This window comes from Kitasatospora sp. NPDC088742 (assembly GCF_055584905.1).
Window position 1 is genome coordinate 57,672 of record NZ_JBVJLD010000012.1, and the last position, 56,282, is coordinate 113,953.

Here is a 56,282-nt window from a genome sequence, read left to right on the forward strand (position 1 = left end):
CATCCTCACCCACCCCGCAGCCCGTGGACGAACGATTTCCGTCACGGTGACGCGGCCCCTGCAGCAGACCGCGAAACTCCTGCTACTTCGTCAGAACCTGCTTCTCGCCCGCCTCGACCACCAGCGGCAGCCGGTTCCCCGGCGGCGGGAACGGGCAGATGAAGTGGTCGGCGAAGGCGCACGGCGGCAGGTAGGCCCGGTTGAGGTCGAGCACGGTGCGGCCCTCCGCGTCCGGCGCGGGCAGGGTGACGAAGCGGAAGCGGTAGCTCTCCCGGCCGCTGCCCGCGTCCGCGATCACGCCGCTGAGCTGGTCGCCGGAGCGGCCGACGGTGAGGGTGTGCGGCTCGCCGGCCAGCTGGAAGGTGATCTGCCCGGCGGTGGCGAGCGGGCGCTCGCGGCCGTCCGCGTTCTCCACCAGGACGTCCTCGTCCTGCTCGAACGGGGTGAAGACGGCGGCCACCGCCCAGTCCGGTGAGTACGGGAACGCGGAGATCCCGGCGAAGGAGAGCCGGCCCTCCGACTGCGGGTCGAACACCCGCAGGGCGAGCTCGCCCTCGCGCTCGATCGGCACCAGCAGCACCTCACCGAGCGTCAGCAGGTCGGCGCCGGGGGAGGTGTCGGGGGTGAGGCGGCGGGTGCCGTCGACCGGCCCGCCCCCAGCCCCCTCGACGGCCAGGCCGTCGGCGGCGGCCGCCTCGACGTGCACCGCCCCGTCCGCGGCCCACCAGCGGCCCGGCAGGCCGGGCACCTCGGCGGGCTCGGGCTCCAGCCAGTGGGTGCCGGTGAGGGCGAGGGCGCCGTGCGGGGCGCTGACGCTCGTGGTGCGGCGCTCCGTCCAGTGCTTCCACTCCTGGGCGGCGGTGTCGGTCATGTCGGCTTCCTCCCTCGGGTCGCCGGGCCCGGCCCGCGGGGCGGGCGGAGCACCGGGTACGGCTCGTGCTCGTGCTCACGTTCGTTCTCAAGGTCGAACGCGAACCGTACCCAGGGTCTTCCACTCGTGCGTGATCGACACGATCCCGCAACGGGGCGGCACGCCCCGCAACACGACGAAACGTCAGGCCTTGCGGCTCGCCAGCGGGCGGAACAGGCCCTCCTGCATCACCGACACCACCAGCTGCCCGCTCCGGTCGTAGATCTGACCCCGCGCCAGGCCGCGCGCGCCGTGCGCGATCGGGGACTCCTGCTGGTACAGCAGCCACTCGTCGGCGCGGAACGGCCGGTGGAACCACATCGCGTGGTCCAGCGAGGCCATGTCGAAGTTCCGCACGCCCCAGAGCGGCTCGACCGGGGCCCGGACGGCGTCCAGCAGGGTCATGTCGCTGGCGTAGGTGAGCGCGCAGACGTGGATCAGCGGGTCGTCCGGCAGCGAGCCGTTGGTCTTCAGCCAGACCCCGCTGCGCGGCTCGACCCCGACCAGCTCCTCCTGGGTCCAGCGCAGCCGGTCCACGTACCGGATGTCGAAGGGCTGGCGGCGGCTGATGAACGGGGGCAGCTCGCCCAGCCGCTGCCCGACCTCGTCCAGCGCGCTCGGCAGCTCCTCCGGCCCGGGCACGGCCGGCATCGTCTCCTGGTGCTCGATCCCGCCCTCCTCGGGCACGTGGAAGTCGGCGGTCAGGGCGAAGATGCTGCGGCCCTGCTGGATGCCGAGCACCCGGCGGGTGGTGAACGAGCGGCCGTCGCGGATCCGGTCCACCTGGTAGACGATCGGCACCCCGGGCACGCCGGGGCGCAGGAAGTAGGCGTGCAGCGAGTGCACGGGGCGGTCGCCGTCCACCGTGCGCCCCGCCGCCACCAGCGCCTGGCCCGCCACCTGGCCGCCGAAGGTCCGCTGCAGGGCCTCCTCCGGGCTGCGCCCCCGGAATATGTTGAGCTCGATCTGCTCCAGGTCGAGCAGGTCCACCAGCTGGTCGACGGGGGTGCCCATGGGTCACCAGTCCTCTCTCGCCCGGCCCGTCTCGTACCCGCCCGGCCCGGAACTCCGTACGTTCTACCGAGAAGTCTGCACACCCACCGGGCATTCCCGCCCACCCGGTGTCAGCTCCGGTGGCCGGGAGGGGTCGGCAAGGGCCGTGAGGGGAGGGGAGGGGAGGGGAGGGGAGGGGAGGGGAGGGGAGGGGAGGGGAGGAGGCCGCCCTTCCTAGAGTTCGTCCTCGTAGGGGTCGCTGTGCACCCGTCGGCCGAAGAAGGCGTCGTCCTGCTGCGCGCTCGGCACCTCCCACCGGCCCGGCCAGGGGTTGGGCTCCCGGCCTTCCCGTATCGCCCGGCGGGCGGCCCGGGTGTTGCGGTACCGGAGCGGGATCACGGTCATGGGCAGGTCCTCGCCCGTCGCGCCCGACCAGGCCCGGGCCGGCCGTAGCAGGGCCCGGGGCCCGGGGCCCGTCCTGATCCACTGGTCGAGCGAGCACTCGACGTCGCCGTAGGGGTGCGTGATCAGGACCATGATGTCGGCGTACTCGCTACGCCCCGCGCTGGAGTCCGGCACGGAAGGAACCTAGCGGAGCCGGCCCGCCGCGGGACAGTGGCGCGCGACGACGCACCCGTCCGGCGCGAGTCACGGGCACAGTCACGGGCACGGGCACGGGGTCACCTGTCCAGCCGGTACTCCTCCCGGTCGGCGGTGTAGGTGAAGAGTTCGGCGTAGCGGCCCCAGCCGGTGGCGGTGGCCAGTTGGCGATCGGTCTGGTCGCGGGTGTAGTGGTGGGCGAGCAGGTCGCGGAAGAAGCCGGCCCGTAGCGTGCCGTCGGGGGACTGGCGCAGGCTGGCGGCGATCAGGCGGATCAGTGGGACGGTGAGGGCGGCCGTGGCGAAGAGGGCCTTGGAGTCCTGGACGGAGGCGGCGGCGAAGTCGGTGCCGTGCTCGGTGAGGCGCAGCTCGTCGCCGTCCAGGGAGGCGAAGCCGAGCAGGTCGAGGGCGTCGACCAGGGGGAGCAGGTCGTCGGCCTCCAGGCCGAGGTCGTCGGCGAGGTCGGCCAGGTCGCGGCGGCCGCCCGCGTGGGCGACGAGTTCGGCGAGCCCGGAGAGGCCGTCCACGCCGGCGGCCGGGAGCGGGGTGTTGGCGGTGGTGCGCGGCGCCGGCCCCGAGGGGGCGGCGCCGCGGCCGGTGAGGGTGCGGTAGATCTGGTCGACGAGGGACTGGAAGGCGGGGGAGGTGCGGTTGCGGGAGCGGCCGGGGCCGAGCTCGGCGCCGGGCTCGAAGACGGCGCGGACGGTGCCGTAGGGGCGGGAGCCGAGGACCACGACCCGGTCGGCCATCAGGACGGCCTCCTCGATGTTGTGGGTGACCAGGACCATCGCCCGGGTGGGGAAGGTGCCGGACTCCCAGAGCTCCATCAGTTCGCCGCGCAGGTTCTCGGCGGTGAGCACGTCCAGTGCGGAGAACGGCTCGTCCATCATCAGCACGTCCGGCTCGACCACCAACGCCCGTGCGAAGCCGACCCGTTGGCGCATGCCGCCGGAGAGCTCCTTGGGGTAGGCGGCCTCGAAGCCGTCCAGGCCGACCAGGTCGATGGCCCGCCGGGCGGCCTCGGCCCGCTCCGCGGCGGCCAGGCCCCGTGCCTCCAGGCCGAGTTCGACGTTCTGCCGGACCGTCAGCCAGGGCAGCAGGGCGAAGGTCTGGAACACCATCGCCGTCCCGGGGTTGGCGCCGTTGAGCGGGGTGCCCCGGTAGTGGACGCTGCCGGAACTGGGGGCGATCAGCCCGGCCAGGCAGCGCAGCAGGGTGGACTTGCCCGAGCCGGAGCGGCCGAGCAGGGCGACCACCTCGCCGGCCCGGATCTCCAGGTCGATCCCGCCGAGGACCGGCAGCTCGCCGTCGGCTCCGGCATAGGTCTTGGTCAACTCGACCGTCTCCAACAGGAGTTCACCGAAGGAGGCGGGGGTGGGCAGGGCCGTGGGCCGGCGCGGGCGCACCAGGTTGAGGTTCATCGGAAGCTCCTGACAGAAGGATTCAGAGGGCGTAGCGGACCCGGGCGAGCCGGTGCAGCGGCTGCCAGACCACGCGGTTGAGCACGATCACGTACAGGCTCATCACGGCGACCCCGGCCAGCAGTCGCGGGAAGTCCCCGGCCGAGGTGGCCCGCGCGATGTACGCGCCGAGGCCGGTCGCGGTGAGGGTGGTGGCGCCGAAGGTGACGACCTCGGAGACGATCGAGGCGTTCCAGGCGCCGCCCGAGGCGGTGATGCCGCCGGTGACGTAGGAGGGGAAGACGGCCGGGAGGATCAGCCGCCGCCAGCGCTGGACGCGGCGGACGCCCAGGTCGTCCATCGCCTCGCGCAGGTCGGCGGGGATGGCCATCGCCCCGGCGATGGTGTTGAAGAGGATGTACCACTGGGCGCCGAGCGCCATCAGCAGCACGCCGCCGACGTCCAGCGAGAGACCGGTCCTGAGGAAGAACCAGACCGCCAGCGGGAAGAGGAAGTTGGCGGGGAAGGAGGCGAGCACCTGGACCACCGGCTGGGCGATCCGGGTGAGCCGGGGCGAGCTGCCGATCCACACGCCGACCGGCACCCAGACCGCCGTCGCGGCCAGGACCAGCACCACCACCCGTGCCAGGGTGGCCAGTCCGAGCAGCAGCGGTTCGCCGAGGACGCTCAGCCCGGTGCGCTGGTGCAGGTAGTTCCCGAGGTCGTACAGGCCCCAGGCGATCAGGCCGCCGGTGACCACCGCGAAGACCGCGTCGCCGGCCCGGCGGCGGGCGGGGGCCACCCGCAGCGGCCGGTCGTCGACGCCGAACACCCGCCCGGCCCGGGAGCAGAGCTGCCCTGCCGGACGGAGCCAACGCCCGAGCAGAGCAGGCCAGTTGGAGCGGCGCAGCAGTTCCAGGACGGCCGAGCGCTGTGGCTCGCCGGTGCTGCCCGACTGCTCGTTCTTGAAGCGCTCCGCCCAGGCGGTGAGCGGGCGCCAGAAGAGGAAGTTCACCCCGGTCACCATCACGGCCATCGCGAGCACCGCCCAGCCGACCTTGCCCAGGTCGCCGTCGGCGATCGCCGCCCCGGCGTAGGAGCCGACGCCCGGCAGGGCGTAGTTCTGGCCGCCGACGGCGATCATCTCGGAGGCGACCAGGAAGAACCAGCCGCCGCCGAAGCTCATCATGCCGTTCCAGATCAGGTCGATCGTCCCGGAGGGCAGCTCGACCTTCCAGAACCGCATCCACCGGGTAAAGCCGAACGACCGTGACAGCTCGTCGAGTTCACGTGGCAGCGAGGTCAGCGAGCGGTGGAACGCGAAGGTCATGTTCCAGGCCTGCGAGGTGAAGACGGCGAACACGGCCGCGCACTCCGGGCCGAGCATCGAGCCGGGGAAGAGCGCGAGGAAGCCGGTCACCGCCACGGTCAGGAAGCCGAGCACCGGGACCGACTGGAGGATGTCCAGGGCCGGGACGAGCACCTTGCCGAGGCGACGGCTGCGCGCGGCGGCGTAGGCGAAGACGAAGGTGAAGACCACGGCGGCGGCCAGCGCGGCGAACATCCGCAGCAGGCTGCGGGCCGCGTAGTACGGGAGCCGGGCCGGATCGGTGTCGATGCCGAGCTTCTCGCCCGGGGTGAAGGAGACGGTGGTGCCGTGGCCCACGCGCAGCGCGGCGTAGAACAGCAGCAGGACGCCGGCGGCCACCGTCAGATCGGTCAGCGAGAAGCGGTGGCGGGCAAGGGCATGCGGATGGGGGGTGCGGAACGACATGACGGACGACCTCCGCCCGCACCGGGGCATGCGCCGGCGAGAGCCGGGCGCGGCGGTGCGGGGTGCTACGAGAAACGATCAGTGAGCAGCGGGGAGGGAGCCGGGACTGGGCGGTTCGGTACGCATGGCTGCCTCCCCTCGGGATCGTTCGTGTGCATGGCGCGGCGTGAAGCCCGCGCCGGTCGTCCCGTCGAGTCTGCCCCGGGCCCACCCGGATGGGCAAACGGCTTGTCCGCCCGGGCGTGGCGCAGCACCAGGATCGGCGCAGCACCGGGACCGGCGCAGCAGCGGGAGCGGCGACCGGGCGCTCAGTGCCGCGAGGACCCCAAGGCCCGGGAGACCCGCTGGGCGGTGGCCGCCACCGCCGGGCCGAGGACGCGCACCCGGGCGGCGGTCACCCGCGAGGTCAGCCCGGAGACCGAGAGCGCCCCGGCGACGGTGTCGGTGTGGTCGAAGACGGGGGCGGCCACGCACCGCACCTCGGGCTCGTTCTCCCGGTCGTCCACCGCGTAGCCGCGAGCCCTGATCCGCGCCAACTCGGCGCGCAGGGCAGCGGGTTCGGTGAGCGTGCGGGTGGTGCTCGGCGGCAGTCCGGCCGCCACCACGGCCGCGAAGGCCTCCTCCGGGAGCCAGGCCAGCATCGCCTTGCCGACGGCCGTGCGGTACATCGGGGCGCGGCTGCCGATCCGGGAGGCCATCCGGACGGCGGTCTCGTTCTCCACCTTGTCGATGTAGACCACGTGCGGCGGGTCCGGCACGCACAGGTGCACGGTGCCGCCGACCTCGTGCATCAGCCGGTGCGCCTGCTCGGCGGCGACGGTGCGCAGGTCCAGCCCGGAGAGGTAGGACTGACCGAGCATCAGGGCGCCGGGGCCCAGCCGGAAGTGGCCCGACTCACGTTCACGGCTGAGCAGTTGGGAGTCGAGCAGCGGTTCGGCCAGCCGCAGGACGGTGCTCTTGGAGAGGCCCAGCGCCTCCGCCACAGCGGTCAGCGAGAGCCCGGTGGAGCCGCCCGCGTGGTCCCGGACGTGCTCCAGCACCGCGAGCGCCCGGCGCAGCGAGGCGGACTGGTTCCGCTGCGTGACCTCCACCGGCCCTCCTCAGGCACCCCAAGAATCCCCCAAGAACGACCCATGAACGGACCGTCGAATTCATCGGACCGTACGCCAAGGATCTCGGCCGTGCCAGGTTCGCGGCACACAGTTTTGCACTGCACAACATTCACCGGGGCGTCTTGCCGCCGTACCGGGCGGCTTCCTACCGTCACCGCTCACCTGCCCTACCACCTCCCGAGGAGGTTCCGTGAAGCTGTCCCGTCTCGTCCTGTTCGCCGCTGCCGGTGCCGTGTTGGCCGCCTGCGCACCGGGCACCGCCTCCAGCACCAAGTCGGCCGACCAGCGGACCGGCACCCTGAAGGTCTGGCTCTACGACGAGGCCAACCGGGCCCCGAAGGAGAAGGTGGTGGCCGCCGCGGTGGCCGACTTCAAGGCCGCCCACCCCGGCGCCGAGGTGGAGGTGGCCTACATCCCGACCGACGCCGGTCCGCGCGCCGAGAAGATGAAGGGCGCCTTCAACGACCCGGCCAGCGCGCCGGACGTGGTGGAGTTCGGCAACACCGACCTGTTCGGCTACGTGGCGGCGGGCGGTCTGGCCGACCTGACCTCGGAGCTGGCCGGCTGGTCCGAGGGCGGTGACCTGCCGGCCGATCTGCGGGACACCGCCGTGGTCGACGGCAAGACCTACGGCCTGCCCTGGTGGCTGGGCGTGCGGGCGCTGTACTACCGCACCGACGTCTTCACCGAGCTGGGCCTGAAGGCACCCACCAGCTACGCCGAACTCGCCGAGGCCGCAACGAAGGTGAGGGCCGCCAAGCCCGAGCTGCTGGGCATCGCGGTCGGCGGCAGGTACACCTTCGGCGCGCTGCCCTTCCTCTGGGCGGGCGGTGGCGACCTGGCGGCCAAGCCGGGCGCCAAGTACGCGGCCGCGGTGAACTCCGAGGCCTCGAAGGCCGGCGTTAAGGCGTACACCGACCTGTTCTCCGACGCGATCTGTCCGGCCCAGCGCTGCGCCGACCTGACCGGCGGCAAGACGGTGGAGGCCTTCGCCTCCGGCAGCGCGGGCATGGCGATCCTGCCCAACTCCTCGCGCGGCGCGGTGGAGGCCGGCGCGGCCAAGGGCAGGTACGCGGTGGTGCCGCTGCCCGGCCGGACGGCCGGATCGATCGCCCCGGCGTTCTCCGGCGGCAACGACCTGGGCGTCCTCAAGTCGACCCAACACCGCACGCTGGCAGCGGACTTCCTCAAGACCCTGGGCGGCAGGAAGCACCAGCTCGCGCTCTTCGACGCGATGGGCACGCTGCCGACGCTGACCGGCGCCCGCGCCGAGGTGGTGGCCAAGGAGCCCTGGCTCAAGCCCTTCACCGACACCATCGCGGCGGGCACCAAGTTCGTGCCCAAGGACCAGGCCTGGGCGAAGATCGACGCCCAGGCGGTGGTGCCGACCATGCTGCAGAAGGTGATCACCGGCAAGGCGGACGTCGCCACCGCCACCACCGAGGCCGCCACCGCGATGAACGCCGCCTTCGATGGCAAGTGAGGCCCTGACCGCCGCGCCGCCCGCACAGCCCGCGAAGTCGCCAACGACGGGCAGGCGCAGGCGAGTTCTCACCCCGCTCTGGCTGCTGCTGCCCGCCGTTCTGGTGCTGGTCCCGCTGTTCGGCTATCCGCTCTACCAGCTCGGCCTGCTCTCGGTGCTGGACTTCGGCCAGCCGCAGGCCAGCGGCGGAGTGCCGGCCGCGTTCGTCGGGCTGGCCAACTACACCGAGCTGCTCGGCACGTCGCAGTTCTGGGAGGTGCTGGCGCAGACCCTGGTCTTCGCGGGCGGCTGCGTGGTCGCCACCCTCGCGGTGGGCGGCGCGCTGGCGGTGCTGCTGACCAGGGTCGGCCGGCGCTCGAAGCTGTTCCTGATGTTCGCCGCCCTGGGCGCCTGGGCCGCCCCGGCGATGACCGGCTCCACCGTCTGGCTCTTCCTGCTGGACACCAACTCCGGTCTGGTGAACGAGATCCTGGGCACCACCGGCCACAACTGGATGTACGACAAGTGGCCCGCCTTCGCGGTGGTCGGCGCGGTGGTGGTCTGGCACTCCTTCCCGTTCGTGATGATCACCCTCTACGCGGGCATCCAGGCCATCCCGGACTCGGTGCTGGAGGCGGCCCGCCTCGACGGCGCCTCCACCTTCACCACCGCCCGGCTGGTGATGCTGCCGATGCTCCGGCCGCTGCTGGTGATCGTGGTGATCCAGTCGGTGATCTGGGACTTCAAGGTCTTCACCCAGATCTACGTGATGACCAGCGGCGGCGGCATCGCCGGCCAGAACCTGGTGCTCAACGTCTACGCCTACCAGGAGGCCTTCGCGGCCTCCGACTACAGCCTGGGCGCGGCGATCGGCGTGCTGATGACGCTGATCCTGCTGGCGGTCACCGCGCTCTACATCCGCGCCCTGCGGCGCTCCGGGGAGGAACTGTGAGGACGCGGAACGGATCCCGGAGGCTCGCCAACTCCCTTGCGGTGCTGGCCGGTCTGGTCACCGTCTTCCCGCTCTACTGGATGGTGCTGTCCGCCCTCAAGCCGGACGGCGAGCTCACCTCGGCCCACCCCAGGCCGTGGACCTGGGCGCCGACCCTGGACAACTTCCGGGACGCGCTCGGGGTGAGCGGCTTCGGCCGGTACTTCCTGAACAGCCTGCTGGTGGCCGTGGTCGTGGTGGTGCTCTCGGCCGGGGTGGCCTTCCTGGCGGCGGTGGCGCTGAGCCGGTTCAGGTTCCGCTTCCGCACCACCGTGCTGGTGATGTTCCTGGTGGCGCAGATGGTGCCGATCGAGGCGCTGACCATCCCGCTGTTCTTCCTGATCCGCGATCTCGGCACGGTGGCACCGGGGTTGGGCCTGTCCACGCTCGGCTCGCTGATGCTGGTGAACCTGGCCTTCTCGCTGCCGTTCGCGGTCTGGATGCTGCGCGGCTTCGTGGCGGCGGTGCCGGAGTCGCTGGAGGAGGCGGCCCGCCTCGACGGGGCGAGCCGGTTCACCATCCTCTGGCGGATCCTCTTCCCGCTGGTGGCACCGGGGTTGGCTGCCACCTCGGTGTTCTCCTTCATCATGGCCTGGAACGACTTCGTGTTCGCCCGGACGCTGATCCTGGACACCGACCACCAGACCCTGCCGGCCGCGCTGATGGTCTTCTTCAAGCCGGACGAGAACGACTGGGGCGGCATCATGGCGGCCTCCACCCTGATGACCCTGCCGGTGCTGGCCTTCTTCGTCCTGGTGCAGCGTCACCTGGTCTCGGGGCTCGGAGGCGCGGTCAAGGACTGAGCCCCCGTCAGCCCGGTCGGCCCCGGTCAGCCCACCCCGCGCGGCCGGTACTGGATCGAGATCCGGGGCCCGGCCGGCCGCGCGGTCTTGGGCACCGCGTGGTCCCAGGTCCGCTGGCAGGAGCCGCCCATCACCAGCAGGTCCCCGTGGCCCAGCAGGTGGCGCACCGTCGGCCCGCCGCCCCCGACCGGCCGCAGCAGCAGGGCGCGCGGTTCGCCGACCGAGACGATCGCCACCATCGTGTCGGCGGACCGCCCGCGCCCGTACCGGTCGCCGTGCCAGGCCACGCTGTCCCCGCCGTCCCGGTAGAGGCAGAGCCCGGCCGAGACGAACTCCTCGCCGAGCTCCTCCCGGTAGTGCGCGTTGAGCGCGTCCCGCATCCGCGCCAGCACCGGATCGGGCAGCTCGGCGCCCTCCCCGTACGAGGCCAGCAGCCGGGGCACCGCGACCACCCGTTCGTACATCTCCCGCCGCTCGGCCCGCCAGGGCACCCCGCCGGCCAGCCGTTCGAACACCGCGTCCGCACCGCTCAGCCAGCCCGGCAGCACGTCCACCCAGGCGCCGTGCGCCAGCTCGGTGCGCCGGATGCCGGCGAGCGGGCCGGGCGCCGGGAGGTCGGCGCTGAGCAGTGATCCCTGGAAGTGCATGACCCCAGCGTACGCCCAGGTTCGAAAAAGTGTTCTATTCAGTGCGGCCGTGCGGCGAAGGAGGCCGGGAGGGGGTTGGGTGCGCCCGCCCGCACCGCCCCGCTCCCGGCCGCCGCACCCGTGCCCGTCCCCGGAGTCACGGAAAGGCCTCCCGGGGACGTACCGGGAGTGAGCCAATCACGCCGGAGCGGGGGAGGTGGTGCGACGCACCGTGGCTGGACGAATCGGGGTGAAATGGACGCACGAGAACGGGGTCTGACGGCCCGTCCGGGTGCGCACTAGGGTGACGGGATGACCCGGAAGAGCGTGGAGTTGCGGCCGGTGCGGGAGAGCGACCTGCCGGTGCTGGAGCGGTTCTCGACCGAGCCCGAGACGGTCGGCGAGTACCAGTGGCTGGGCTGGGAGGACCCGGGCCGCTGGCGCCGCCAGTGGCAGGAGAACGGCATGCTCGGCGAGAAGCACGGCCTGCTGATGATCCAGGGCGACGGCGACCCGGCCGGGTTCGTCTCCTGGCGCGAGGTCATCTGCTGGCGCGGCTCGTTCTGCTGGAACACCGGGATCTCGCTGGTCCCCGAGGCCCGCGGGCGCGGCTACGGCGCACCGGCCATGCGGCAGCTGGTCCGGCACCTCTTCTCGCACACCCAGATGGTCCGGGTGGAGGCCGCCACCGAGGTCGCCAACGTCCCGGCCCAGCGGGTGCTGGAGCGGGCCGGCTTCACCCGCGAGGGCGTGCTCCGCAGCGTCGCCTTCCGCAGCGGCCAGTGGTGGGACGGCGTCGGCTACAGCGTGCTCCGCGGCGACGAGAGCTGGCGCTCCGACACCTACTGACGCGGGCTCGGCCTGCTGACGCCGGCTCAGCCCCTCACTCCGCCTCGTTGTACCGGGCCAGGTAGCCCGCCAGGCGGGTGAGGTCGGTGTCCTCCCAGTCGGTGAAGCGGGCCAGGAAGGCGAGCCGCCGGCGTTCGGTGGCCTCGCCGACGGCCTGCTCGCCGACCGGGGTGAGGCGCAGCAACTGGCCCCGGTGGTCCTCGGGGTCGGCCTCCCGGGCGATGAAGCCGAGCTTCTCCAGCGAGCCGACCTGGCGGCTGACGGTCGACTTGTCGAGCATGAAGTACGCGGCCAGGTCGGCGCCCCGGACCGGTCCGCGCTCGGCCATCAGGTCGAGCATGCTGAACGCCACCAGGCTGAGCTGCGGATGCAGCTCGGCGGCGCGGCTGCGGGCCCGCCGGGCGAAGGCCGTCAGCTCGCGCTGGATGGTGTGGATCGCCTCGTCCCGGGCCCGGCTCGCGGTCTCCTCGCTCATGGTTGTAGAGTACATCCATTCGCTTCAGTTGTACTTACCAACTATCCAGTTTCCCGGAAGGTCGCCCCACCATGGCCGCCGCTGCCGCCGCCCGCCCCGCCCCGGACACCAGGACCGCCCTGCGCCACGTCCTGACCCACCTGCTCACCCCGCTGCTGATGTGCCTCGGCATGGCCCTCGCCTACCAGGGCGCCTTCCACCAGCCCACCCCGCACCACCTCCCGGTGGCGGTGGTCGGCACCACCCCGCAGGCCCACGCCCTGGCCGACGGCATCGCCGCCAAGGCCGGGGACGCCCTGGAGGTCTCGGTCCTGCCCGACCGGGCCGCCGCCGAGCGGCAGCTGATGGACCGTGACCTGGCCGGTGCCTTCCTTCCGGACCAGGCACATCCCCAACTCCTGGTCGCCACCGGCAACTCGGACACCTCCGCGATGGCCGCCGAGAAGGTCTTCCAGACCGTCACCCATGCCCAGGGCGTCCCGCTCACCCTCACCGAGCTCACCCCGATGGCGGCCGGAGACCCGACCAACCAGGGCATCTTCTTCCTGATGGTCGCCCTCAGCATCGGCTCCTACGGCTCCGTCGCCGTGATCGGCGCGGCCGGCGGGGCACTGAGCATGCGCCTGCGGGCCCTGCTCGGCCTCGGCACCTCCCTGGCCGTCAGCCTGATCGGCGCCGTCACCGCCGGGCCGGTCTTCCACGCCGTCGACCACGACCTGGCGGCCGTCTGGGCGATGAGCTGGCTCTACTCGGCCGGCGTGGTGGCGATCGGCACCGGTTTGCACACCTTCCTCAAGCGCTGGACCACCCTCGCCCTGATGGTCCTCTTCGTGATGCTCAACTTCACCAGCTCCGGCGGCGTCTACCGCCCCGAGCTGCTGAACGGCTTCTTCGGCACCCTGCACTCCTTCTGGACCGGCGCCGGCTTCGTCGAGGGGGTCCGCTCCCTCCTCTACTTCCACGGCGAGGCGGGCTTCGCAGGCCACCTCCTCACCCTCGCCGCCTGGCTCGCCCTCGGCCTGCTCACCCTCCTCGCCGCCCACCTCCGCGAACGCCGGCTCGCGACCCGCACCCTTGAACTCACCTCGGCCGAGGAGGAGATGGAGGAGGCCGTCGCCGTCTGACCGGACCGACGGAGGCGAATCCCGTGCGGTTCGCCATGCGGACGGCCGGGGCGGGAGGTGAGCCCCGGAGCTAAGCTGCCGCGCATGTCGCAGCCCGTCAGACTCGTCATCCACATCACCACCCGCCAGGGCCGGGGCCCGGACCAGGTCGCCGCGTTCGAGCGCCTGGCCCCCGTGGTCCGGGAAGAGGAGGGATGTCTCCAATACGACCTGCACGCGGTCGAGGGAGAACCGGAGCGCTTCGTGCTGCTGGAGCTCTGGGCCTCCGAGGAGGCCCTCGCCGCCCACGACGCCACCCCGCACATGGTCGAGGCCGACGCGGCCAGCCCCGCCTTCCGGGCCAGCCCAGCAGAGGTGATCCGCCTGGCCGCCGCCCCGCTGGCCTGAACCACCGTCCTCAGGAGGCGAGTTCGGGCGCCCGGTCCGCGTACGGGTTCCTCGGGGCCGGCACCGCCGTCACGCTCACCACGTCCAGGTGCGGCACGGGGGACCGGGCGTCCACCGCCCCGGCCCGCCACCTCCCGGTGACCTGTACCCAGCTGTCGGCCGCCGGCGCGGAGGCGGCGCCGTGCACCGCCACCCGGAGCGGACGGGCGTCCGCCGCACAGCAGTTGACGGTCAGCCGGTTGAGGTGCCAGTCCGCACCACCACCGCCCCGGCTGACGAACCCGGTCAGCACCACCTGCCGGCCCTCCAACCCGGCGGTGTCGTGCAGGCTGCGCCCGATGAACTCGCGCATCGACATCGGGGTCAACGGCCCGCTCCGCAGTGCCTGGTAGTCGGCCCGCTCGACGGCGGCCGCCGCCCCGTCCCGGGAGGCGGTGTACGAGCCGAGCGCGGGCGGAGCGAAGAACAGCAGCGCCAGTGCCGGAGCCCCGAGCAGGAAGGCCACCCGAGGCCCGGCCCCGTGTCCGTGCCCGTGCCCGTCGTCCTCGGTGTGGACCGCATGCGGCTCGACGCGGTACGAACCGTCCTCCCCCCGACGGTGGTTGAGTACCGGCTGCCGCAGCCGGGCCCGGGTCTCCCGGACCAGTCCGACCGCGCCGAGCAGCACCAGCACGGCGCCGGTGGCGATCACCATCGGCCGCAGCCCCTCCTTCACGTACCGCAGGTACACCTCGCTGCCGACGGTGATCCGCAGCAGGGCCGCGCCGAGCAGCACCAGTAGCGCGGGGTGCATCAGCTTCTTCACAGGACCACGGCTCCGATCAGAACGCTCACCAGTACGGCCACCACGAAGGTGGTCCCGGTGAAACGGACGGCGAAGGCCCGACCGAAGGAGCCGGACTGCAGGGCGATCAGCTTGAGGTCCACCATCGGGCCGACCACCATGAAGGCCAGCCGGGCGGTGGGTGAGAAGCCGGTCAGTGAGGCGGCCACGAAGGCGTCCGCCTCCGAGCAGACCGAGAGCAGCACGGCGAGCAGCGCCAGCAGCACCACACCCAGCCACGGCGAGTCGGTGAACAGCGCCAACACCCCCGGCGGGACAGCCACGTTGAAGCTCGCGGCGGCCATCGCGCCGACCACCAGGAAGCCGCCCGCGTGCAGGAAGTCGTGCTGCATGCCGCGCCGGAACTCCTCCCAGCGCGAGCCCCCGTGGGAGTGCCCGCCCGGCGGCTTCGGCAGCCGTAGCCACTCCTCCCGGCCGAACCGGACCCAGAGCCAGCCCATCGTCACCGCCGTGGCCAGCGAGGCGGCCAGCCGGGCCGCGACCATCCCGGGCTGCCCGGGGAAGGCGATCGCGGTGGAGACCAGCACCACCGGATTGACGGCCGGCGCCGCGAGCAGGAAGGTCAGCGCGGCCGCCGGGGTGACGCCCCGTCGGATCAGGCTCCCGGCGACGGGCACCGAGGCGCACTCGCACCCGGGCAGCACCACCCCCGCCACCCCGGCCACCGGCACCGCGAGCGACGGCCGTTTCGGCAGCGCCCTGGCGAACAGCGACGGCGGCACGAAGGCCCCGATCGCGGCCGAGACCACGGTGCCCAGCAGCAGGAACGGCATGCCCTGCACCACGATCGCGACCAACAACGTCCGCCAGGCCTGCACGACCTCGGCCTCGGCGAGCCCGAGCACCCCGGTCGCGGCCAGCACCACCGCGGCCAGTCCGAGCAGCGGCAACGCGGCGCCGCGCGGCCGGTCCTCGGTCAGTGGTTCGGAGGCCCGTGGTTCGGCCTGCTGTGCAGTCGTCAATGTCCGCCCCTGCCGTGGAGGCTGCTCGTGGCAGCACGAGTACCGCCCGGTCGTGGTCCGCCCGGTCGGTGGCCGCTCACACTAGGGGATGACAACCATCTTCATCTAGACCCCGGCTCCTGCCAGCTTCCAGGGGCGCCCGGCGTCCTGGTGGAGCGGGATCTCGAAGTGCACGGTGGACACGCCGGGCCCGTGCTCGCCGGTGGTGCGTGCGTCGCAGACCTCCACCGCCAGGCTGCGCCAGAACGCCTCGGCCCCCGGGACGTCCACGTTGGTGTGCAGGTAGAGGTGCTGGTACCCGCCGTCGGCGACCGCGAACTCGGTGGCCATCAGCACCAGTTGGCGCGCCAGGCCGTGCCGCCGGTGCTCGGCCCGGACGTAGACCCGGACCAGCTGGGCGGTGAGCCCGGACGGGTAGCGCTCGGCGAGCCAGGCCGGGTGCGGCGGGTGGGCCGGGCCGCGTGAGTGCAGTGCGGTGGTGCCGACCACCTCGCCGTCCGGGGTGACGGCCACGAAGAGCGCGTGCCGGGGGTGGTCGAGGTAGGTCGGGCCCAGGTCGATCACGTCCTGGTGCCAGCAGGGCACGTAGCCGTAGCCGAACTCGCGGTAGAAGGTGTCGAGGATCAGCGCGCGGGCGCCCGACAGGTCCTCGGGGCGCGCCGGGCGTACCTCGTACGGGTGCTGACGGATCATCGGTCCGCTCCTCAGGGGTTTGTCGGGTGTGCGGGATCACAGCGTACATGGAAACGGTTTCCATGTAGCTGTATTGAAAATGAAAACGCGTGTCGAGTACGTTGCTGCCTCACACCGTTCTGCCGGGTGGACGAGAGGGAGTGCCGTGGCGCATCTGTTGGTGATCGAGAGCTGGGTCGGATCCATGAGCAGGCTGCTGCCCCGGGCCATCGGGGAGGGTGGCCACCGGTTCACCTTCCTGACCAGGGACCTGCACCACTACCTCCGGGCCGCCCCGGGCGACACCACCCACCCGCTGCTCGCCGCGGCCAACGTGCTGACCGCCGACACCAACGCCCCGGCCGCCCTGCTGCCGTACGTCGAACGGCTGCACGGCGTGCTCGGCTTCGACGGGGTGGTCTCCTCCTGCGACTACTACCTGCCCACGGTGGCCCTGGTGGCCGAACGGCTCGGCCTGCCTGGCCCGCCGCCGGCGGCCGTCGAGGCCGCCTGCCGCAAGGACCTGACCCGGGGGAGGCTGGCGGCGGCCGGGGTGCCGGGGCCCTGGTACGCGCTCTGCCGGGACCGGGCCGAGGCGGTCGCGGTGGCGGCCGAGGCCGGGTACCCCCTGGTGGTCAAGCCGGTGGACCTGTGCGCCGGGATGCTGGTCCGCAAGGTCGCGGACGAGGCGGAACTGCTGTCCGCCTACCGTGAGTTGGACGATTTCCCGGTGAACGCGCGCGGGCAGCGGAGGGAGCCGGTGGTGCTGCTGGAGGAGCTGCTCACCGGGCCCGAGGTGAGCGTCGAGACCGTCACCCGGGGAGGCCGGACGGCGGTGGTCGGCGTCACCAGCAAGAGCGTCGGCGGGGCGCCCGCCTTCATCGAGACCGGACACCAGTTCCCGGCCCCGCTGGACCGGGCCGACGCCGCTGCCGCCGCCTCGACGGCGGTCGCCGCCCTGGCCGCCCTCGGGCTCGACCAGGTGGTGGCCCACACCGAGGTCAAGCTCACCCCGAAGGGCCCCCGGGTGGTCGAGGTCAACCCGCGGCCGGCCGGGAACCGGATCACCGAGCTGGTCCGCCGCGTGACCGGCGTCGACCTGGCGGCCGCGGCGGTGGACGTCGCCCTCGGCCGCGAGCCCGACCTGACGACCCGTCCGACCGGGGTCGCCAGCGCCGCCGTCACCTTCCTGCTCCCCGAACGGGACGGCCTGCTGACGGCCGTCGACGGCGCGGACCAGGTCTCCCGCGACCCCGCCGTCGTCGAACTCACCCTCGCCGACCCCGGCCGCCAGGTCCGCCGCGCCGTCAGCAACAACGAGTACCTCGGCCACCTGATGACCACCGACACCGACGGCCCCGGCGCCCTCGACACCGCCGAACGCCTGCTCGCCCGCCTGACCCCGTGCTACGCCGAAGAGGCGGCCCGCGTATGAGCGGCCCGCACCCGACCGCCACCCTCCCACGCGCCGCGACCGCCGCCGCGACCGCCGCCGCAGGCGGTGCGGTGGGACGGCTCGCCGCCCGCGTCCTGGCCGGGGCGTACGGGCTCGACCCGGCCGGCGAGCGGGTCGCGGTGGCCTTCGCCACCAGCCAGGCGGTGCGGCACGACGGCCGCTCCGGCGGATACCGGAACGAGGCGCTCAGCCTGCGGGTCGGACGGGCCGTCGGGTCCTGCGCCGTCGAGCCCGGGCAGGTGCCGCCGCTGGAGGAGTACGTCGGCGCGAACGTGGCCGAGCTGCTGGCGCCGTCCGTCCCGCAGCCCGTCCGGATCGCCGCGCTGGACGCCTTCCTCGCGCTGGCCCGCCCCCACGCCCCCGTCAATGGTGCGATCAACGTCACCATCCCAGGCGGCAGTTCGATCGAACGGTCCCGGGCCCGGGCCGCCGCCGTGGTGAGCCTGGTCCCCGTCACGGCCCGCCGGGTGCTGGTGGTCGGCGTGGTCAACTCGCTCCTGGAGCGCCTGCGCAACCGCGGCACCACCTACCTCCCCTGCGACCTCAAGGGCGGCCGCACCGAGTGGGGCGAGGAGGTCCTCCGGGACGCCGAGGCCGCCCTCGCGGACTGCGACGCGATGCTGGTCTCCGGCATGACCCTGGGCAACGGCAGCTTCGAGACCTTCGCCGCCCACGCCCGCCGCACCGCCACCCCCCTGGTGATGTTCGCCCAGACCGGCGCCGCCGTCCTGCCGCAGCTCCGCCACGAGGGCGTCACGGCGGTCAGCGCCGAGCCGTACCCGTTCTTCTGGCTGGACGGCAATCCGGGCACCATCCACCTGTACGGAGGCCCGTGTTGACCACGCTGACCGCTGAGCCGACCACCGCCCGCCCGGAGCTGCTCGCCCTGCTCGGCCACACCCCGCTGGCCCGGATCACCGCACCCCTGCCGCACGAACAGCCGGGCTTCCACGCCAAGTTGGAGCACCTGGCGGCGGGAGGCATGAAGGCCAGGTCCGCCGTCGCGATGCTCCGCGGCGCCCACGCCCGCGGCGAACTGCGCTGCGGGGCACCGGTGGTGGAGTCCACCTCGGGCACCCTCGGCCTCGGGCTGGCCTTCGCCGGGCAGGCGCTCGGGCATCCGGTGATCCTGGTCGGTGACACCGAACTGGAGCCCTCGATGCGGAGCCTGCTCCGTTCGCACGGGGCGGCCCTCGAACTGGTGGACCGCCCCGCCGCGCGCGGCGGCTGGCAGGCCGCGCGGCTGGCCCGGCTGCGCGAGGTGCTCGCCGCCAACCCCGGCGCGTACTGGCCGGACCAGTACAACAACCCGGACAACGCGGCCGGCTACCTCTCGATGGCCCGCGAGCTGACCGACCAACTCGACCACCTGGACGTGCTGGTGTGCAGCGTCGGCACCGGCGGCCACAGCGCCGGACTGGTGGAACCGCTGCGCCGCCGCTGGCCAGGACTGCGGGTGCTGGGAGTGGACTCGGTCGGCTCGGCGATCTTCGGCCAGCCGTCCAGGCCCCGGCTGATGCGCGGCCTGGGCAGCAGCATCCACCCGCGGAACGTGGCCTACCGGCACTTCGACGAGGTGCACTGGGTCGGCCCGGCCGAGGCGGTGGACGCCTGCCGCCGGCTGGCCCGGCACAGCTTCGTCAGCGGCGGCTGGTCCACCGGGGCGGTGGCCCTGGTGGCCGCCTGGGCGGCCCGCGTCCAGCCCGGCGCGGTGGTCGCCACCGTCTTCCCGGACGGACCGCACCGCTACCTGGGCACCGTCTACGACGACGACTGGTGCCGGGCCCGCGACCTGCCGGCGCCCGTCACCCGACCGGTGGAGATCCCGCACCCGGGCGCCGTGGAGGTGTCCGGCTGGGCCCGCTGCCGCACCGTCGTCGACCCGCTCGCCAACGGACCGCTGGAGGACCGCACGTGAAGCTCGACATACGGGTGGTGCAGCTCACCCTGACCGAACCGCTGCGGATCTCCCGCTCCGTGATGGCCTCCCGCGAGGCGGTCGAACTCGCCGTCCGGCACGGTGGGTTGAGCGGCTACGGCGAGGTGGTGGCCAGTGAGTACCTGAGGCTGCCGACCGAGCGCATCCGCCGCGAGGCGCAGGAGCTCGACCTGGCCCGCTATCCGGACCCGGAGACCGCCCTGGCCGAATTCCAGCGCGGGGACGCCCCGTTCAAGGAGCTCGCCCCCGGTGTGCTGGCCGGGGTGGAGTCCGCCCTGCTCGACCTGGTCGGCAAGCGCGCCGGTGCCCCCGTGCACCAACTGCTGGGCACACTCCGCCCGCCGGCCGCCGCCACCGCCCGCACCATCGGCATCACCGATCCGGTCCGGGCCGCCGCCGAGGCGGCCCGGCTGGCGGTGGCCGGGTTTCGGGTCGTCAAGGTGAAGGCGGGCTCGCCCGACCCGGCCGACGACCTGGCCCGGGTGGCCGCGGTGCGGATCGGCGCCCCCGAGGCCGAGCTGCTGCTCGACCCCAACGGGGCCTGGGGCGTGCGGACTTCGCGCGAGCTGATCCCGCGCTTCGCCGAGCTCGGCGTCACCGCCGTCGAGCAGCCCACCGCCCCCGGCCACCCGGACTGGCTGGCCGAGGTGGCCGCCTCCTCACCGCTGCCGGTGATCGCCGACGAGGACGCCGCGACCGAGGAGGAGGCCGAACGGCTGGCCGGCCGGGTGCAGGGGGTGAACGTCAAGCTCGCCAAGTGCGGAGGGGTCTCGGCCGCGCTGCGGATCTGCGCCGCCCTGCGCGGCAGTGGCACCGAGGTCATGCTCGGCTGTCTGACGGCCAGTTCGCTCGGCATCGCCCCGGCCGTGCACCTGGTGGACCGGGCCCGCTGGGTGGACCTGGACGGCCACCTGCTGCTGCGCCACGACCCCTGGCGCGGCATCGGCGGCACCGACGGCGTGGTCCGCGCCGCAGACCGGGCCGGCCTCGGCGTCCACCCGGCCGAGCCCGCCGAGCCGGCCGCCCGGTGAGGACGCTCAGGGCCCTGCGCTCCTACCCGCTCCCGGTCCGGCTGCTGCTGGTCAACCAACTGGGCGTCAACACCGGCTTTTACCTGCTGGTCCCGTACCTCGCCACCCACCTCGGCGGGGACCTCGGGATGTCGGCGGTGGCCGTCGGCGTGGTGCTCGGGGCGCGCAACCTCAGCCAGCAGGGCCTGTTCATCCTGGGCGGCTCGGCGGCCGACCGGCTCGGCGCCCGCGGCGTGATCATCGCGGGCTGCGGCCTGCGCACCCTCGGGTTCGGCCTGTTCGCCCTCGGCGACGGCCTGCCGGTGCTGCTCGCCGCCTCGCTGCTCAGCGGGCTGGCCGGGGCGCTGTTCAACCCGGCGGTGCGGGCCTACCTGGCCCAGGAGGCGGGGGAGCGCAGGGCCGAGGCCTTCGCCCTGTTCAGCGTCTTCGCCAACACCGGCGCGCTGCTGGGCCCGGTGCTCGGCACCGCGCTGCTGCTGGTGGACTTCCGGGTCGCGGCGCTCACCGCCGCCGGGATCTTCGCCCTGCTGACGGTGGCCCAGGCCCTGGTGCTGCCCGCCCATGTGGTGGAGCCGGCCGGCACCCGGGTGCTGGGGGACTGGCGGGAGGTGCTCACCGACCGGCCGTTCCTGGCCTTCTCGCTGGCCTTGGTCGGCCTCTACGCCCTGGAGAGCCAGCTCTACCTGCTGCTGCCCGAGGCGGCGCGGGAGAGCACCGGCTGGGCGGGTGCGGTGGGCCTGCTCTTCCTGGTCAGCACCGTGGTCAACCTCGCCCTCCAACTACGGATCACCGCCCGGCTGCAGCGACTCGGCGGCCGGGGGCGGTGGATAGCCGGCGGGATACTGGTGGCCGGACTCGGCTTCCTGCCACCCCTGTTGGTGCCCGGGCCGATACCGGTGCTGCTGGCCGTGGTGCTGCTGCGGATCGGCGTGATGGTCGCCCAGCCCTTCGTGCTGGAGCTGATACCGGCATTCGGCCGCGATCGGCTCACGGGCACCTACTACGGAGTCTTCTACCTGGTCTCCGGCCTCGCCGCCGCCCTCGGCAACGCGGCGGTCGGCTGGGCCATGGACGCCGCCCGCTGGGCGCCCTGGCTGCTCTGCGGCGCCCTCGGCCTGGCCTGCGCAGCCGCGGTGGCCCGCCTGCGCGGATCCCTCCCCGAACCGAACCCACCCATCGGAGCACCGACTTGAGCACCTCTACGCATGACGAGGCCGGCAGTGGCAACCTGCTGACCGACACCCCCGAGCTGTACGAACTCCGCTTCCCCGACCCCGGCCACCTGGCCGCCCGCTGGGCCGAGGCCGTGCTCCGCGACCACGGCGCCGGCCCCCGGGTGCTGGACCTCGGCTGCGGCACCGGCCGGGACGCCGCCTGGCTGCACCGCACCGCGGGCCGCGAGGTGGTCGGCCTGGACAGCTCCCCGGCCATGGTCGAGCACGCCCGCACCCACCACCCCGGCCCCGAGTACCTGCTCGGCGACATGCGCGAACTCGACCTGGGGGAGCGGCGGTTCGACGCCGTGCTCTGCCTGGACAGCGCCCTGCTGTACTGCCACACCAACGCCGACCTGGACGCCCTGCTCACCCGGGTCCGCGCCCACCTCGCCCCCGGCGGCCTGCTGGTGGCCGAGATGCGCAACGGCGCCTACTTCCTCGGCCGCACCGACCTGTTGGACGGCGTCCGCACCGACACCGTCGAGCACCAGGGAGTCCACTACACCTCCAGCACCACCCTGCGGATCGACCACGGGGCCCAACTCCTGCGCCGCACCCGGGCCTGGAGCACCGAGCACGGCCCGGTCGCCGTCCAGCACTCCGCCTGGCGGCTGCTCTTCCCGCAGGAGCTGCGGTACCTGCTGGCCGCCCACGGCCTGGAGGTGCTCGCCCTCTACGACCGCCCGGGCCCCCGCACCGAACCGGCCTGGACCGAGGGTGCCGAGGCCGCCACCAGCGCCGACTCCGACCGGGTCCATCTGATCGCCCGACTCGTCAACACCCCTGAGGAAGACCGATTTTGACGCACCGTCCGATATCCCGCCGCACCGTCCTGCTGGCCTCCGCCGCCACCCTCGGGGCCGCCGGCTGCTCCCGGGCCGACGCGCCCACCGCCTCGGACGCCGCCGCCACCCTCCCCCGCAGCGGCGGCCGCCTGCGGGCGGTCTTCGCCGGCGGCGGCACCAACGAGACCCTCGACCCGCACCTGGCCAACCTCTTCGTGGACGCCGCCCGGGCCAAGGCGCTCTACGACAAGCTCGCCGACTCCGGCTCCGACCTGGCCGCCGTGCCCCGCCTGGCGGCCGGCTGGGAGCCCAACGCCACCCTCGACACCTGGACGGTGCGGCTGCGCGAGGCGGTCTTCCACGACGGCCGTCCGGTCACCGCCGCCGACGTGCTGTACAGCTACCACCGGATCGCCGACCCCAAGAAGGCCTTCCGGGCCCGGGCCTCGCTGGAGCCGGTCGACCTGGCCGCCAGCCGGGCGGTCGACCCCGCCACCGTGGAGTTCCGCCTCAAGCGCCCGTACGCCGAATTCCCCAACGTGCTGGCCGCGTTCGGCGCCTACATCGTCCCGGAGGGCACCCAGGAGTTCAGCGCGCCGGTCGGCTCCGGGCCGTTCCGCTTCGTCTCCTTCAAGCCCGGCGGCTCGCTGCTGGTCCGGCGCAGCCCCGACTACTGGGAGGGCGCCCCGCACCTGGACGAGCTGGAGCTCCTGGTGGCCAACGAGGAGTCGGCCCGGATCGGCGCCCTGCTCGGCGGACAGGCCGACTACGCCCACGAGTTGCACCCCGCCACCGCCCGCGCCCACGAGGGCAGGGGGAGGATCGAGGTGGTCCGGCTGCGCAACTCCACCATGCAGGGCTTCGCGATGAAGACCGACCGGCCGCCCTTCGACGACCCCCGGGTGCGGAAGGCCTTCTTCCTGCTCGCCGACCGCAAGGAGCTGGTGGACGGCGCGCTCTCCGGCGCGGGGGAGACCGGCAACGACCTCTTCGGCAAGGGCGCCAGGTACTACGCCTCCGAACTCCCGCAGCGCGTCCAGGACCTGGACCGGGCCAGGGCCCTGCTCAGGGAGGCCGGACGGGAGGAGCTCAAGGTCACCCTGGACACCTCGCCGGTGGCGGCCGGCTTCGTCGAGGCGGCCGGGATCCTCAAGGAGCAGGCCGCCAAGGCCGGGGTCACCGTCGAGGTGAAGGTCGGCAACAAGGACACCTACTGGAAGGACGTGCTGGACGGCGGGGTCCTGGCCTCCTACCGCTCCGGCGCGATGCCGATCGAGGCCCACGTCTCCCAACGCCTGCTCTCCGACTCCACCACCAACGCCACCCACTGGCGCCACCCGGACTTCGACGAGCTCTACCGCCAGGCCCAGTCCACCCGCGACGAGGCGGCCCGCACCGCGCTCCACGGGCGGATGCAGCGCCGCCTCCACGAGGAGGGCGGCTTCCTGGTCTGGGGCTTCGCCGACTGGATCGTGGCCACCGCCCCGAAGGTCCGGGGCGTCTCCCACGAGGCCCCGGCCAACACCCTGGACTGGGCCCGGTTCGACCGCGTCTGGCTGGCATGAGCCGCACCGTCAAGGGGAGTTGGCTGATCGGACGGCTGCTGCTCGGGGTGGTCCAGTCGGCGGCGGTGCTGGTCCTGGTCTTCCTGCTCACCGAGGCCCTGCCCGGCGACGCCGCCGTGGCCCTGGCGGGGGACAGCCCCGACCCCGAGCGGATCGCCCGGCTGCGTGAGGCGATGGGGCTCGACCACCCACCCGTGGAGCGCTTCCTCGACCGTCTCGGCGGGCTGCTCCACGGTGACCTCGGGCACTCCCTGGTGACCGGGCGCCCGGTCGGCGACTACCTCGCCGAGGGCCTGGGCACCACCCTGCTGCTGGCCGCCCTGGTGCTGCTGCCGCTGGTGCCGCTCGCCGTCTGGCTCGGCATGCGGGCCGCCCGCCGGGAGGGCGGCCCGCTGGACCGGCTGATCGGCTCCACCACCCTCGCGGTCTACGCCGCACCGGAGTTCGCGCTGGGAGTGCTGCTGGTCACCGTCCTCTCGCTCCACCTCGGCTGGCTCCCGCCCACCGCCGTCGGCGGCATCGGGGCCGATCCGGCGGTCCTGGTCCTCCCGGTCCTGGTGCTGCTGGCCCGGCCGGTCTGCTCGATCAGCCGCCTGGTCCGGGCCGGGATGATCGAGGCCCTGGCCCGCCCGTACGTCCGCCAGGCCCGCCGCTACGGCGTGCCCGAATGGCGGGTGCAGTGGCTGCACGCCCTCCCCAACTCCCTTGCCCCGGCGGCCCAGCAGCTGGCCCGCACCTGTGACTGGCTGCTCTGCGGCGTGGTGGTGGTCGAGTCGCTCTTCGTGCTGCCCGGCCTCGGCGGCGTCCTGCTGGACGCCGTCGCGGCCCGGGACGTCCCGGTGGTCCAGGGCCTGGCCGTGGTCTTCGCCCTGCTCGCGGTGGTCCTCAACCTGGCCGCCGACCTGACGGCCCGCCGCCTCGCGCCCCGGGCGGAGGTGACGGCATGACGGCCCCGCCCACCAGGACCGGCCCGGGCCGCTACCTGCTGGGCGCCGCGCTGGTCGCGGTCCCGCTGGTACTGGCGGTGGCCGGCCCCTGGCTGGCCGGGGAGGCCGGGCCGCGCGGGGTGTCGTACGCGGCGGCGGGCCCCGGCCACTGGCTGGGCACCGACTTCACCGGCCGCGACGTCGTCCGCCAACTCCTGCTCGGCGGATGCTCGGTGGTGCTGGTCGCGCTCGCCGCGACCGCCCTGGTCTACGCCCTCGCCCTCCCGGTCGGGCTGGCCGCCGCACTCAGCGGGCGGCGCTGGGTGGAGGAGCTGCTGATGCGGCCGCTGGACGTGCTGCTCGCGGTGCCCTCGCTGATCCTGGTCCTGCTGGTGGCCGCCGCGCTGGAGCCCGGCCCAGGCGGTCTGGCCCTGCTGGTCGCCCTGGTCGCGGTGCCGGACGCGGCCCGGGTGGTGCACGCCGCCGCCGTGGAGGTGGCCGCCCGGCCGGTGGTCGAGGCGATGCGGATGCACCGCGAGTCCCGGGTGCGGATCGCCCTCGGCCACACCGTCCGCGAACTGCGCCGCACCCTGGCGGCGGACGCGGGCACCCGCCTGGTCGGCTCCCTCTACCTGGTGAGCACCGCCGCCTTCCTCGGCGTCGGCGTGGCCCCGGACGCCGCCGACTGGGCGGTCATGGTGGACCGCAACCGCCCCGGCGTCGACCTCCAGCCCTGGGCCGTGGCGCTGCCCGCCGCCCTGATCGCCGCCCTCGCGATGGGCACCAACCTGCTGCTCGACGCGGCCCTGCACGGACGGGACGGACGACGGTGAACGAGCTCCTGGCGGTGGAAGCCCTGCGGATCGAGGTGCCCGGCCGGGTGCTGGTCGACGGCCTCGGCCTGACGGTCCGTCCGGGCGGGGTGACGGCCCTGCTCGGCGCCTCCGGCAGCGGCAAGACCACCACCGGCCTGGCCGTCATCGGCGAACTCCCGCCCGGCGCCCGGGTCTCGGGCACGATCCGCACCCCGCCCGGCCCCGTCGGCCACCTCCCGCAGCACCCGGCCACGGTCCTCAACCCGGCCCGCCGGATCGGCCCCCAACTCCGCGAGCTCGCCGGCCCGGAGGCGGTCACCCGGGCCCTGGCCCGGGCCGAGGTCGAGCGGCCGGAGGACCTGCTGCGACGCTTCCCGCACCAGCTCTCCGGCGGGCAGCAGCAGCGCGTGGTGCTGGCCCAGGCCCTGCTCTCCGGCGCCCGTCTCCTGATCGCCGACGAACCCACCACCGGCCAGGACCCGGCCACCCGCGCCTGCCTGCTGGACCGACTCGCGGCCCTGACCCGGGACGGCCTCGGACTCCTGCTCCTCAGTCACGACCTCGACGCGGTACGGCAGTTGGCCGACCACGTGGTGGTCCTCGACGAGGGCCGCCCCATCGAGTCCGGCCCCGCCACCCAAGTCCTCACCCACCCAAAGCACCCCCTGACCCGCCACCTCCTGCACGCGCCCAGTGGCCCGGAGGGCCACCAGGGGCGCGGGGAACTGCGCGAGCCGGAAGACCCCCACCCGTCAACCGGCAACGCACATCCACCCGCAGGCGAGCCCCCGCTCCTCCAGGTCGACCGCCTCACCGCCCACCACCCCGACGGCACCCCGGCGTTGGCGGAGACCTCCCTCACCCTCGCCCCCGGCGAGTGCCTCGCCCTCACCGGCCGCTCCGGCAGCGGCAAGACCACCCTCGGCCGCTGTCTGGCCGGCCTCCACGCCCGCCACCGCGGCACCGTCCGCCTGGACGGCCACCCCCTCCCGCCCTCCCTCCGCTCCCGCAACGCCACCCAGACAGCCGCCGTCCAGTACGTCTTCCAGGACGCCCGCGCCGCCTTCGACGACCACTGCCCGGTTCTCCACCAGGCGGCCCGCGCCGCCGTCCGCCTGCACGGCCTCTCCACCCGCGCGGCCCGCGCCGAGGCCGCCGCGCTCTTCGCCGCCCTCGGCGTCCCGCCCGACGGCCGGGCCACCACCCTCTCGGGCGGCGAACTCCAGCGCGCCGCCCTGGCCCGCGCCCTGCTCGCCCGCCCCCGGGTCCTGGTCTGCGACGAGATCACCTCCGGCCTGGACGCCCCCAGCCGGGCCCGCGTCCTGGACCACCTCGCCGAACTCCGCCACCGCACCGGCCTGGCCGTCCTCCTGATCACCCACGAGAAGCCCCTCGCAGAAGCCCACCGTGAGCTAGCCCTCCCCTACCATGCCGCCTGACACCCCGACCTCCGGCTCCCGCAGCATCGCCAAGTACGCGCTCCGCGCGATCGGCTCGGCCCCCAGCCGCCGCACGTGCGGGCCGTCCCACTGCACGTCCAGCACCCGTCCCCCCGCCGCCGCGAACCGCGCCCCCAACTCCGCCACCGCCGCCCGCCCCGCCCCGGGGGAGCGGTGGAACATCGAGTCCAGGCTCAGCACCGACCCCGCCCGCACCCCGTACACCCCGCCCACCAGCACCCCGTCCTCCCAGACCTCCGCGCTCTGCGCCCACCCACCCCGGTGCAGCTCCATCAGCGCATCCGCCAACTCATCCGTCAGCCACCGGGGTTCACGCCCCTTCCGGCACTCCTCCAACACCCTCCCGAAGGACCGGCCCACCGTCAGTTCGAACCCGCCCCGTACCCGCAGCTCCCCGGCCGTCAGGACCGGCCGCGGGTCCGGCGACCACCAGGCCAGCGCGTACGGGTCCTCCCCGCCGACCAGCACCGCCGGGCCGTCCTCCCAGCGCACCTCGTTGAAGGCCGCCACCGCCGGATCACCCGCCGGGAAGGGGAACAGCCCGGCCCGGTACGCCCCGAGCAACGTCTCCGCGTCCAGCGTCCCGCCGAAGGCCACCGGCCCGTCCGCCGGCGCCCCGTCCAGCTCCAACTCCTCCCACCAGGACACCACTTCACCCACCGGCCGTCGGCGGCGCCAGGAAGCCGGACCCGATCAGGTGCTTGAGGTAGCGGTCCAGCAGGGCCGCGTCCACCGGCGGGAAGGTGATCCCGCTGCCGGCCAGCCCGGCGACCAGCTGCTCGCGCCCGAAGCGGGGGAAGGTGCGTTGGAAGTACATCTCGCTGACGGTCAGTTCGGGCCGTCCTGCGCAGCGGTCCACGAACAGCGGCACGAACGGCGTGGCCGGGTGGGTCGGGTGCCCGGCGGCGTACTCGGCGTAGCGGCTGACCCATTCCAGGTAGGGGAGCTCCTCCACCGGGTAGCCGAAGGCCCGCAGCCGGGCGGCGAGTTCGCCGATCATCGGGTGCCCGGGGTCGGTGGTGAGGTGGTACGCCTGGCCGGCGGCCTCCTGGTGGGTGGCCAGGTGGACCAGGGCGCGGGCGAAGCAGTCGGCGGGGAGGAAGTCCAGCGGCAGGTCGACGTCGGGGGCGCACCCCGCGTCGGCGAACAGCCGGATCAGCGCGCACATCTCGGTGCCGGGGTTCATCACCCCGGTGTCCTGGGCGCCGGTCACGTCGTTCAACCGGTGCACCACGACCGGGAGTCCGGCCTCGGCGGCCTGCCGGAGCAGCTCCTCGGCGACCCACTTGGTCTCGGCGTAGCCGACCGAGAGGTGCTCGGGGAAGCCGAGCGGGGTGCGCTCGCCGACCTGCCGCACCCCGGCCGCTCCGTACCCGGCCAGCACCGACATGCTGGAGACGTGGTGCAGCGGGACCCCGCGCGACCACCCGGCGAGGCGGACCAGCTCGCGCACCCCGGCCACGTTGGCGGCGCTCAACTCGCCGTACGGATAGATGAAGTTGACCCGGGCGCCGCAGTTGACCACCAGGTCCATGGTGTCGCCCAGCTCGCCGAACTCCCGCTCGGTCAGCCCGAGCAGCGGCTGCCCGAGGTCACCGAGCACCGGCACCACCCGGGCCGCCTGCGGCCCGTTCAGCGGATCGCGCAGCAGGTGCCGCAGCCCGGCCGCCCGCAGCCGGGCCAGCGCGGCCTGCGGGTCGTTCCCGCGCAGCAGGCAGTGCACCCGGGCGTCGGTGGTGGTCAGCAGCTCGTCCAGCAGGTGGATGCCGCAGAAGCCGGTGGCGCCGGTGAGCAGGATTTCGCGCGGGTGGCGCCAGTCGGGCGGCGGCCCGCCGTCGAGGCGGACCGGGACGCCGAGCACCGCCTCGGCGGCGAAGTCGGTCGGCCGGTCCCCGGAGGCCAGCGTCCCGGCCCGGGCGGCCTGGGTGTGCCGGGTGAACGCGGCCAGCGTCGGCTCCTGGAGCAACGCCCGGGTGAGCGAGCGGAGTTGGCTGACACCGATGCCGAACATGATCCGGGCCCGGGCCAGCATCTCGGTGGCCAGCAGCGAGTCACCGCCGATCACGAAGAAGTCGTCGTCCGGGCCGACCTGCTCCAACTGCAGGATCCTGGACCAGAGTTCGGCCACGCCGGTGCCGAGCATCGAGCTCCGGTCCGCATCGGTGCCGGCCAGTGGCGGGGCGGAGAGCAGCAGGCCGCGGCGGTCCAGCTTCCCGTTGTGGTCCAGCGGCAGCTCGGCCAGCTCGGCCAGCCGGGGCGGGAGCATGTAGCGGGGGAGCCGCTCGGTCAGGTGCGCGCGCAGCTCCTGGCCGGTCACCGGCGCGCGAGTGGTGTAGAAGGCGGCCAGCGCGCCGTCCTCGGGCACCGCCACCGCCTGGTCGACCGCCGGGTGGGCGGCCAGCGCCGCCTCCAGCTCGGCCGGGTCCACCCGGTAGCCGCGGATCTTCACCTGCCGGTCCAGCCGGCCGAGGTACTCCAGCTCGCCGTCGGCACGCCGCCGCCCGAGGTCCCCGGTCCGGTACATCCGGGCCCCGGGGGTGGCCGAGAACGGATCGGGCAGGAAGAGCTCGGCGGTCCGCCCCGGCTGGTGCCAGAGCCCGATCGCCACCCCGGCCCCGCCGATGTACAGCTGCCCGGTCTCCCCGTCCGGGACGGGCCGCAGCCGCTCGTCCAGCAGGTGCACGGTGGCACCGGCCACCGGCCGCCCGATCGGCACCGGGGCGTCCTCCGGCCCGGTCAGCACGGCGGGGGAGAGCTCGCAGAGCGTGGAGGTGATTGTGGTCTCGGTCAGGCCGTACGCGTTCACCAGCCGCACCCCGGGCCGGAGCCGGAACCAGCGGCGGCAGTCCTCGGCCGCGACCGCCTCGCCGCCGACGATCATCAGCCGCAGCCCGGGCGGACGCAGGCCGTCCCGCTCGATGGCGTTCTGGTACTGGTGCCAGTACGCGGGCGTCAGGTCGGTCACCGTGATCCGGTGGGCGGCCAGCCGCCCCCAGAGCTCGCTCGGCGCGCAGCCCCGGCGGTCCGCCAGCACCACGGTGGCCCCGGCGGTGAGCGGCGCGAACAACTGCTCCAGCGAGGTGTCGAAGCCGAGCGCGGCGAGCTGGAACACCCGGTCCGCGGGCGTCAGCCCGTACGCCTCGACCAGCCCGGCGAGCACGGTGGCCAGTGAGCGGTGACTGACCATCACCCCCTTCGGGGCGCCGCTGGAGCCGGAGGTGTAGATCAGGTACGCCGGATCGTCCGGCGCCGGCGGCGGCAGTTCGGGGAGCACCGTCGGGGTCTCCTCCTCGGGGCCGTCCACCGCGAGGGTGTGGTCGGCCAGCCAGGTGTGCGCCGAGTCGGTGAGCACCACGGCGGAGCCCGAGTCCTCGATCAGCCGGGCCAGCCGGTGCCGGGGGAGCCCCGGGTCCAGCGGCAGGAAGGCCGCCCCGGCCCGCAGCACGGCCAGCAGCGCGACCACCAGGTTCGGGCTGCGGTCATGACAGACCGTCACCAGCGGCTGCGCTCCGGGGCCGTGACCGGCCGCGAGGGCGTGTCCGTGTCCGTGCCCGAGCAGCCTGGCGGCCAGCAGATCGGCCCGGCGGTCCAACTCCCCGTAACCGAGCGATCCGTGTTCCGAAATCACCGCCGGATGGTCCGGCATTTCCCGCGCGCGGTCCGCGACGAGTTCCGGTACCGTTCGCACGCCGGGCCCGGCCGGTGAATTCGGCCGGATATCCGTCCAGCTCGCGTCCACCCGCGCCGCGCACTCCTCCGGCGGCCCAGGGGGGCCCGCCGCCCGCCAACCTCGCGGGAGCTCCGACGGCAGGGGCCAGAGGGCGTACTGCCCATGGTCGTTGACCACCGTCACCCGCATTTCACGGTCTGCCACCTTGGCCCTCCCGGTGTGCTCCGGAGCCCCCCGGTGATCTGATTCCGAATATACGCCGTCAAATAACCTGTCAGGTATCCTGGTCGGGAATTCCATTCGTTCTCCGTGCCCAGAGGCCGCGATGACAAGATGGCGTTGGCCGTACCCGGCGCTCTTCCTTCTCGGCTGGATGACGCTCCTGGTGTCGATGTACTACGCGCATCCGGACCAGCGGATCATCTGGTGGACGGGCATCGGCCTGAGCGGCGTGGTGGCCATCGTGCTCGGCACGGTCCGCAACCGCCCGCCGCACCCGCTCCCGTGGTACCTGCTCGCGGCGGCCAACCTCTCCTTCACCGCCGGCGAGGTCGCCGAGGTCGTGCAGACCGAACTGCTCCACCTGGTCAACCCGTTCCCCTCCATCGCGGACGGGTTCTACCTCCTCACCTACCCGCTCTACGCGGCCGGGCTGCTGGTCTTCGTCCGCCGCCGCAGCGCCGGCCGCGACCGCGGCAGCCTGCTCGACGCGCTCACCATCACCGCCGGGTTCGCGCTGCTGCTCTGGATCTACCTGGTGCTGCCCTCCGCGCAGAACTCCGAACTGACGTGGACTCAGAAGGCGTTCTCGATCGCCTACCCGCTCGGCGACATCCTGGTGCTGGCCCTGTTGCTGCGGCTGCTGGTGCCGCACGGGCCGCGCAGCTGGTCGCTGCGGCTGCTCACCGTCGGCACCCTCGGGATGCTCGTCTCCGACATCGCCTTCGGCCTGATCCAGCTGCACGGCATGTGGCGGATCGGCACGCCCGTCGACCTCGGCTGGGCCGCCTTCTACACCGCCTGGGGCGTGGCCGCGCTGCACCCCTCGATGGTCACCATGACCAGGCCCGCACTGCGCGCCCGCACCCCCGACGTGGCCCGCGGCCGGATCGTGCTGCTCACCTCCGCCGCGCTGGTCGCCCCGTCGATCCTGCTGGTGGACGCCTTCGCCGGGGACATCAGCAACGTCGGTGTGGTGGCCGCTTTCTCCGCCCTGCTCTACCTGCTGGTGCTGGCCCGCCTGGCCCTGGTGGTCTCCACCCACCGGGAGGCGGTGGCCCGCGAGCGGGTGCTGAGGGTGGCGGTCAGCTCACTGGCCGCCGCCACCCGGGTGGAGGAGGTCACGGTGGCACTGCGGGCCGCAGGGGCCGCGCTGCCCCCGGCCGAGCCGCGCCGCCGGGTGCTGCTCGGGCTGAGCGACCACGGCCGGGTCCGGTTCCAGCTCGCCCACGGCCGGGACGGCGACTGGCCGCTGCTCCAAGTACCGCGCGCCGTCCACCTGTTGGCCGCCACCAAACGCACCCACCAGTGCCGGGCCGCCGACCTCGGCGCCGAACTCTCCCGGGAGCTGGCGGGCGCCCCGCACGCGCTGGTCTGCCCGCTCGCCCTCCAGGACCGCCCGACCGGCGACCCGCTGATCGGCGTCCTGATCGTCGGCGGCGCCGAGCAGGAGCTGACCGCCCTCACCGACACCCTCGGCGCACTCACCTCGCAGGCCGCGCTGGCCCTGGAGCGGATCACCCTGAGCCAGGAGGTCAACCGCCGCAACAGCGAGGCCTACTTCCGCAGCCTGGTGCAGAACGCCTCCGACGTGATCCTGATCCTCGACGAGGACGACCGGGTCCGGTACGCCTCCACCTCGGCCGACCGGGTGCTCGGCCACCCCGGCCTGGTGGGCTCCCCGATCGTCGCCCTGGTGCCCTCCGAGGAGGCGCTCGCGGTGGTCGGCGCGCTGGAGAAGATGCGCGGCCCGAGCGCGCGCGAGCGCCAGGAGCACTGGCGGATGCTGCGCCACGACGGCGTGCAGATCGAGGTCGAGGTCCGGCACAGCGACCTGCGGGCCGACCCGACCGTGGCCGGCCTGGTGCTGACCCTGCGGGACGTCACCGAACAGCGCCAGCTGGAGCGGGAGCTGAGCCACCGTGCCTTCCACGACTCGCTCACCGGCCTGGCCAACCGGGTGCTCTTCCACGACCGGGTCACCCAGGCCTTCCGGCGCGGCGAGCGCGGCGGCCGGGCCGCCGGGGTGCTGCTGATCGACATCGACGACTTCAAGGTGGTCAACGACACCATGGGCCACAGCGTCGGCGACGAACTCCTGGTCGCCGTCTCGCTCCGGCTGGCCACCATGGCCCGGGCCTCCGACACCGCCGCCCGGCTGGGCGGCGACGAGTTCGCGGTCCTGCTGGAGGACGCCCTCAGCCCCGCCGACGCGGAGGGCTTCGCCGAGCACGTGATCCGCGCCTTCGACGAGCCGTTCCGGCTCAGCGGCGGCCCGCTGAACGTCTCGATCAGCCTGGGGGTGGCCACCACCGAGGACAGCGGCGACTCGGCCGAGCTGCTCACCCACGCCGACCTGGCGATGTACGCGGCGAAGGCGGCCGGCAAGCGGCAGTGGCGGCGCTTCCAGCCGTCCCTCCAGGAGGGCATGCTCGAACGCCACGAGCTCCAGGAGAGCCTGCACAGCGCCGTCGCCGGGTCCGCCTTCAACCTGCTCTACCAGCCGATCGTGGCGCTCGACACCGGCGGTCTGGAGGGCTTCGAGGCACTGGTGCGCTGGCCGCACGAGAAGCGCGGGCTGGTGCCGCCGGAGCAGTTCATCACGCTGGCCGAGGAGAGCGGGCAGATCGTCCCGCTGGGCGCCTGGGTGCTCCGCCGGGCCACCGCCGAGGCGGCCCACTGGTGGCCGGCCGGGCCGGTGGGGTCGGGTGGCCGCGGCGATCGGTACATCAGCGTCAACGTCTCGGCCCGTCAGTTCCGCGACCCGGGCTTCGTCGACGTGGTCCGGGAGACCCTCGACCAGGTCGGCATGGCGCCGGGCTCGCTGGTCCTCGAGTTGACGGAGAGTGTGCTGATGCGCCGGGACGACCGGGTCCGCGCGGACCTCATGGCGCTCAGCGAACTCGGCGTCCGCCTCGCCATCGACGACTTCGGCACCGGGTACTCCTCGCTCAGCTACCTCCGCGAGTTCCCGATCACCATCCTGAAGATCGACAAGTCCTTCATCGACGGCCTGGACGGCTCCCCGCAGCAGTACGCCCTGGTGGAGGGCATCACCAGGATCGCCGAGACCCTGGGCGTGCGGGTGATCGCCGAGGGCATCGAGACCGCCCGCCAGCGCGAGCTGCTGGTCAAGATGGGCTGCCCGCTCGGCCAGGGCTACCTCTTCGACCGCCCGATGGAGCCGGAGCGGGTCGAGTCCCTGGTGCGCGAGGGCGCCGACTACCGGTCGCTGACGGGCTCCGGAACCCCCTGAGCCCGATGGGGCCGTCGGCTAGGATCGCGGCCATGCCAGCGCCCAGCCAGTCACCGAGCCACGGCCGTCGCCGCGGCGACGCGGTGGGCTGGTGGGCGGCGCTGCTCCTGGTCCTCACCGTCGCGCTCTCGCACGGCCTGGGCGCCGAGGGCCCCTCGGGCCACCACCTGGCCGGAGTGGTCGTCCAGGCCCACGGCCACGGTGACACCGGCGGCCACGACCCCGGCCACCACGAGGGCGGCGGCTCCGACTCCTCCGAGGACGGGCACGGCATGCACGCCTGCCTGTCCGGACAGCCGGACCAGGGGGTCGACCTGCCCGCACCGGGCGCCGCCGTGACCCTCGCCCTGCCGGAGCCGGACGGGCTCCGCCACGCCGTCGGCGCGGTCGAACGGGCCGAGGCCAGGCCACCACCGGCTGACGGACCCTCACCCGGCAGACTGCGGATCTAGCAGGGCCCACCCGCGCGGCGTTCCACCTCTGGACGCTGGGCGGGTCGCGCCCTGCTCCGCCGTGCCCGCGTGCCGTCCCGCGATGTCCGCACGTACCGGAGCTCCGGAACACTGATTGCCAGATACCCCCCGGGGGTATAACTTAGCCATCGTCCGAGAGGGCGAACGAGAGCACGGGGAGAGCTCATGAACCAGCACCAGCACCACATGCACCACGGGCACCAGGCCGGCGGCGGTAGTTGGCGGGGCGCGGCGCAGGCGACCCTGCACTGCCTCACCGGCTGCGCCATCGGCGAGGTGCTCGGCATGATCATCGGAACCGCCTTCGGGCTCCACAACGGTGCGACCGTGGTCATCTCGATCGCCCTGGCCTTCGTCTTCGGCTACGCGCTCACCATGCGGGGAGTCCTGAAGGCCGGGCTCGACCTGGGCAGCGCGCTGAAGGTCGCGCTGGCGGCCGACACCGTCTCGATCGTCGTGATGGAGATCGTGGACAACTCGGTCATGGTCGGGGTGCCGGGGGCGATGGACGCGGGTCTGGACAGCGTGCTGTTCTGGATCTCACTGGCGATCTCCCTGGTGGTGGCCTTCCTGCTGACCGTCCCGGTGAACCGCTGGCTGATCGCCCGCGGCAAGGGCCACGCGGTGGTGCACGCCTACCACGGCGGCGGCCACGAGGGTCACGCCGGCCACGAAGGGCACGCGGGTCACGAAGGGTACGAAGCCCACGAGGGGCATCACGGTCACGAGGGTCATCACGGTCACGAGGGCCACGCGGGCCATGAAGGCCACGAGGGGCACCAGCACCACCAGCACCACTGACACCCGGCCTACCAGCACCAGTAAGGACACCACCGTGCACCCCGAGCCCCGCCGCCGCCGAGCCCCCGTGAGGGTGCTGCTCGTCCTGGTCGCGCTGCTCGGGGTGCTCGGCATGCACGGTCTCGGCGCGGTGCCCGCCCCGGCGGTGGTCGCGACGACGGGGGAGGAGCACCACGGGCGGCACGAGGCTCCCCAGGGCGGCGGTGGGCACGACCTGCACGCCGGGCCGATGTGCCTGGCGGGGGCGGTGGCCGCGCCGTTCGTCCCGCCGTCGCCCGGGGTGTCGCCGCTCGGGTCGGTGGCCCGGGAGGCCCGCCTGGCGGGCGGGTTGACAGGTAGTCGGCCGGAGGGCGGCCGGGCGCCGCCCGGCCTGGCGGAGCTGCAGGTCCTGCGCAGATAGGGGCGGCGGGTCGACCCAGCCAACCCGATCGATCCGACCGCAGGAGAACCAACACCCATGAACAGCAAGCTGATCCGTCGTACCTCGCTCGCCACCGCCGCGCTCCTCGCGGGTGGTCTGCTGCTGACCGCCTGCGACAGCGGCGGCGGCAGCGGCAGTGGCTCCGGGCACGCGGGCGGCCACGCAGGCGTCTCGGCCACGGCCTCGCCGACCGCTCCGGCGGCCGCCTCCGCGAAGCCGTACAACGCGACCGACCTGGCCTTCGCGCAGGGGATGATCCCGCACCACCGGCAGGCGCTGGAGATGGCCGAGCTGGCCGGCACCCGGGCCGCCGCGCCGGAGGTGAAGCAGCTCGCCGAGCGGATCCGCACGGCGCAGGACCCGGAGATCGCCACCATGTCCGGCTGGCTGACCACCTGGGGCGAGCAGGTGCCGCAGGCGGGCGGCGGTCACGCCGGCCACGGTGCCGGGGCGGGCGGCATGATGACCGAGGCCGAGATGGCCTCGTTGAAGGACGCCACCGGGGCGGCCTTCGACCGGGCCTTCCTGAAGCTGATGGTGGCTCACCACGCCGGTGCGGTCACGATGGCCGAGGAGGAGCGGGCGAAGGGCGTGTACAGCCCGGCGAAGGAGCTGGCCGGGGCCGTGATCAGCGGCCAGAGCGCCGAGATCGCGACCATGAACGGGCTGCTCGCGAAGGGCTGATCCCAGGAGGGCGGGGCGTCGGTGTCGGCGCCCCGCCCGGTGTGACGCGGGTCATACGATCGGGCCGATGAGTCCGGGACCGTCCGGCGGTCATGACTCATGAGAACGCGGATCGCGTACGGCACGAGAAGACAGGAACACCACCATGGCCGAGAACACCGTGAAGGGCCCCGCCAGCTACTTCCCCTCCATCGAGAAGAAGTACGGCCGCCCGGTCGCCGAGTGGCAGGAGCTGATCCGAAGCTCCCCGCTGACCAAGCACATGGAGCTGGTCGCCTGGCTGAAGTCCGAGCACGGTCTCGGCCACGGCCACGCCAACGCCCTGGTCGCCGCCACCCTCGCCGAGGGCAAGTAGCCGACGGGTCAGAGGAGTTCGAGCGGGCGTCCGCAGCGGAGGTTCCAGCGCCCGGTGCGGCCGGTCAGTTCGGTGGCGGTGAGCGGGGGGACGTCGATCCGCCAGAAGGAGGCCGGCGGGGCGCCGAGGGCGTGCAGGGCGGCGGCGCGCACCAGCTCGGGTTCGGCGACGGCCAGGACGCGGCCGTCGGGGTGGGCATCGGCCAGCGCGTCGAGCCAGGCGGCCATCCGCGCGCAGAGGGCGGTGAGCGGTTCGCCGCCGTGCGGGGCGGCCTCCGGGTCGGCCAGCCACTGGGCGAGGGCGGCCGGTTCGGTGGTTGTCAGCTCCTCCAGGGTGCGGCCGCGCCAGCGGCCCATCGACCAGGCCGCCAGGGCGGGCTCGGCGGTGGCCGGGAGGCCGAGCGCCTCGGCGGTCTCCCGGCAGCGGGCGGTCGGGGAGTGCACGCCGGTGCGGAAGTTGACGGAGTGACGGTCGGTTCGGAGCCGGGCCCCCGCCTCGGCCGCCCGGGCCCGTCCGGACGGGTCGAGACCTGCGCCGTCCTCGAAGGCCGCGGCCCGCAGCTCGGCACCGATGGCCGGTGAGATGAACGTCACCCGCGTGGTCACCCGTCACTCCCGTTCTGTCCAACTGCCGTCCCCCGACGCGGGATCGCGATCGGAGCGGCGCATTTCGCCGACGCCCGCGCCGTCCCGCACTCCCTTGGCCGCCGCACCCGAATGGCGGTACGGTTCGCAGCGACATGACGACGGCAGGACGGAAGCCGGTGGGAAACCGGCACGGTCGCGCCACTGTATGCCGACAGCGACCCACCTAGGTGCGGGAGTTGGCGGTGAGTCAGACCCGATGGCCGTCGTTCGAGCTCCAACAACCGGGACGCGAGTTCCCCCAAGGAGGTCCTGCCATGGCACAGGCCATCGTCTCCCCCGCCACCGAGGTGGCCGGGAGCCTTCCCGTTCGGGCGATCCTGCCCTGGGCGGCGTTCGTCGGCACCCTGATGCTCGTCGCGCTCTACTTCGTGGGCGCCGAGCAGGGCGCCACCTCCGTCTTCTCCGGTGCCGGTGTGCACGAGTGGGTGCACGACGCCCGCCACCTGCTCGGCTTCCCCTGCCACTGACGGAGCGCCACGTAACATGCCTGCCTCAACTGTCAGAAACCTCCTGGTCCGCGGCATGCTCGCGGGCCTGCTCGCCGGAGTGATCGCCTTCGCCTTCGCCTTCTTCGTGGGGGAGGGGCCGGTCGACCAGTCGATCGCCCAGGAGAGCGCCGCCTCGGCACCGCAGCACGTCCACGGCGGTGGCGACGCCGCCGCCCCGGCGGCTCCGGCCGCCGAGGAGGAAGAGGAGCTGGTCAGCCGGTCGCTGCAGTCGACCGCCGGACTGGCCACCGGTGTCCTGGTCTACGGGGTCGCGCTCGGCGGTATCGCCGCTCTGGTGTACAGCTTCGCGCTCGGCCGGATCGGCCGCTTCTCGCCCAGGGCGTCCGCCGCCCTGGTGTCGGCGGCGGCCTTCACCACCGTCTACCTGGTGCCGTTCCTCAAGTACCCGGCGACGCCGCCTGCGGTCGGCAACCCGGACACCATCGGGAAGCGCACCACGCTGTTCTTCCTGATGGTGCTGCTGAGCGTGCTGCTCGGGGTGGCGGCCCTGATCCTGGGCCGCCGTCTGGCGCCGAGGCTGGGCAACTGGAACGCCTCGGTGGTGGCCGGCCTCGCCTTCGCGGTGCTCGTCACCCTGGCGTTCGTCCTCCTGCCGGGCAACGGCGACGCGATCAAGGAGACCTTCCCGGCCGCCGTGCTCTGGAAGTTCCGGGTCGCCACCCTCGGCATCCAGGCCGTCCTGTGGACCGCCTTCGGGCTGGTCTTCGGCCAGCTGGCGGAGCGCCTCCTGGCACCCCGTCAGGCCCCGGCCGCCCCGGCCGCGGCAGCCGTCCCGGCCGCCTGAGCCACCCGCACCACCCGCACCACCCCTCGGGGCCTGCCGCACGCGCGACCGTCGGCAGGCCCCGAGGCACGTCCGGCCCCGGACCACCGTGCCGGCTGGCTCCCGGGCCTGTGGCTCGCTCTCGTGCGTCGGTGGCGACCACCAGGAAGTCCGTCATGCTCCGAGGGCAGGACTCCGCCGGGCGGCTGACTCTGGGTCAGCCGCCCGGCGGGGGTGGGGTGGGGCGGGGTCAGGCGGCGTTCGCTCCGCGACGCAGGCCGAGCAGCAGGTCGATGACCAGGAAGGCCAGCAGGGAGAGGCCGAACAGCGGGACGAACCAGCCGATCGGGATCGCCAGCAGGACGAGCACCACCGCGGCGACCGGGTTCTGCCGCCAGGCGCCCCGGGCGTAGGGGCGGCCCATCAGGCCGCCGGCCGGGCGGCGCTGCCACCACATCCGGTAGCCCAGCAGGATCAGGGTGATCACCGCGAGGCCGAGGGCGACCAGCACGATCTGGTTGACCAGGCCGAAGGCGAGGCCCATGTGGAGGTCGATGCCGTAGCGGGTGAGCTTGGCGGCCAGCGGGTAGTCGGCGAAGTCCAGCCGGGCGGTGATGTGCCCGGAGACGGGGTCGACCGCGATCTGGTCCAGGCGGTCGGGCACCTGACGGTCGATCTCCTTGACCGTGTAGGCCTTGCCGGCCTTCGCGGGCGGCGTGATCTCCAACGGGCCGTTCAGCCCGGCGCCCTGGGCGGTGGTCAGCACCTGGTCCAGGCCGACCGAGGCGGGCGCGGCCGCGTCACCGGAGCCGGCGGAGGAGCCCGCGTCACCGGAGCCCGCCGCCTGGTGCCCGGCGTGCTCGGCGCCGACGGTGGTGGAGAGCGCGGGGGTGGACCAGCTGAGCGAGGTGCGCAGGTCCTCGACGTTGGCGCCCGCGTAGGTGGACCAGGTCAGTCCGGTGGCGGAGAGGCCGAGCAGGCCGATCGCCGCCCAGAGGCCGACCGCGCCGTGCCAGGAGAGGGTGCGACGGCGTCCCGTCACCCCCGCCGCCGCGCCCGGCCGCAGGTAGCGCTTGCGGCGGCGGCCGATCCAGAGCGCCACCCCGCCGAGCACCACGACCCAGAGCCAGCTGGCGGCCAGCTCGCTGTAGAGCCGGCCGGTCTCGCCGAGCAGCAGGCTGGTGTGCAGCTTGTCGAGCGTGGCGCGCAGCGGCAGGGCCCCGGTGGAGCCGTAACTCTCCATCGTGCCTTGGACCTTGGCGGTGTACGGGTCGACGAAGACGGCCAGCCGGTTGCCCTCGGCCACGTTCGGCGAGTTGAGCAGCACCTGGGTGGTGGCCTCGCGGTCCTCGTAGGTGCGGACCACGGCGAGCTTGCCCTCGGGGTGGGCGGCGGTGGCGGCGGCCACCTGCTCGGAGAGCGGCCGCGGCGCGCTGCCGACCTGGGAGACCGTCAGTTGGTCGGAGTAGAGGACCTTCTCGATCTGGTAGGAGGCTCCGTACAGGACGCCGGTGCAGGCGGCGACCAGCAGGAAGGGCGCTATCAGGACGCCGGCGTAGAAGTGCAGGCGCAGCAGGAGCGGGCGCAGGCCGACCCAGAAGGGCGGTCTCGAGGGCGGCGGCGTCGCCGCGGCGGCGGGCGGTGCTTCGATGTCGGACAGCATGGAGGCAGCTCTCTCCGGCTCGGAGGTGACGTGGCACGGGCAGTGCGCAGCGGCGGACACCGGGGCGGCCTGAGGGCACGTCACGGCGGAGTGCGGGTCCGGCCGGTGTGCACGCCGGAAGGATCGCACCGGGGCGGGAGACCTGCCCATGAACCGGACCCGTGCTGCGTCATAACGGGACGCTCGGTCGGTTTTCTGGTGCGGCAGTGCGTACCGGAAGCGCGTGGGACTGCAGTGAACGTCACAGGTCAGCGCGCCCGCGGGTGGACCGGCAGGGCGCCGGGCGGATCGTTCGGGTACCCCAGGGGACCTGACGGAGTGTCCGGAGGGAGGGTTTTGCCCATCCGTTACCACCCTGGTGTGGGCATCAGCTGAGGCATGCCTTACTTTACTTGTGGGTGAGGGTGGCCTAAGTGCCCCTCACCCTCCCTCATGCCCGTCCCCCGCCCGTGGAGTCCGCTGATGTCCGTCCGTCGTCCGTACCTCGCCGCGCTGGTCACCGTCGCCGTGGCCGGGGTCGCGCTGACCGCCTGCACCGAGCAGAAGAAGGACGTCTCCGCCGACGGTGCCGTGCAGGTGAACGCGTCCGACTCGGCGTGCGAGGTCTCGAAGACCACCTTCGCGGCCGGCCCGGTCAACTTCTCGGTCACCAACAAGGGTTCGAAGGCCACCGAGGTCTACGTCTACGCGGCCGGCGACAAGATCGTCACCGAGCGGGAGAACATCGGCCCGGGCACCAAGGCGACCATCACCGCCGAGATCAAGGCCGGCGAGTACGAAATCGCCTGCAAGCCCGGCATGGTGGGCGACGGCATCCGCCAGAAGATCACCGTCACCGGTGACGCGGCGCAGGCCAAGAGCGACCCGCGGCTGACCGCGGCGGTCGCCGAGTACCGCAAGTACGTGCAGGAGCAGGCCGACGCCACCATCCCGCTGGCGCAGAAGTTCGCCGACGCGGTGAAGGCCGGCGACGTGGAGGCCGCCAAGGCCGCCTTCGCCCCCTCGCGGACCGGCTGGGAGCGCACCGAGCCGGTGGCGGAGAGCTTCGGTGACATCGACCCGAAGACCGACACCCGTGAGGACGGCCTGGAGCCGGGTCAGGAGTGGACCGGCTGGCACAAGCTGGAGAAGTCGCTCTGGGCCGACGGCAAGATCACCGACGCGGACAAGAAGCTGGCCGACCAGCTGGTCGCCGACCTGACGGACTGGCAGAAGGTGGTCGGCACCGCCGAGATCACCGCCACCTCGATGGCCAACGGCGCCAAGGAGCTGCTGGACGAGGTCGCCACCGGCAAGGTCACCGGCGAGGAGGACCGCTACAGCCACACCGACCTGCCGGACTTCAACGCCAACGTCGAGGGCGCGCTCAAGGCCTACCAGCTGCTCAAGCCGGTCGTCACGGAGAAGGACGCCGAGCTGGCCAAGACCCTGGACCAGGAGTTCGCGGCGCTGAACACCCTGCTCGCCAAGTACAACCAGGGCGGCGTCTGGACCTCCTACGACAAGGTCGGCGACGCCGAGCGCAAGACCTTCTCGGACGCCGTCAACGCGCTGGCCGAGCCGCTCTCCAAGCTCGCCGCCGCGACCGTCGTCAACTGAGGCAGAGGGACTGAGGGACAGTCATGACCGAGCAGCAGCAGGCGGCCGAAACCGCTGAGACCGACGCCGCAGTCGTCACCGGGACCGCAGGAGCTCCTGGCGTCAGCCGCCGGGCCGTGATCGGCTGGGCCGGTGCCGGGGTGGCGCTCGGCGCCGCCGCGGTGGGAACGGTGGCCGCCGCCACCCGGGACTCCGGGGAGGAGGCCGAGGCCGCCCTCAAGGCCGTCCCCGAGGTCTCGTTCTACGGGGAGCACCAGGCCGGCATCGCCACTCCCGTCCAGGACCGGCTGCACTTCGCCGCCTTCGACGTCTCCACCACCAGCCGGGACGCGCTGGTGCGGGTGCTGAAGGAATGGACCAAGGCGGCCGCCGTGATGACCGGCGGCCGCGAGGTCGGCACCGGCGCCACCGGCCTGGCGGAGGCCCCGCCGGACGACACCGGCGAGGCGCTCGGCCTGCCGCCGTCCCGGCTGACCCTGACCATCGGCTTCGGGCCGACCCTGTTCGAGAAGGACGGCGTGGACCGCTTCGGCCTCAAGGCCAAGCGGCCCGAGGGCCTGATCGACCTGCCGCCCTTCCCGCACGACAATCTGGACCCGGTCCGCAGCGGTGGCGACATCTGCGTGCAGGCCTGCGCCGACGACCCGCAGGTCGCCGTCCACGCGATCCGCAACCTGGCCCGGATCGGCATGGGCGTGGTGAACGTCCGGTGGTCCCAGCTCGGCTTCGGCAAGACCTCCTCCACCACCCCGGACGCGCAGACCCCGCGCAACCTGATGGGCTTCAAGGACGGCACCCACAACATCGCGGGCACCGACGACAAGACCCTGTCCGAGCACGTCTGGGCCGCGCCCGGCGACGGCCAGGACTGGATGACCGGCGGCTCGTACCTGGTGGCCCGCCGGATCCGGATGCACATCGAGACCTGGGACCGCACCCCGCTCAAGGAGCAGGAGGACATCTTCGGGCGCACCAAGCGCGAGGGTGCCCCGTTCGGGAAGCAGAAGGAGCACGACGCACCCGACCTCGCGGCCATGCCGAAGGACTCGCACGTGCGGCTGGCCCACCCGGACAGCAACGGCGGGGCCATGCTGCTGCGCCGCGGCTTCTCCTTCACCGACGGCACCGACGGCCTGGGCCGCCTGGAGGCGGGCCTGTTCTTCCTGGCCTACCAGCGGGACACCCGCAAGGGCTTCGTCACCGTCCAGCGCCGGCTGGCCGCCAACGACGCGCTCAACGAGTACATCCAGCACGTCGGTTCGGCGCACTTCGCCTGCCCGCCCGGCGTCCGCAAGCCCGGCGAGTGGTGGGGCCAGTCGCTGCTCGGCTGAGCTTCCCTGCCCCCCGTCACTAGATTCGAATCGGAGGACACGCGCGTGTTCGGCAACTACCTGATCGGCCTGCGCGAAGGTCTGGAAGCCAGCCTGGTGGTCTGCATCCTGATCGCCTACCTGGTCAAGACCGAGCGCCGGAAGGCGCTCCCCCCGGTCTGGACCGGGGTGGGCGTCGCGGTGGCGCTCAGCATGGCCTTCGGCGCGCTGCTCACCTACGGCTCCTCGCAGCTGACCTTCGAGGCCGCCGAGGCGCTCGGCGGCTCGCTGTCGATCATCGCCGTCGGCCTGGTCACCTGGATGGTGTTCTGGATGCGCCGGACGGCCCGTCACCTCAAGACGGAGCTGCACGGCAAGCTGGACGCCGCCGTCGCGATGGGCACCGGCGCGCTGGTGCTCACCGCCTTCCTGGCGGTCGGCCGGGAGGGCCTGGAGACGGCCCTGTTCATCTGGGCCGCCGTGGAGGCCACCAGCGACGGCGTCCGCCCGCTGGTCGGCGCCGCGCTCGGCCTGCTCACCGCGGTGGTGCTCGGCTGGCTGTTCTACCGCGGCGCCCTGAAGATCAACCTGGCCAGGTTCTTCACCTGGACCGGCGGCATGCTGGTGGTCGTCGCGGCCGGCGTGCTCGCCTACGGCGTGCACGACCTCCAGGAGGCCGGCTGGCTGCCGGGCCTGCACACCCTCGCCTTCGACATCAGCTCCACCATCCCGAAGGACAGCTGGTACGGCACCCTGCTCAAGGGCGTGCTCAACTTCCAGCCGGACCCGACGGTGCTTCAGGTCCTGGTCTGGGCGCTCTACCTGGTGCCGACGCTGGCGGTCTTCCTGCTCCCGCAGCGGACCCCGGCCCGGCCCGCCTCCCCGGCGCCCGCGGCCTGACCGCGCTCCTCCCGCCGCCGCGCTCCTCCCGCCGTACCCCGACCCGCCGCGCCACCGTGCGCGGCGGGTCGTCGTGCACGGCGGGTCGTCGCGTCCCAGACTGGTCGGCGGAGGTCCTTCCCATGTCAGACTGGCGTTCCCGCGCGGCCCGAGCCGGTCTGCGGCCGTTCTACCGCCCCGACGGCCGACCGGCCGACCGGGCGCCGGAGCACTCGATGGACCCCCGCTCCGAACGCGGCCAGCAGGAGCCCCGGGTCTCGCTGGAGCGCTCCGTGGTGGACGCCGCGGTCTACCGGGACGGGCACCGGATCGCCGGTGCCGACACCCTGCCCGAGGTCTACCGCCAACTGCCCGGCGAGCCGGGCACCATGGCCTGGATCGGCCTCTACCGCCCCGCCGAGACCCAGGTGCTGGAGGCCGCCGAACGCTTCGGCCTGCACGAGCTGGCCGTCGAGGACGCCATCGTCGCCCACCAGCGCCCCAAGCTGGAGCGGTACGGCGAAACCCTCTTCGTGGTGCTCCGGGCAGCCCGCTACCTGGACGAGAGCGAGCAGGTGGACTTCGGCGAGATCCACCTCTTCGTCGGCCCGCAGTTCGTCCTGACGGTGCGCCACTCGCAGTCCCCGGACCTCTCGGTGGTGCGGCGCCGCCTGGAGGCCGACCCGGAGCTGCTGGCGCTCGGTCCCGAGGCGGTGCTCTACGCCGTGCTGGACGCGGTGGTCGACGGCTACGCCCCGGTGATCGCCGGGCTCCAGCACGACATCGACGAGATCGAGACCGAGGTCTTCGGCGGCGACCCCGGGGTCTCCCGCCGGATCTACGAACTCTCCCGCGAGGTCGTCGAGTTCCAGCGCTCGACCAGGCCGCTGCTCGACATCATGGGCAGCCTGGAGGCCGGCTTCGGCAAGTACGGCACCGACGAGGAGCTCCAGCGCTACCTGCGCGACGTCGCCGACCACGCCACCACCGCCGCCGAACGGGTGGACGGCTTCCGCCAGTTGCTCCAGAACATCCTGCTGCTGAACGCCACCCTGGTCTCCCAGGCCCAGAACGAGGAGATGAAGCAGCTCGCCGAGGCCGGCCACGCCCAGAACAACGAGATCAAGAAGATCTCCTCCTGGGCCGCCATCCTCTTCGCCCCCACGCTGATCGGCACCGTCTACGGCATGAACTTCTCCCACATGCCCGAACTCGAGTGGGTCTACGGCTACCCCTTCGCCGTCGGCCTGATGGCCCTGGTCTGCACCGGCCTCTACCTGGTCTTCAAGCGGCGCGACTGGCTCTGAGGCGGTCCGGTTCCGGGCCCGCGGGCTGGCAGGATGGCGGGGTGGAGAACGCCGCTGAGCTGCCGAACCGGTCCGGGGTGCCCGAGCACGGGCGGGTGCCGAAGTACTACGCCGTGAAGGCGGAGTTGGAGGCCCTGCTGGAGGAGCTGGGGGAGGGCGGGGCGCTGCCGACGGAGCGTGAGCTGGCGGCCAGGTACGAGGTCTCGCGGGAGACGCTGCGGCAGGCGCTGCGGGACCTGCTGATCCAGGGGCGGGTGCGGCGGCGGGGACGGCAGACGGTGGCGGCCGGGCCGAAGCTGGAGCAGCCGCTCTCGCTGGCCAGCTACACCGAGGGGGTGCGGCGGCAGGGGAGGGTGCCGGGGCGGACCCTGATCGGGCTCGAACGGCTGGGGGCCGAGCGGCAGTTGGCGCGGCAGCTCGGGCTGGCGGAGGGGGCGCCGGTCTGGCACCTGGAGCGGGTGCTGCTGGCCGACGGCGAACGGGTCGGCCTGGAGAGCACCTACCTCTCGGTGGCCCGGCTGCCCTCGCTGGAGGAGGAGTTCGACCCGTCCTCCTCGCTCTACGCCTTCCTCACCGAGAAGCTCGGCATCGGCTTCGGCGGCGCGCAGGAGCGGATCGAGACCGTGCTGGCCACCCCGCGCGAGGCCCTGCTGGTCGGGACCCCGCCGGCCCTGCCGATGCTCCTGCTGCACCGCCTCACCCAGGACACCGAGGGCGTCCCGCTGGAGCGCGTCCGCTCGCTGTACCGGGGGGACCGCTTCAGCTTCACCACCCAGCTGGGGCCCGGCGCCTGACGGCCCGTGAGGCAGCTCGCGCGGGCCTTTTCGGTCACAGGAAGATAACGGGTCTGGACCGAAGTTCGGTCGGTGTTCATGCGGGGTACGGCGTCCGGGGGAGACCGCGCCACCGGCCGGCCGGACATTGGTCGGCGCCCCGCCCCGTTCCGACGCTTCCTCAGGAGAACGCTGTGACCGCAGGACTCCCCCGCCGCAGCGTGCTGTTCGGCACCGCCGCCACCGCCGCGGCCGCCCTCACCGCCGGCCCGCTCGCCCGGGCCGCGCTCGCCGCCACCGCCCTCACCCCCAAGGTGCTGGTCATCGGCCTGGACGGCACCATGCTCAACCGGATCAAGGACGCCGACGCCCCCAACCTGGACGCCCTGATGGCGGGCGGCATGACCTCCGCGAGCAGCCTCTACGCCAACCCGATGGCCGAGACCTCCTCCGGCCCCGGCTGGTCCACCATCGCCACCGGCGTCTGGCCCGACAAGCACAACGTCGTCAACAACAACTTCACCGCGCCCAACTTCGCCGCCTACCCGGACTGGCTGACCCGGGTCGAGAACGCCCGCCCGGGCCTGTCCACCTACGTGGTGGCCTCCTGGGCCTCGATCCCCAACACCATCTACTCCTCCAAGGTCGACACCCGGATCGCCACCCCCAGCGCCGAGTACGACACCGGCACCACCTCCCGCGCGGTGGCCCAGCTCCGGGACGCCAACCCGGACGCGGTCTTCGTCCAGCTCGACAACGTGGACCACGCCGGCCACGCCAGCGGCTCGGCCAGCCAGGCCTACCTGGACGCCATCAAGGGGGTGGACGGCCAGGTCGGCCAGATCGTCGCAGCCGTCCGCGGCCGCGCCACGTACGCCCAGGAGGACTGGCTGATCATGGTCACCGCCGACCACGGCCACACCCCGACCGGCGGTCACGGCGGCTCCACCTGGGAGGAGCGGCAGACCTTCCTCATCGCCAACGGCGGTGGGATGGCCGCCGGTTCGGTCCGCTACGACGTGCGGATGGTGGACATCGTCCCCACCGCGCTGGCCCACCTCGGCATCGCCATCGACCCGGCCTGGGGCCTGGACGGCGCCCCGGTCTCCACCCTCACCCCCGACGCCTTCGACTCGCTGCGCCCGCAGCTCACCGGCCGGGTGGACGAGACCGGCATCGCGGCCGGCGTGCTCGGCTTCACCCACACCCCGCCGAGCGGCTGGTCGGTCGACAACTCGGCGATGGGCACCGGCGGGGTCACCGAGTGGCGCGGCTGGTCCTTCACCACGGACGAGTTCTGGACCAAGACCCAGCGCGACCAGTACCGCGAGCTCAACGTCCGCTCCCGGAACGTGTTCGCGGTCGCCGACTCCGACGAGTGGGCCGACAAGTCCTTCTCGGGGAACTACGACACCACCCTGGTCAGCCCCGCCTACCCCGTCTCCGGCCTGACCACCGTCAAGGTCGAGCACACCTGCTACTACCAGCAGGAGGGCGCCCAGACCGCCAAGGTCCTCGCCTCCTGGAGCGGCGGCACCCCCGTCCAGATCGCCTCCTACAGCACCCTGGTGAACGGCCGTCAGACCCTCACCCTGACCGTTCCCGCTGGTGCCACCGACCTGCGCCTGCGGTTCCGCTACACCGGCAGCAACAACTGGTACTGGGTCCTGGACAACGTCCGGGTCTACGGCGCCTGACCGTTCAGGCGGTGGCGGCCTCCAGCTCCCGACGGAAGGTCAGGGCCGGGAGGCCGCCGCTCAGGGTCGTCTCCCCGGTGACGGTGAAACCCGCGCGGGCGAGCACGGCGCGGGAGGCCGCGTTGCCGACGGTGGTGGCGGCCCGCAGCGCGGTCAGCCCGTAGTCGGTCGCGGCCAGGGTGCACAGCCCTCGGACCGTGGTGCCGGCCAGACCGCGGCCGGCCGCCCGCTCCGCCACCCGGTAGCCGAGCTCGGCCTCCCCGTCCGCCACGTCCACCAGGTTGAACCGGCCCAGCACCTCGCCCGTGGCCTCGTCGACCAGCACGTGGAAGTAGCAGACCCCGGCGGTCTGTTCGGCCAGCAGGGCGTGGTGCCGCTCCTCGAAGTGCGCGAAGTACTCGTCGCCCCGGTCCGGCACGGAGGCGGCGAAGTACGCCCGGTTCGCGCGCTCGAAGGCGAGGACGGCGGGGCCGTGGCCGGCCCGGAGCAGCTGGAGGCGGTATGAGTCGAGCACGAGGGGACGGTACGTCATCGGGCCGTCGGGTGCCTCTCCCTTCCGGCGCGGCGATAGGCTCGCCCGCCGGGGCGAGTCCGAGGGGGATGGTGTGACCGAGGTGTGGCGGGCGTTGCTGGTCGGAGTGGGGGAGACCCCCTACGCCGAGCCGGAGTTCGAGCCGCTCGGGGAGCCGGTCGCGGCCGATCTGGCCGCGATGCGGACAGCCCTGGAGGAGTCCGGCTACCAGGTCGACACCGTGGACGGCCTTGCCGGCCGGTCCGCGATCACCACCGCCGTCTACGAGGCCGCCTCCGCCGTGCCCGAGGGCGGCACCCTCCTGCTCTACTTCACCGGCCACGGCGTCCGCCACGGCGACGCCGACTACCTCGTGCCCGCCGACGCCCGCGCTCCGCAGGACGGCAACTGGAGCGCCCCGTACCTGGATTCCCTGCTCCCCGCCGACATCAGCCCCTACCTGGCGCACTGCCGGGCGGGCCTGGTGCTCTGGCTGATCGACGCCTGCCGGGACCCGGTCGACGACGGGCCGGAGGCCTTCGGCACCAGGATCCTCCGGGGCCAGCCGAGCGGGGGCTTCGCCGTCATGGTCGGCTGCTCACCCGGCCAGCGCGGCGGCTTCTCCCCGGAGGGAAGCCACTTCACCCGGGGACTGGCCGAGGCACTCGGCTCGCTCTCCGCGCCCCGGACCGTGGAGGAGGTCCACCGGGCGGCCACCGAGCACACCGCCCGGGCGGCCCGGCGGCAGGGCCTCACCCAGGACGTCTGGATCCGCTACGGCGGGGACCGCGACAGCGAGACCAGGTCGGCCGTGATCTGCGAGGGGCGCCGGCTGCTGGAGGAGTGGCGGGCGGCCGTCACCGACCAGCGGATCTGGGCCCTGGTGCCCCCGGGCACCGACCGCACCGTGGCCAGGCTCCAGGAGCACCTGCTCGACCTGGTCGAGAGCTGCGCCCGCAACGTCCACCGGGCCCAGTCGCAGCTGCCTGACCCGTGGGCCGACGACGACTTCCCCGTCCGGCTGCTGCGCTTCCTCGCCCACCTGCTTCCCGCTGCCCCGGGGACGCTCTCCCCGATCGAGGCGGCAGCGCTGATCGCCGCCCCCTTCCTGCGCGAGGCCGCCTGGGCGGACCGGCTGCACCAGGCCGCCGCGGTCCGACCGCTGTGCGGTGAACGGCTGCCGGAGGCCGGCCAGTTGCGCAGGCACCTGGAGCAGGTGCAGGACCACTACCGCCAGGCGGCCAGGAAGCTGGTGGTCAGTCAGGCCAGGGGGCGGGGCGAGGACGCCACCGCGCTGGGCCTGTGGCTGGTGCACCGGTGGATCGGCGAACGCCTGGAGACCGACGAGACCCCCGTGCCCGCCGAACCGGCAGGCCGGTTCGCCGTCGAGGCCTCGGGCGGCGGCGAACGCTCCGGTGAACTCGCCTCGCTCCTGCGTGACCTGGCCTCCGAGATCGGCCTCGACCTGCCCCGCGAGGGCGGCCCCGACCACGAGCCGCTCCGCTTCCGCCTGGCCGACGGCGAGATCGCCGCACTGCGCTACCGCCCGCTGGCCGCCCTGCTCCGGCTGGCGGCCGCCCTGGCCGCCGACGCGCGGGCCTTCCCCTCGGTCATCGCCGACCACCTGGCCGTCTCCGATCCGGTCACGCCGGGCGAGGTGGTCCGGCTGGTCCGCACCGAACTTGACTGGGAGCGGGACGCCCAGGGCCTGCTCCACCTGCACCTGGTCAGCCCGCACCAGGCCCTGCACGCCGCGATGGCCGAGACCGTCGAACGGGCCGACCGGATGGCCGAGTTCACCGTCCGCCTCAAGCACCGCCTGCCCGAGACGGAGGCGTCCCTGCTGGCGGCCCTCCCGCACCGGGTGACGGACAACCACCTGCGGCCGGGCAGCCGGGACGGGCGGGCGCGGTACGAGACTCCGTTGCTGCGTTTCCAGTTGGCGCAGACGGAGGTGCGGGAGCTGCTGATGGGGCGGCAGCTGTACGGGGAGCCGGAGTTGGCGATCCGTGAGCTGTACCAGAACGCGATGGACGCCTGCCGCTACCGCGAGATGCGCTGGAGCTACCTGCGCGCGAAGGGCCCCGTGCCGGTGCGGTGGACCGGGCGGATCACCTTCACCCAGGGCGTGGACGAGGGTGGTCGGCGGTTCGTGGAGTGCACCGACAACGGTGTGGGGATGGGCCGGGAGCAGCTGAAGTCGACGTTCACCCGGGCGGGCCGGCGGTTCGAGCAGTCGCGGTCGTTCCGGCGGGAGCAGGCGGCCTGGCTGCGGCACGACCCGTCGTTCCGGCTGTACCCCAACTCCCGTTTCGGCATTGGTGTGTTGAGCTACTTCATGCTCGCCGACGAGATGACCGTGGTCACCCGCGAGGTCTTCCCGGACGGTGCGGTGGCCCCGCACGCGCTGCGAGTGGAGATCCCCAGCAGCGGCAGCCTGTTCCGGATCCAGCAGCAGACCGACCCCACGGAGGACAACCTCCCGGAGGGCGGGACGCGGGTACGGCTCTACCTGCGGGAGGAGCCGGAGACGGTCGAGGTCTCGTGCGTGGCCACCCTGCGGCGGCTGGTCGCGGTCAGCGAGTTCGCGATGGTGGCCCGCCACGCGGGGCGGGTGGAGCAGTGGCGGCCGGGGGAGCTTGCCGAGGGCCCGTGGAACGTGCGGAAGGTTGCTCACCCGGCGGTGCCGGGCACCCTCTGGTTCGTCGCGGCCGGCGGGGCCGTGCTCTGCGACGGCATCGTCACCGACCGGACGCCGTACGGCTACGTGCTCAACCTGACCGGACCGCAGGCGGGGAGACTGAGCGTCGACCGGAAGACCCTGCAGGAGTACGACCTGGGTTGGGAGGCCGAGATGTGGCGGGCGGGCGCGGTCGAGCTGCTCGACTGGGCCCACCTGGATCTGCTGTGGCTGTGGGCACTGGCGGAGGAGACCCTCGGACTGGCCAGGGTGATCTGGCAGGAGTGGGCCGGCAAGGGGGTGTGGATACGGCTCCCCGTCGAGGGCGGGGGCTCGGTCGGACTGCCACTGGACCAGGTCGGCTGGTACGCGGACGACCTCAGCGTCGTGGGAGGGCTTCGCGATGGGTCCCTCTCACCCTGGCGGTCCGCCGTGCTGGAGCCCTACACCCGGGCCGACCCGTACGAGGGGGCTCCCGCCTCGGTCCTCGGGTACCCGGTACCGCAACCCGGGGACCTCCAGTTGGCCAGGCACACGGACGACTGGGTGACGACGCTCGCCCAGGCCTCTGCCCAGGGTCGTTCGCCACGCGAGGCATGGCGGGTCCTGCGGGCCCTGCGAGTGGTGCATCCGGGCCAGGCGGCCCCGCCGACCACGGGCCCTACGCCGCTCGACGTGCCGGACGACATCGACGTATCGGTGGCCAGGACCCTCGCGGCACGGTACTTCAGGGACGACGTCGAGGAGCACTTCACCCAGGACCCGGGAGATCCGCGGAACCTGCTCGAGCTGTCCAGGGAGAGCGGCAGGCCGCTGGGTGAGCTCTTCGACCGGGCGTCCCGGTTGGCCGCGCTCCACGGCTACCACCTGCCGGAGGTTCCTGAGGAGTATCGGGAGCACGTCGTCACCGACCTGGAGGTCGAGCTGCTCTCCCACCTCCCCGAGGCGGACACCCGCCGGTGGGCCGATTCGGTGGTCGACCTGGCCGGGGCGGCGCGGTCCCGCGGACCGGTCACCCCGCCCGCCCAGCAGGAGACCCTGCGGCGGTTCGCGTGGCTGGGTCACAGAGTGCCGGAACTCGACGAGGTGGAAGCCTGGTTGGAGGTCACGGAAGGTCAGCGAGAGGTGGTTTCGCGCTACCTCGATAGGAGGGGCGAGGGCCGGCCGGTGCTGAGCTGGGGTGCGGCGGTCGAACTCGCCGCCGAACGGGGCTGCTCCGTCGGTGAGGTGGTGGTCGACCTCCAGGAGCGGGCGCCACGGCTGGGCGTCGTCTTCGGCCGGCCCGGCGCGGAGGGGATGAGCGGAGGGGAGCTGGTCCCCAGCGCGTCCCTGGTGATGCTGCTCAGGGAGGTGAGGCGCCTCGGGTGGTGGCCGGAGGACGGCCTGGGTGTCGAGGCGCTCGGTTTCGTGCTCCGCCAAGTACGTGTCGACGCGGTTCGGTCGACGATCGCGGAGCTCACCGCGCTCGGGATCCGGCTGCCGCAGGACCTCCGTCTGGTCGAGGAGTGGAGCACGCTGTCGGTCCGGACCAGGACGGTGCTCTCCGGCCGGAACGCTCAGCAGTCCGACACCGACTTCCCGGCCGAGGAGGTCACCGGCGCGGTGCTCCTCGCGGCGGCCAGGCAGCTCCGCGAGGATCTCGACGACGTGTGGGAGGTGGCCCGGCGGGAGGGCGCGCGGTTCGGCCAGGACCATGCACGACTGCCGGGGGACCTGCGCGACTTCCGGCCGGAGGCGCCGGAGGTCCGGGCGCTGGTGGAGGTCCAGCGCCCGGACCCCGCCGAGGTCTTCCTCCCCGGGATCAGGCTGATACCCGCTCCGGAGTGGAAGGCCCTCACGCCCCGTCATCTCGCGCGGTGCGCGGACCAGACCGGTCGGACTGCCGCAGACGCCTACCGCCGGATCGCCCGACTGCGTCAGATCGGTGCCCTCGTCGCCGATCTGACGGACGACCAGCTCGCTCCGCTGGAAGGGCTGGAGCCCGACACCAGGGTCCTGGTCGCCCTCGACGACGGAGTGAGGGTGAGTGCTCCGGAAGGCCCGCTCGTCCCGCTGGATCTGGTGAGCATCGCCGGGCGGCTGGGCGAGACCGTGGCGGAGGTCTGGCAGCGGATCGAGCCCTACCTGGTGGTCGGCCCGCCACCGCAGGTGCCGGAACGGCCGGCTGTGCTGCCGCTCTGGCAGGACTTCGCGATCCTCTCCGTCCACTTGGACGGCATGCTTCCCGCGATCGAGGGGCGGGTGGGCCGGGCCCACGTCGCGCTGGTGGCGACGGAGCTGGACGTGGAGGAGGCGTGGGTCTGGGAGCGGCTGGAGCTCTACCGGGGGATGTTCGGGCTGGACCTGGGTGAACGCCCGTAGTTCGTAGGGGAGTTCACCCAGGGCCGGTGCCTCAGTGTGAGACGGCCGCCGACGCGTCGAAGTGGTCGTTGGTCTTGCAGCCGAGGTTGTCGTAGGTGTTGACCCTGGTCTCGGGGTCGGTCCAGAGCAGGCGGAACTTGCAGGCGCCCTTGATGTGCTCCCCGGTGATGCCGCCGGGGAAGTCGATCTCCTTGTTCCAGAGGTAGGGCGACTGGTAGTCGTTGACTGCGGCGGTGGCGTTCACGTCGATGCCGCCGGGGGCCTCGATCTCGTAGACCCAGCCGGTCTTGGCCGCGCCGTAGGTGGCGAACTTCTGCGCCACCCACTTCTCGCAACTGGTGCTCAGGTGGGCGGTGTTCTGGCCGCCGCCCTTGACGATGTACTCGTCCAGCGGGGCGAGGTAGTCGCCGCGCGGGGTGAAGCCGTCCTCGAAGATCTGCTCCACGTTCTCCCGGGTGTCGCCGCGCCAGAGGGTGTTGGTGTCCTCGCGCCACTGCCAGTTCTCCGTGACGGAGGCGTGCAGGACGTCCGGGACGAGGGTGGAGGAGGTGGAGGTGGTGGTGCGCCACCAGTCGGAGAGGTGGACGTGCCCGACCGGGCCGCACGGGCCGGTGTCGGGGCCGGCGGCCTCGGCGGGGGTGGTGACGGCCAGCGAGGCGAGGGCGAGGGAGGTGGCGGCGGCGAGGCGCAGAGCTGCCTTGAGCATGGTGAGAGCCCATCAGGTGATCAACAGGGACGGGCCCTTTCTACCGTGCGCGAAGATCACCGGGGCTGCTGAAACGGTCCGCCTTCACCCCTGCGGGCGAACGGTGCGGTGGCAACCGGGCCGGTACGACAAGTGGGGTGTCCCGCAAGGCAGTCGGTCTTATTCGCGGACGTGTGCGGGCTCGCGTGCGAGGATGACCGGATGCCGTCACCAGTGCCGTTCGGAGAACAGCTGCGCGCCGGGCTCGGGGCACCGAAGCGCGCCCGCCGACTCGAGAGCAGCCCGCGCTCGCGCGTCTGGCGGGTGGAGCTGAACGGGCGTCAGGCGGTGGTGAAGCAGGCCGTGGAGGGCGCGGACGCCGAGGAGCGCTACGCCCGGGAGCTGGCCGGGCTGCGGATCGCGGCGCGCGCCGCGGTCCCGGTGGTGCCCGCCGTCCTGGGCGCCGACCCCGTCGCGCGCGTCCTGGTCCTGGAGCACCTGGACCACCAACGGCCGTCCGCCGACTGGATCGTGGCCTACGCGGAGGCTCTCGCCCGCATGCACGCGACCGGCAGCCCGCAGGACGCCGACGTACTGCCCCGCTGGCAGGGCCCGTCCCGGGCCGACGTCGACTCCTTCCTCGCGCTGGCCGGGACCCTCGGCGTCCCCGCCCCGGCCGGCCTGGCCGCCACGCTCGGCGAGCTCGTGGAGCGGCTCGCCGGCGCCCCCGGCCATGCCCTGCTCCACGGCGACCCTTGCCCCGGCAACGACCTGCACACCGCCGACGGGGTCCGCTTCATCGACTTCGAGCAGTCCTCGCTCGGCAGCGGCCTGGTCGAACTCGCCTACCTGCGCATCGGGTTCCCGACCTGCTGGTGCGTCACCTCGGCCCCCGCCCCACTGCTGGAACGGGCGGAGACGGCCTACCGCACCGCCTGGCACGCCGCCACCGGCACCGACCTCGGCGCCGCCGACCTCACCGACGCCTGCACCGGCTGGCTCCTGCGCGGCGACGCCCTCGTCCCCCGCGCCGACCGCGGCCCGACCGACCACCTCGCCCGCCTCCCCACCCAGGACTGGACCTGGGGCACCACCACCGCCCGCCGCCGCCTCGCCCACCGCCTCGCCGTGGTCGGCCGGTTGACGGCGGACCGCCCGGACCTGCACGCCCTCGCCACCCTCTGTACCGACCTACGCGCCACGATGCTCACCCGCTGGCCCACCCTCCCCCGGGTCCCGGCTGAACGCCCGTAGCGCGGAGGCGGCGGCGGTCGCGATGGTCCCGGCGCGGGCGGCCTGCCTACAGCGTTCGTCCAGGCTCGGCGCATGGTGGGCGAGGTACTCGGCCCGGTGCAGCTCGGCGAGTGTCTCCGGATGCCGTGCGATCTCCACCTCCACCGCCCACTTGGTGGTGAAGCGCAGCAGCGGCTTGAGGCTGTCGCTTTCGACCGCCTCGGTCATCGCCCGGGCTTGATCCGTGCTCATCTCGGCCAGCCGGTCCGGCATGAGCGCTGCCACGGCCTCGTGCAGGGCCGTGGGCGTGCGGGCGGGCTGCGGGATCAGCTCGGGACCGCGGATGGGTCGGGCGGCTCATGTGGTTCCTCCTTCGGCTGCCAGGAGTACCGTACGAGCGCCCGGGTACGGAGCGTGGTGCCGACGGCACCACGGTGCTGTCCTGAGGCCGGGGCGAGCCGTTCCGCAGCGCGGCTCACCCCTCCCCGGCCGGGCCGATAGGCTCGTCGGCCGGGGGCGGGACCAAGGGGTGGGGTTTGGCTGAGGTGCGGCGTGCGTTGCTGATCGGCGTGGGGGAGACCCCGGACGCCGAGCGGGAGTTCGGGGCG

51 protein-coding genes and 1 pseudogene (2 of these 52 cut by a window edge) are annotated in these 56,282 nt (G+C 73.4%); 33 read left to right on the forward strand and 19 right to left on the reverse strand.

All coding sequences use genetic code 11. The annotated features are described in order from the left end of the window. The 7 genes from ACZ6ZR_RS12625 to ACZ6ZR_RS12655 form a co-directional block, all read right to left on the reverse strand. A protein-coding gene (locus ACZ6ZR_RS12625) for an MFS transporter (RefSeq protein WP_465642075.1) crosses the window boundary here: on the reverse strand, positions 1–3 show its 5' end (the start). Its footprint begins 1,374 nt before the window's first position; only the first 3 of its 1,377 coding nucleotides appear in the window; it begins with the start codon at positions 1–3; the stop codon falls past the left edge of the window. 79 nt (positions 4–82) lie between these two features. Next, a complete protein-coding gene (locus tag ACZ6ZR_RS12630) occupies positions 83–871 on the reverse strand; it encodes a DUF1684 domain-containing protein (protein ID WP_465642076.1) in 789 nt (262 codons plus the stop codon). Between the two features lie 183 nt (positions 872–1,054). Further along, positions 1,055–1,924: an acyl-CoA thioesterase gene (locus ACZ6ZR_RS12635; protein WP_465642077.1), complete on the reverse strand. Its 870-nt coding sequence runs from the start codon at positions 1,922–1,924 to the stop codon at positions 1,055–1,057. A gap of 213 nt (positions 1,925–2,137) precedes the next feature. After that, entirely contained in the window at positions 2,138–2,482 is a 345-nt protein-coding gene (locus tag ACZ6ZR_RS12640) for a hypothetical protein (RefSeq protein WP_465642078.1), read from the reverse strand. A gap of 101 nt (positions 2,483–2,583) precedes the next feature. Continuing rightward, positions 2,584–3,924 carry an ABC transporter ATP-binding protein gene (locus tag ACZ6ZR_RS12645; protein WP_465642079.1) on the reverse strand — a complete coding sequence of 447 codons (1,341 nt, stop codon included), beginning with the start codon at positions 3,922–3,924 and terminating at the stop codon, positions 2,584–2,586. 22 nt (positions 3,925–3,946) lie between these two features. Further along, positions 3,947–5,677, reverse strand: coding sequence for an ABC transporter permease (locus tag ACZ6ZR_RS12650; RefSeq protein WP_465642080.1), 1,731 nt, complete (start codon positions 5,675–5,677; stop codon positions 3,947–3,949). Between the two features lie 308 nt (positions 5,678–5,985). Next, positions 5,986–6,768, reverse strand: a complete 783-nt coding sequence (locus tag ACZ6ZR_RS12655) for an IclR family transcriptional regulator (protein ID WP_465642081.1) — start codon at positions 6,766–6,768, stop codon at positions 5,986–5,988. Between the two features lie 211 nt (positions 6,769–6,979). Between ACZ6ZR_RS12655 and ACZ6ZR_RS12660 the strand changes: the two genes are divergently transcribed. Genes ACZ6ZR_RS12660 through ACZ6ZR_RS12670 form a run of 3 tightly spaced genes read left to right on the forward strand, consistent with a single transcriptional unit; the run spans position 6,980 to position 10,045 of the window. Next, positions 6,980–8,272, forward strand: coding sequence for an extracellular solute-binding protein (locus ACZ6ZR_RS12660; protein ID WP_465642082.1), 1,293 nt, complete (start codon positions 6,980–6,982; stop codon positions 8,270–8,272). Beyond that, complete coding sequence (locus tag ACZ6ZR_RS12665; protein ID WP_465642083.1) at positions 8,262–9,203, forward strand: carbohydrate ABC transporter permease; 942 nt, start codon at positions 8,262–8,264, stop codon at positions 9,201–9,203. The genes ACZ6ZR_RS12660 and ACZ6ZR_RS12665 overlap by 11 nt, the downstream gene beginning before the upstream one ends. Continuing rightward, positions 9,200–10,045 (forward strand): carbohydrate ABC transporter permease, encoded by an 846-nt coding sequence (locus tag ACZ6ZR_RS12670; protein WP_465642084.1) that lies wholly within the window; start codon positions 9,200–9,202, stop codon positions 10,043–10,045. Before ACZ6ZR_RS12665 ends, ACZ6ZR_RS12670 begins: the two co-directional genes overlap by 4 nt. Before the next feature lie 26 nt (positions 10,046–10,071). Here ACZ6ZR_RS12670 and ACZ6ZR_RS12675 read toward each other — a convergent pair whose 3' ends face one another. Next, positions 10,072–10,692 (reverse strand): alpha-ketoglutarate-dependent dioxygenase AlkB, encoded by a 621-nt coding sequence (locus ACZ6ZR_RS12675; protein ID WP_465642085.1) that lies wholly within the window; start codon positions 10,690–10,692, stop codon positions 10,072–10,074. A 291-nt stretch (positions 10,693–10,983) separates the two neighbouring features. On the opposite strand from ACZ6ZR_RS12675, the gene ACZ6ZR_RS12680 reads away from it, so the two are divergent. Beyond that, on the forward strand, positions 10,984–11,520 hold the full coding sequence (locus ACZ6ZR_RS12680) for a GNAT family N-acetyltransferase (protein ID WP_465642086.1): 537 nt from the start codon (positions 10,984–10,986) through the stop codon (positions 11,518–11,520). Positions 11,521–11,554: 34 nt separating this feature from the next. Here the strand turns inward: ACZ6ZR_RS12680 and ACZ6ZR_RS12685 are convergent, their stop codons facing one another. Then, positions 11,555–11,995: a MarR family winged helix-turn-helix transcriptional regulator gene (locus tag ACZ6ZR_RS12685; protein WP_465642087.1), complete on the reverse strand. Its 441-nt coding sequence runs from the start codon at positions 11,993–11,995 to the stop codon at positions 11,555–11,557. A 71-nt stretch (positions 11,996–12,066) separates the two neighbouring features. Here ACZ6ZR_RS12685 and ACZ6ZR_RS12690 point away from each other — a divergent pair, with 71 nt between their 5' ends. Together ACZ6ZR_RS12690 and ACZ6ZR_RS12695 are read left to right on the forward strand one after the other, a co-directional pair. Further along, positions 12,067–13,119, forward strand: a complete 1,053-nt coding sequence (locus ACZ6ZR_RS12690; RefSeq protein ID WP_465642088.1) for an ABC-2 transporter permease — start codon at positions 12,067–12,069, stop codon at positions 13,117–13,119. 84 nt (positions 13,120–13,203) lie between these two features. Further along, positions 13,204–13,506, forward strand: a complete 303-nt coding sequence (locus tag ACZ6ZR_RS12695) for a putative quinol monooxygenase (RefSeq protein WP_465642089.1) — start codon at positions 13,204–13,206, stop codon at positions 13,504–13,506. 10 nt (positions 13,507–13,516) lie between these two features. Here ACZ6ZR_RS12695 and ACZ6ZR_RS12700 read toward each other — a convergent pair whose 3' ends face one another. The 3 genes from ACZ6ZR_RS12700 to ACZ6ZR_RS12710 all read right to left on the reverse strand — a co-directional run bounded on the left by ACZ6ZR_RS12700 (position 13,517) and on the right by ACZ6ZR_RS12710 (position 16,005). After that, positions 13,517–14,311 (reverse strand): TIGR03943 family putative permease subunit, encoded by a 795-nt coding sequence (locus ACZ6ZR_RS12700; protein WP_465642090.1) that lies wholly within the window; start codon positions 14,309–14,311, stop codon positions 13,517–13,519. Continuing rightward, positions 14,308–15,312, reverse strand: a complete 1,005-nt coding sequence (locus tag ACZ6ZR_RS12705; protein WP_465642091.1) for a permease — start codon at positions 15,310–15,312, stop codon at positions 14,308–14,310. Before ACZ6ZR_RS12705 ends, ACZ6ZR_RS12700 begins: the two co-directional genes overlap by 4 nt. A gap of 105 nt (positions 15,313–15,417) precedes the next feature. Then, the gene (locus ACZ6ZR_RS12710; protein WP_465642092.1) at positions 15,418–16,005 is read right to left on the reverse strand and encodes a GNAT family N-acetyltransferase; all 588 of its coding nucleotides are present in this window, start codon (positions 16,003–16,005) and stop codon (positions 15,418–15,420) included. Between the two features lie 145 nt (positions 16,006–16,150). On the opposite strand from ACZ6ZR_RS12710, the gene ACZ6ZR_RS12715 reads away from it, so the two are divergent. From ACZ6ZR_RS12715 to ACZ6ZR_RS12760, 10 genes are read left to right on the forward strand one after another with little or no spacing between them, the layout of a single operon-like run. Beyond that, on the forward strand, positions 16,151–17,419 hold the full coding sequence (locus ACZ6ZR_RS12715) for an ATP-grasp domain-containing protein (protein ID WP_465642093.1): 1,269 nt from the start codon (positions 16,151–16,153) through the stop codon (positions 17,417–17,419). Beyond that, the gene (locus ACZ6ZR_RS12720; protein WP_465642094.1) at positions 17,416–18,279 is read left to right on the forward strand and encodes a Rossmann-like domain-containing protein; all 864 of its coding nucleotides are present in this window, start codon (positions 17,416–17,418) and stop codon (positions 18,277–18,279) included. Before ACZ6ZR_RS12715 ends, ACZ6ZR_RS12720 begins: the two co-directional genes overlap by 4 nt. Beyond that, a complete protein-coding gene (locus ACZ6ZR_RS12725) occupies positions 18,276–19,358 on the forward strand; it encodes a pyridoxal-phosphate dependent enzyme (protein WP_465642095.1) in 1,083 nt (360 codons plus the stop codon). The genes ACZ6ZR_RS12720 and ACZ6ZR_RS12725 overlap by 4 nt, the downstream gene beginning before the upstream one ends. Next, positions 19,355–20,410: a mandelate racemase/muconate lactonizing enzyme family protein gene (locus tag ACZ6ZR_RS12730; protein ID WP_465642096.1), complete on the forward strand. Its 1,056-nt coding sequence runs from the start codon at positions 19,355–19,357 to the stop codon at positions 20,408–20,410. The genes ACZ6ZR_RS12725 and ACZ6ZR_RS12730 overlap by 4 nt, the downstream gene beginning before the upstream one ends. Beyond that, positions 20,407–21,603 carry an MFS transporter gene (locus tag ACZ6ZR_RS12735; protein WP_465642097.1) on the forward strand — a complete coding sequence of 399 codons (1,197 nt, stop codon included), beginning with the start codon at positions 20,407–20,409 and terminating at the stop codon, positions 21,601–21,603. Before ACZ6ZR_RS12730 ends, ACZ6ZR_RS12735 begins: the two co-directional genes overlap by 4 nt. Next, a complete protein-coding gene (locus ACZ6ZR_RS12740; protein ID WP_465642098.1) occupies positions 21,600–22,430 on the forward strand; it encodes a class I SAM-dependent methyltransferase in 831 nt (276 codons plus the stop codon). The genes ACZ6ZR_RS12735 and ACZ6ZR_RS12740 overlap by 4 nt, the downstream gene beginning before the upstream one ends. Beyond that, positions 22,427–23,977 carry an ABC transporter substrate-binding protein gene (locus ACZ6ZR_RS12745; protein ID WP_465642099.1) on the forward strand — a complete coding sequence of 517 codons (1,551 nt, stop codon included), beginning with the start codon at positions 22,427–22,429 and terminating at the stop codon, positions 23,975–23,977. Before ACZ6ZR_RS12740 ends, ACZ6ZR_RS12745 begins: the two co-directional genes overlap by 4 nt. After that, complete coding sequence (locus ACZ6ZR_RS12750; RefSeq protein WP_465642100.1) at positions 23,974–24,924, forward strand: ABC transporter permease; 951 nt, start codon at positions 23,974–23,976, stop codon at positions 24,922–24,924. Before ACZ6ZR_RS12745 ends, ACZ6ZR_RS12750 begins: the two co-directional genes overlap by 4 nt. Next, a complete protein-coding gene (locus tag ACZ6ZR_RS12755; protein WP_465642101.1) occupies positions 24,921–25,736 on the forward strand; it encodes an ABC transporter permease subunit in 816 nt (271 codons plus the stop codon). Before ACZ6ZR_RS12750 ends, ACZ6ZR_RS12755 begins: the two co-directional genes overlap by 4 nt. Beyond that, positions 25,733–27,157: an ABC transporter ATP-binding protein gene (locus tag ACZ6ZR_RS12760; protein ID WP_465642102.1), complete on the forward strand. Its 1,425-nt coding sequence runs from the start codon at positions 25,733–25,735 to the stop codon at positions 27,155–27,157. The genes ACZ6ZR_RS12755 and ACZ6ZR_RS12760 overlap by 4 nt, the downstream gene beginning before the upstream one ends. On the opposite strand, the gene ACZ6ZR_RS12765 is transcribed toward ACZ6ZR_RS12760, so the two are convergent. Further along, entirely contained in the window at positions 27,131–27,826 is a 696-nt protein-coding gene (locus ACZ6ZR_RS12765; RefSeq protein ID WP_465642103.1) for a leucyl/phenylalanyl-tRNA--protein transferase, read from the reverse strand. The genes ACZ6ZR_RS12760 and ACZ6ZR_RS12765 overlap by 27 nt on opposite strands. Before the next feature lie 4 nt (positions 27,827–27,830). Continuing rightward, the gene (locus tag ACZ6ZR_RS12770) at positions 27,831–31,148 is read right to left on the reverse strand and encodes an amino acid adenylation domain-containing protein (protein ID WP_465642104.1); all 3,318 of its coding nucleotides are present in this window, start codon (positions 31,146–31,148) and stop codon (positions 27,831–27,833) included. Between the two features lie 73 nt (positions 31,149–31,221). Between ACZ6ZR_RS12770 and ACZ6ZR_RS12775 the strand changes: the two genes are divergently transcribed. From ACZ6ZR_RS12775 to ACZ6ZR_RS12800, 6 genes and pseudogenes are all read left to right on the forward strand, one after another. Next, positions 31,222–34,323, forward strand: a complete 3,102-nt coding sequence (locus tag ACZ6ZR_RS12775) for a putative bifunctional diguanylate cyclase/phosphodiesterase (protein WP_465642105.1) — start codon at positions 31,222–31,224, stop codon at positions 34,321–34,323. A 32-nt stretch (positions 34,324–34,355) separates the two neighbouring features. Next, positions 34,356–34,775, forward strand: coding sequence for a hypothetical protein (locus tag ACZ6ZR_RS12780; protein WP_465642106.1), 420 nt, complete (start codon positions 34,356–34,358; stop codon positions 34,773–34,775). 186 nt (positions 34,776–34,961) lie between these two features. Next, positions 34,962–35,438, forward strand: a pseudogene (locus tag ACZ6ZR_RS12785) (DUF4396 domain-containing protein); the annotation flags it as partial. A gap of 193 nt (positions 35,439–35,631) precedes the next feature. Beyond that, a complete protein-coding gene (locus ACZ6ZR_RS12790) occupies positions 35,632–35,997 on the forward strand; it encodes a DUF6153 family protein (protein ID WP_465642107.1) in 366 nt (121 codons plus the stop codon). Between the two features lie 57 nt (positions 35,998–36,054). After that, complete coding sequence (locus ACZ6ZR_RS12795) at positions 36,055–36,702, forward strand: DUF305 domain-containing protein (RefSeq protein WP_465642108.1); 648 nt, start codon at positions 36,055–36,057, stop codon at positions 36,700–36,702. A 145-nt stretch (positions 36,703–36,847) separates the two neighbouring features. Beyond that, positions 36,848–37,057 (forward strand): DUF4287 domain-containing protein, encoded by a 210-nt coding sequence (locus ACZ6ZR_RS12800; RefSeq protein ID WP_465642109.1) that lies wholly within the window; start codon positions 36,848–36,850, stop codon positions 37,055–37,057. An 8-nt stretch (positions 37,058–37,065) separates the two neighbouring features. Here ACZ6ZR_RS12800 and ACZ6ZR_RS12805 read toward each other — a convergent pair whose 3' ends face one another. Next, positions 37,066–37,662 carry a histidine phosphatase family protein gene (locus tag ACZ6ZR_RS12805; protein WP_465642110.1) on the reverse strand — a complete coding sequence of 199 codons (597 nt, stop codon included), beginning with the start codon at positions 37,660–37,662 and terminating at the stop codon, positions 37,066–37,068. Between the two features lie 296 nt (positions 37,663–37,958). Between ACZ6ZR_RS12805 and ACZ6ZR_RS12810 the strand changes: the two genes are divergently transcribed. Both ACZ6ZR_RS12810 and ACZ6ZR_RS12815 read left to right on the forward strand, forming a co-directional pair. Next, positions 37,959–38,171 carry a CbtB domain-containing protein gene (locus ACZ6ZR_RS12810; RefSeq protein ID WP_465642111.1) on the forward strand — a complete coding sequence of 71 codons (213 nt, stop codon included), beginning with the start codon at positions 37,959–37,961 and terminating at the stop codon, positions 38,169–38,171. A 16-nt stretch (positions 38,172–38,187) separates the two neighbouring features. Next, complete coding sequence (locus ACZ6ZR_RS12815; RefSeq protein ID WP_465642112.1) at positions 38,188–38,997, forward strand: CbtA family protein; 810 nt, start codon at positions 38,188–38,190, stop codon at positions 38,995–38,997. Between the two features lie 229 nt (positions 38,998–39,226). Here the strand turns inward: ACZ6ZR_RS12815 and ACZ6ZR_RS12820 are convergent, their stop codons facing one another. Next, a complete protein-coding gene (locus ACZ6ZR_RS12820) occupies positions 39,227–40,639 on the reverse strand; it encodes a PepSY-associated TM helix domain-containing protein (protein ID WP_465642113.1) in 1,413 nt (470 codons plus the stop codon). Between the two features lie 462 nt (positions 40,640–41,101). On the opposite strand from ACZ6ZR_RS12820, the gene efeO reads away from it, so the two are divergent. From efeO to ACZ6ZR_RS12850, 6 genes are all read left to right on the forward strand, one after another. Next, complete coding sequence (gene efeO / locus ACZ6ZR_RS12825) at positions 41,102–42,238, forward strand: iron uptake system protein EfeO (RefSeq protein WP_465642114.1); 1,137 nt, start codon at positions 41,102–41,104, stop codon at positions 42,236–42,238. Between the two features lie 23 nt (positions 42,239–42,261). Further along, positions 42,262–43,569 (forward strand): iron uptake transporter deferrochelatase/peroxidase subunit, encoded by a 1,308-nt coding sequence (efeB, locus tag ACZ6ZR_RS12830; protein WP_465642115.1) that lies wholly within the window; start codon positions 42,262–42,264, stop codon positions 43,567–43,569. Between the two features lie 45 nt (positions 43,570–43,614). Then, complete coding sequence (gene efeU, locus ACZ6ZR_RS12835; protein ID WP_465642116.1) at positions 43,615–44,448, forward strand: iron uptake transporter permease EfeU; 834 nt, start codon at positions 43,615–43,617, stop codon at positions 44,446–44,448. A 122-nt stretch (positions 44,449–44,570) separates the two neighbouring features. Then, positions 44,571–45,734, forward strand: a complete 1,164-nt coding sequence (locus tag ACZ6ZR_RS12840) for a magnesium and cobalt transport protein CorA (RefSeq protein ID WP_465642117.1) — start codon at positions 44,571–44,573, stop codon at positions 45,732–45,734. 41 nt (positions 45,735–45,775) lie between these two features. Further along, a complete protein-coding gene (locus ACZ6ZR_RS12845; protein WP_465642118.1) occupies positions 45,776–46,528 on the forward strand; it encodes a GntR family transcriptional regulator in 753 nt (250 codons plus the stop codon). 173 nt (positions 46,529–46,701) lie between these two features. Then, a complete protein-coding gene (locus tag ACZ6ZR_RS12850) occupies positions 46,702–48,204 on the forward strand; it encodes an alkaline phosphatase family protein (protein ID WP_465642119.1) in 1,503 nt (500 codons plus the stop codon). Between the two features lie 4 nt (positions 48,205–48,208). On the opposite strand, the gene ACZ6ZR_RS12855 is transcribed toward ACZ6ZR_RS12850, so the two are convergent. Next, positions 48,209–48,736: a GNAT family N-acetyltransferase gene (locus ACZ6ZR_RS12855; protein ID WP_465642120.1), complete on the reverse strand. Its 528-nt coding sequence runs from the start codon at positions 48,734–48,736 to the stop codon at positions 48,209–48,211. 73 nt (positions 48,737–48,809) lie between these two features. Between ACZ6ZR_RS12855 and ACZ6ZR_RS12860 the strand changes: the two genes are divergently transcribed. After that, positions 48,810–53,756, forward strand: coding sequence for an HD domain-containing protein (locus ACZ6ZR_RS12860; RefSeq protein ID WP_465642121.1), 4,947 nt, complete (start codon positions 48,810–48,812; stop codon positions 53,754–53,756). A 31-nt stretch (positions 53,757–53,787) separates the two neighbouring features. On the opposite strand, the gene ACZ6ZR_RS12865 is transcribed toward ACZ6ZR_RS12860, so the two are convergent. Beyond that, complete coding sequence (locus ACZ6ZR_RS12865) at positions 53,788–54,462, reverse strand: scabin-related ADP-ribosyltransferase (protein ID WP_465642122.1); 675 nt, start codon at positions 54,460–54,462, stop codon at positions 53,788–53,790. A gap of 201 nt (positions 54,463–54,663) precedes the next feature. Here ACZ6ZR_RS12865 and ACZ6ZR_RS12870 point away from each other — a divergent pair, with 201 nt between their 5' ends. Then, positions 54,664–55,695 carry an aminoglycoside phosphotransferase family protein gene (locus tag ACZ6ZR_RS12870; RefSeq protein WP_465642123.1) on the forward strand — a complete coding sequence of 344 codons (1,032 nt, stop codon included), beginning with the start codon at positions 54,664–54,666 and terminating at the stop codon, positions 55,693–55,695. Here the strand turns inward: ACZ6ZR_RS12870 and ACZ6ZR_RS12875 are convergent. Then, a complete protein-coding gene (locus tag ACZ6ZR_RS12875; protein WP_465642124.1) occupies positions 55,633–55,926 on the reverse strand; it encodes a hypothetical protein in 294 nt (97 codons plus the stop codon). The two genes, ACZ6ZR_RS12870 and ACZ6ZR_RS12875, sit on opposite strands and share 63 nt — an antisense overlap. 293 nt (positions 55,927–56,219) lie before the next feature. Between ACZ6ZR_RS12875 and ACZ6ZR_RS12880 the strand changes: the two genes are divergently transcribed. Continuing rightward, positions 56,220–56,282 carry the 5' portion of an HD domain-containing protein gene (locus ACZ6ZR_RS12880; protein ID WP_465642156.1) on the forward strand. It continues 4,845 nt past the right edge of the window, so 63 of the gene's 4,908 nt are visible here — the first part of the coding sequence; its start codon is at positions 56,220–56,222; its stop codon lies off the right edge, out of view.

Excerpts from the sequence above, each read along its gene's own strand:
- ACZ6ZR_RS12645 (WP_465642079.1), bottom strand. The coding sequence starts at position 3,924 with ATGAACCTCAACCTGGTGCGCCCGCGCCGGCCCACGGCCCTGCCCACC.
- ACZ6ZR_RS12665 (WP_465642083.1), top strand. The coding sequence starts at position 8,262 with ATGGCAAGTGAGGCCCTGACCGCCGCGCCGCCCGCACAGCCCGCGAAG.
- ACZ6ZR_RS12680 (WP_465642086.1), top strand. The coding sequence starts at position 10,984 with ATGACCCGGAAGAGCGTGGAGTTGCGGCCGGTGCGGGAGAGCGACCTG.
- ACZ6ZR_RS12750 (WP_465642100.1), top strand. The coding sequence starts at position 23,974 with ATGAGCCGCACCGTCAAGGGGAGTTGGCTGATCGGACGGCTGCTGCTC.
- ACZ6ZR_RS12855 (WP_465642120.1), bottom strand. The coding sequence starts at position 48,736 with ATGACGTACCGTCCCCTCGTGCTCGACTCATACCGCCTCCAGCTGCTC.
- ACZ6ZR_RS12780 (WP_465642106.1), top strand. The coding sequence starts at position 34,356 with ATGCCAGCGCCCAGCCAGTCACCGAGCCACGGCCGTCGCCGCGGCGAC.
- ACZ6ZR_RS12865 (WP_465642122.1), bottom strand. The coding sequence starts at position 54,462 with ATGCTCAAGGCAGCTCTGCGCCTCGCCGCCGCCACCTCCCTCGCCCTC.
- ACZ6ZR_RS12875 (WP_465642124.1), bottom strand. The coding sequence starts at position 55,926 with ATGAGCACGGATCAAGCCCGGGCGATGACCGAGGCGGTCGAAAGCGAC.
- ACZ6ZR_RS12820 (WP_465642113.1), bottom strand. The coding sequence starts at position 40,639 with ATGCTGTCCGACATCGAAGCACCGCCCGCCGCCGCGGCGACGCCGCCG.
- efeO (WP_465642114.1), top strand. The coding sequence starts at position 41,102 with ATGTCCGTCCGTCGTCCGTACCTCGCCGCGCTGGTCACCGTCGCCGTG.
- ACZ6ZR_RS12630 (WP_465642076.1), bottom strand. The coding sequence starts at position 871 with ATGACCGACACCGCCGCCCAGGAGTGGAAGCACTGGACGGAGCGCCGC.
- ACZ6ZR_RS12635 (WP_465642077.1), bottom strand. The coding sequence starts at position 1,924 with ATGGGCACCCCCGTCGACCAGCTGGTGGACCTGCTCGACCTGGAGCAG.
- ACZ6ZR_RS12685 (WP_465642087.1), bottom strand. The coding sequence starts at position 11,995 with ATGAGCGAGGAGACCGCGAGCCGGGCCCGGGACGAGGCGATCCACACC.
- ACZ6ZR_RS12810 (WP_465642111.1), top strand. The coding sequence starts at position 37,959 with ATGGCACAGGCCATCGTCTCCCCCGCCACCGAGGTGGCCGGGAGCCTT.
- efeB (WP_465642115.1), top strand. The coding sequence starts at position 42,262 with ATGACCGAGCAGCAGCAGGCGGCCGAAACCGCTGAGACCGACGCCGCA.
- ACZ6ZR_RS12815 (WP_465642112.1), top strand. The coding sequence starts at position 38,188 with ATGCCTGCCTCAACTGTCAGAAACCTCCTGGTCCGCGGCATGCTCGCG.
- ACZ6ZR_RS12695 (WP_465642089.1), top strand. The coding sequence starts at position 13,204 with ATGTCGCAGCCCGTCAGACTCGTCATCCACATCACCACCCGCCAGGGC.
- ACZ6ZR_RS12710 (WP_465642092.1), bottom strand. The coding sequence starts at position 16,005 with ATGATCCGTCAGCACCCGTACGAGGTACGCCCGGCGCGCCCCGAGGAC.
- ACZ6ZR_RS12755 (WP_465642101.1), top strand. The coding sequence starts at position 24,921 with ATGACGGCCCCGCCCACCAGGACCGGCCCGGGCCGCTACCTGCTGGGC.
- ACZ6ZR_RS12800 (WP_465642109.1), top strand. The coding sequence starts at position 36,848 with ATGGCCGAGAACACCGTGAAGGGCCCCGCCAGCTACTTCCCCTCCATC.
- ACZ6ZR_RS12770 (WP_465642104.1), bottom strand. The coding sequence starts at position 31,148 with ATGGAATTCCCGACCAGGATACCTGACAGGTTATTTGACGGCGTATAT.
- ACZ6ZR_RS12870 (WP_465642123.1), top strand. The coding sequence starts at position 54,664 with ATGCCGTCACCAGTGCCGTTCGGAGAACAGCTGCGCGCCGGGCTCGGG.
- ACZ6ZR_RS12775 (WP_465642105.1), top strand. The coding sequence starts at position 31,222 with ATGACGCTCCTGGTGTCGATGTACTACGCGCATCCGGACCAGCGGATC.
- ACZ6ZR_RS12840 (WP_465642117.1), top strand. The coding sequence starts at position 44,571 with ATGTCAGACTGGCGTTCCCGCGCGGCCCGAGCCGGTCTGCGGCCGTTC.
- ACZ6ZR_RS12795 (WP_465642108.1), top strand. The coding sequence starts at position 36,055 with ATGAACAGCAAGCTGATCCGTCGTACCTCGCTCGCCACCGCCGCGCTC.
- ACZ6ZR_RS12675 (WP_465642085.1), bottom strand. The coding sequence starts at position 10,692 with ATGCACTTCCAGGGATCACTGCTCAGCGCCGACCTCCCGGCGCCCGGC.
- ACZ6ZR_RS12690 (WP_465642088.1), top strand. The coding sequence starts at position 12,067 with ATGGCCGCCGCTGCCGCCGCCCGCCCCGCCCCGGACACCAGGACCGCC.
- ACZ6ZR_RS12720 (WP_465642094.1), top strand. The coding sequence starts at position 17,416 with ATGAGCGGCCCGCACCCGACCGCCACCCTCCCACGCGCCGCGACCGCC.
- ACZ6ZR_RS12650 (WP_465642080.1), bottom strand. The coding sequence starts at position 5,677 with ATGTCGTTCCGCACCCCCCATCCGCATGCCCTTGCCCGCCACCGCTTC.